The sequence below is a fragment of the Kitasatospora sp. NPDC059827 genome (genome assembly GCF_042731675.1).
GTDB lineage: Bacteria > Actinomycetota > Actinomycetes > Streptomycetales > Streptomycetaceae > Kitasatospora.
In genome coordinates, this window is the sequence record NZ_JBHWIV010000076.1 from 1 (window position 1) to 41,829 (window position 41,829).

38 protein-coding genes and 1 tRNA gene are annotated in these 41,829 nt (G+C 72.4%); 15 read left to right on the forward strand and 24 right to left on the reverse strand.

Features of this window, described 5'->3' with window-relative positions:
• Positions 1-56: 56 nt before the first annotated feature.
• The 3 genes from ACFV8H_RS32665 to ACFV8H_RS32675 form a co-directional block, all read right to left on the reverse strand.
• Positions 57-815: a transglycosylase SLT domain-containing protein gene (locus tag ACFV8H_RS32665; RefSeq protein ID WP_380407194.1), complete on the reverse strand. Its 759-nt coding sequence runs from the start codon at positions 813-815 to the stop codon at positions 57-59.
• A 432-nt stretch (positions 816-1,247) separates the two neighbouring features.
• Complete coding sequence (locus tag ACFV8H_RS32670; protein WP_380407196.1) at positions 1,248-2,582, reverse strand: PhoH family protein; 1,335 nt, start codon at positions 2,580-2,582, stop codon at positions 1,248-1,250.
• 228 nt (positions 2,583-2,810) lie between these two features.
• Positions 2,811-3,605, reverse strand: coding sequence for an isoprenyl transferase (locus tag ACFV8H_RS32675; protein ID WP_375884604.1), 795 nt, complete (start codon positions 3,603-3,605; stop codon positions 2,811-2,813).
• Between the two features lie 375 nt (positions 3,606-3,980).
• Between ACFV8H_RS32675 and ACFV8H_RS32680 the strand changes: the two genes are divergently transcribed.
• On the forward strand, positions 3,981-5,594 hold the full coding sequence (locus tag ACFV8H_RS32680) for a chitinase (protein WP_380407198.1): 1,614 nt from the start codon (positions 3,981-3,983) through the stop codon (positions 5,592-5,594).
• A 102-nt stretch (positions 5,595-5,696) separates the two neighbouring features.
• Here the strand turns inward: ACFV8H_RS32680 and ACFV8H_RS32685 are convergent, their stop codons facing one another.
• Complete coding sequence (locus tag ACFV8H_RS32685) at positions 5,697-6,413, reverse strand: prepilin peptidase (RefSeq protein ID WP_380407200.1); 717 nt, start codon at positions 6,411-6,413, stop codon at positions 5,697-5,699.
• A 321-nt stretch (positions 6,414-6,734) separates the two neighbouring features.
• Between ACFV8H_RS32685 and ACFV8H_RS32690 the strand changes: the two genes are divergently transcribed.
• Positions 6,735-7,949 (forward strand): pyridoxal phosphate-dependent aminotransferase, encoded by a 1,215-nt coding sequence (locus ACFV8H_RS32690; RefSeq protein ID WP_375884597.1) that lies wholly within the window; start codon positions 6,735-6,737, stop codon positions 7,947-7,949.
• Positions 7,950-8,154: 205 nt separating this feature from the next.
• Here ACFV8H_RS32690 and ACFV8H_RS32695 read toward each other — a convergent pair whose 3' ends face one another.
• Positions 8,155-9,981 carry a phosphoenolpyruvate carboxykinase (GTP) gene (locus ACFV8H_RS32695; RefSeq protein ID WP_380407202.1) on the reverse strand — a complete coding sequence of 609 codons (1,827 nt, stop codon included), beginning with the start codon at positions 9,979-9,981 and terminating at the stop codon, positions 8,155-8,157.
• Between the two features lie 285 nt (positions 9,982-10,266).
• Here ACFV8H_RS32695 and ACFV8H_RS32700 point away from each other — a divergent pair, with 285 nt between their 5' ends.
• Positions 10,267-10,959: a hemolysin III family protein gene (locus ACFV8H_RS32700; RefSeq protein WP_375884593.1), complete on the forward strand. Its 693-nt coding sequence runs from the start codon at positions 10,267-10,269 to the stop codon at positions 10,957-10,959.
• On the opposite strand, the gene ACFV8H_RS32705 is transcribed toward ACFV8H_RS32700, so the two are convergent.
• Positions 10,930-11,595 carry a hypothetical protein gene (locus ACFV8H_RS32705; protein ID WP_380407204.1) on the reverse strand — a complete coding sequence of 222 codons (666 nt, stop codon included), beginning with the start codon at positions 11,593-11,595 and terminating at the stop codon, positions 10,930-10,932. The two genes, ACFV8H_RS32700 and ACFV8H_RS32705, sit on opposite strands and share 30 nt — an antisense overlap.
• A gap of 313 nt (positions 11,596-11,908) precedes the next feature.
• On the opposite strand from ACFV8H_RS32705, the gene ACFV8H_RS32710 reads away from it, so the two are divergent.
• Together ACFV8H_RS32710 and ACFV8H_RS32715 are read left to right on the forward strand one after the other, a co-directional pair.
• A complete protein-coding gene (locus ACFV8H_RS32710) occupies positions 11,909-13,441 on the forward strand; it encodes an MFS transporter (protein ID WP_380407206.1) in 1,533 nt (510 codons plus the stop codon).
• Between the two features lie 8 nt (positions 13,442-13,449).
• Complete coding sequence (locus ACFV8H_RS32715) at positions 13,450-14,106, forward strand: TetR/AcrR family transcriptional regulator (protein WP_375884587.1); 657 nt, start codon at positions 13,450-13,452, stop codon at positions 14,104-14,106.
• Positions 14,107-14,166: 60 nt separating this feature from the next.
• Here the strand turns inward: ACFV8H_RS32715 and ACFV8H_RS32720 are convergent, their stop codons facing one another.
• Together ACFV8H_RS32720 and ACFV8H_RS32725 are read right to left on the reverse strand one after the other, a co-directional pair.
• Entirely contained in the window at positions 14,167-15,057 is an 891-nt protein-coding gene (locus ACFV8H_RS32720) for a hypothetical protein (RefSeq protein WP_380407208.1), read from the reverse strand.
• 8 nt (positions 15,058-15,065) lie between these two features.
• Positions 15,066-15,740 carry a papain-like cysteine protease family protein gene (locus ACFV8H_RS32725; RefSeq protein ID WP_380407210.1) on the reverse strand — a complete coding sequence of 225 codons (675 nt, stop codon included), beginning with the start codon at positions 15,738-15,740 and terminating at the stop codon, positions 15,066-15,068.
• A gap of 263 nt (positions 15,741-16,003) precedes the next feature.
• On the opposite strand from ACFV8H_RS32725, the gene ACFV8H_RS32730 reads away from it, so the two are divergent.
• On the forward strand, positions 16,004-16,930 hold the full coding sequence (locus ACFV8H_RS32730; RefSeq protein ID WP_380407250.1) for a hypothetical protein: 927 nt from the start codon (positions 16,004-16,006) through the stop codon (positions 16,928-16,930).
• Positions 16,931-16,933: 3 nt separating this feature from the next.
• Here the strand turns inward: ACFV8H_RS32730 and ACFV8H_RS32735 are convergent, their stop codons facing one another.
• Together ACFV8H_RS32735 and ACFV8H_RS32740 are read right to left on the reverse strand one after the other, a co-directional pair.
• Positions 16,934-17,545: a hypothetical protein gene (locus ACFV8H_RS32735; RefSeq protein WP_380407212.1), complete on the reverse strand. Its 612-nt coding sequence runs from the start codon at positions 17,543-17,545 to the stop codon at positions 16,934-16,936.
• Positions 17,542-19,296 carry an alpha/beta hydrolase gene (locus ACFV8H_RS32740; RefSeq protein ID WP_380407214.1) on the reverse strand — a complete coding sequence of 585 codons (1,755 nt, stop codon included), beginning with the start codon at positions 19,294-19,296 and terminating at the stop codon, positions 17,542-17,544. Before ACFV8H_RS32740 ends, ACFV8H_RS32735 begins: the two co-directional genes overlap by 4 nt.
• A 67-nt stretch (positions 19,297-19,363) precedes the next feature.
• On the opposite strand from ACFV8H_RS32740, the gene ACFV8H_RS32745 reads away from it, so the two are divergent.
• Complete coding sequence (locus tag ACFV8H_RS32745; RefSeq protein ID WP_380407216.1) at positions 19,364-19,747, forward strand: hypothetical protein; 384 nt, start codon at positions 19,364-19,366, stop codon at positions 19,745-19,747.
• Between the two features lie 5 nt (positions 19,748-19,752).
• Here the strand turns inward: ACFV8H_RS32745 and ACFV8H_RS32750 are convergent, their stop codons facing one another.
• The 4 genes from ACFV8H_RS32750 to mca form a co-directional block, all read right to left on the reverse strand.
• Complete coding sequence (locus ACFV8H_RS32750; protein ID WP_380407218.1) at positions 19,753-20,616, reverse strand: GNAT family N-acetyltransferase; 864 nt, start codon at positions 20,614-20,616, stop codon at positions 19,753-19,755.
• A 53-nt stretch (positions 20,617-20,669) separates the two neighbouring features.
• Positions 20,670-22,727, reverse strand: a complete 2,058-nt coding sequence (locus tag ACFV8H_RS32755; RefSeq protein WP_380407220.1) for a thioredoxin domain-containing protein — start codon at positions 22,725-22,727, stop codon at positions 20,670-20,672.
• A gap of 127 nt (positions 22,728-22,854) precedes the next feature.
• Positions 22,855-23,046 (reverse strand): hypothetical protein, encoded by a 192-nt coding sequence (locus ACFV8H_RS32760; protein WP_375884569.1) that lies wholly within the window; start codon positions 23,044-23,046, stop codon positions 22,855-22,857.
• Positions 23,047-23,094: 48 nt separating this feature from the next.
• Entirely contained in the window at positions 23,095-24,000 is a 906-nt protein-coding gene (gene mca, locus ACFV8H_RS32765) for a mycothiol conjugate amidase Mca (protein WP_380407222.1), read from the reverse strand.
• Between the two features lie 240 nt (positions 24,001-24,240).
• Between mca and ACFV8H_RS32770 the strand changes: the two genes are divergently transcribed.
• Both ACFV8H_RS32770 and greA read left to right on the forward strand, forming a co-directional pair.
• Entirely contained in the window at positions 24,241-24,654 is a 414-nt protein-coding gene (locus ACFV8H_RS32770; protein ID WP_375884564.1) for a DUF4307 domain-containing protein, read from the forward strand.
• Positions 24,655-24,996: 342 nt separating this feature from the next.
• A complete protein-coding gene (greA, locus tag ACFV8H_RS32775; RefSeq protein ID WP_375884562.1) occupies positions 24,997-25,497 on the forward strand; it encodes a transcription elongation factor GreA in 501 nt (166 codons plus the stop codon).
• A gap of 159 nt (positions 25,498-25,656) precedes the next feature.
• On the opposite strand, the gene ACFV8H_RS32780 is transcribed toward greA, so the two are convergent.
• From ACFV8H_RS32780 to ilvA, 3 genes are all read right to left on the reverse strand, one after another.
• Positions 25,657-26,514 carry an ABC transporter permease gene (locus tag ACFV8H_RS32780; protein ID WP_380407225.1) on the reverse strand — a complete coding sequence of 286 codons (858 nt, stop codon included), beginning with the start codon at positions 26,512-26,514 and terminating at the stop codon, positions 25,657-25,659.
• Between the two features lies 1 nt (position 26,515).
• Entirely contained in the window at positions 26,516-27,622 is a 1,107-nt protein-coding gene (locus ACFV8H_RS32785; protein WP_380407227.1) for an ATP-binding cassette domain-containing protein, read from the reverse strand.
• A 169-nt stretch (positions 27,623-27,791) separates the two neighbouring features.
• Positions 27,792-29,003, reverse strand: coding sequence for a threonine ammonia-lyase (gene ilvA, locus ACFV8H_RS32790; protein ID WP_380407229.1), 1,212 nt, complete (start codon positions 29,001-29,003; stop codon positions 27,792-27,794).
• A gap of 111 nt (positions 29,004-29,114) precedes the next feature.
• Here ilvA and ACFV8H_RS32795 point away from each other — a divergent pair, with 111 nt between their 5' ends.
• A complete protein-coding gene (locus ACFV8H_RS32795) occupies positions 29,115-29,597 on the forward strand; it encodes a MarR family winged helix-turn-helix transcriptional regulator (protein ID WP_380407231.1) in 483 nt (160 codons plus the stop codon).
• Between the two features lie 5 nt (positions 29,598-29,602).
• On the opposite strand, the gene ACFV8H_RS32800 is transcribed toward ACFV8H_RS32795, so the two are convergent.
• Positions 29,603-30,757 carry a cystathionine gamma-synthase gene (locus ACFV8H_RS32800; RefSeq protein WP_380407233.1) on the reverse strand — a complete coding sequence of 385 codons (1,155 nt, stop codon included), beginning with the start codon at positions 30,755-30,757 and terminating at the stop codon, positions 29,603-29,605.
• Between the two features lie 233 nt (positions 30,758-30,990).
• On the opposite strand from ACFV8H_RS32800, the gene msrA reads away from it, so the two are divergent.
• Positions 30,991-31,668, forward strand: a complete 678-nt coding sequence (gene msrA, locus ACFV8H_RS32805; RefSeq protein ID WP_380407235.1) for a peptide-methionine (S)-S-oxide reductase MsrA — start codon at positions 30,991-30,993, stop codon at positions 31,666-31,668.
• Between the two features lie 137 nt (positions 31,669-31,805).
• The gene (locus tag ACFV8H_RS32810) at positions 31,806-32,168 is read left to right on the forward strand and encodes a cupin domain-containing protein (protein ID WP_375884543.1); all 363 of its coding nucleotides are present in this window, start codon (positions 31,806-31,808) and stop codon (positions 32,166-32,168) included.
• An 82-nt stretch (positions 32,169-32,250) separates the two neighbouring features.
• Here ACFV8H_RS32810 and ACFV8H_RS32815 read toward each other — a convergent pair whose 3' ends face one another.
• The 3 genes from ACFV8H_RS32815 to ACFV8H_RS32825 form a co-directional block, all read right to left on the reverse strand.
• Positions 32,251-33,531, reverse strand: a complete 1,281-nt coding sequence (locus ACFV8H_RS32815) for an Ig-like domain-containing protein (protein ID WP_380407237.1) — start codon at positions 33,529-33,531, stop codon at positions 32,251-32,253.
• A gap of 188 nt (positions 33,532-33,719) precedes the next feature.
• A complete protein-coding gene (locus ACFV8H_RS32820; RefSeq protein WP_375884538.1) occupies positions 33,720-34,052 on the reverse strand; it encodes a hypothetical protein in 333 nt (110 codons plus the stop codon).
• Between the two features lie 475 nt (positions 34,053-34,527).
• Positions 34,528-35,928, reverse strand: a complete 1,401-nt coding sequence (locus tag ACFV8H_RS32825; RefSeq protein WP_380407239.1) for a cystathionine beta-synthase — start codon at positions 35,926-35,928, stop codon at positions 34,528-34,530.
• Positions 35,929-36,160: 232 nt separating this feature from the next.
• On the opposite strand from ACFV8H_RS32825, the gene ACFV8H_RS32830 reads away from it, so the two are divergent.
• From ACFV8H_RS32830 to ACFV8H_RS32840, 3 genes are all read left to right on the forward strand, one after another.
• The gene (locus ACFV8H_RS32830) at positions 36,161-37,240 is read left to right on the forward strand and encodes an SGNH/GDSL hydrolase family protein (RefSeq protein WP_380407241.1); all 1,080 of its coding nucleotides are present in this window, start codon (positions 36,161-36,163) and stop codon (positions 37,238-37,240) included.
• A gap of 64 nt (positions 37,241-37,304) precedes the next feature.
• Positions 37,305-38,525, forward strand: a complete 1,221-nt coding sequence (locus tag ACFV8H_RS32835; RefSeq protein WP_380407243.1) for an acetyl-CoA C-acetyltransferase — start codon at positions 37,305-37,307, stop codon at positions 38,523-38,525.
• Between the two features lie 288 nt (positions 38,526-38,813).
• Positions 38,814-39,770, forward strand: coding sequence for a hypothetical protein (locus tag ACFV8H_RS32840; protein WP_380407244.1), 957 nt, complete (start codon positions 38,814-38,816; stop codon positions 39,768-39,770).
• A 103-nt stretch (positions 39,771-39,873) separates the two neighbouring features.
• Here the strand turns inward: ACFV8H_RS32840 and ACFV8H_RS32845 are convergent, their stop codons facing one another.
• From ACFV8H_RS32845 to ACFV8H_RS32855, 3 genes are all read right to left on the reverse strand, one after another.
• Entirely contained in the window at positions 39,874-40,242 is a 369-nt protein-coding gene (locus tag ACFV8H_RS32845; RefSeq protein WP_380407246.1) for a hypothetical protein, read from the reverse strand.
• An 89-nt stretch (positions 40,243-40,331) separates the two neighbouring features.
• On the reverse strand, positions 40,332-41,201 hold the full coding sequence (locus ACFV8H_RS32850) for a Bax inhibitor-1/YccA family protein (protein WP_380407248.1): 870 nt from the start codon (positions 41,199-41,201) through the stop codon (positions 40,332-40,334).
• A gap of 142 nt (positions 41,202-41,343) precedes the next feature.
• A tRNA-Leu gene (locus ACFV8H_RS32855) sits at positions 41,344-41,425 on the reverse strand.
• Positions 41,426-41,829 lie beyond the last annotated feature (404 nt).

A 41,829-nucleotide genomic window follows, 5' to 3' on the forward strand; every position in this document is an offset into this window, starting at 1 on the left:
CACGACGAGCGGCCGGGGGCCGCGGGGAGTGGCGCCGCCCGGGGGGGGCGGTCCTCCTAGTACCAGTTGTGGGCCTGCCAGAACGACCAGGCACCACAGGGGCTGCCGTAGCGGCTGTTCATGTAGCTGACGCCCCACTTGATCTGGGTGGCCGGGTTGGTGCGCCAGTCGGCACCGGCCGAGGCCATCTTGGAGCCGGGCAGGGCCTGGACCAGACCGTAGGCGCCGGAGCTGCTGTTGGTCGCGGTGTAGTCCCAGCCGCTCTCGCGCTTCACGATCTGGCTGAAGCACTGGAACTGGGCGTCGTTGCCGACGATCTGCCGGGCCGTGTCCTGGACGGAACCGGGGCTGACCGAGACGGGGGGCGCGCTGTTGTCCACCGCGGACATCGCCGACCGCGCCTTGGAGCGGTTGGCGGCGGCGTCGGCGGCGGCACGCTGGTCGGCGGCGGCCTTGGCGGCCTTGTCCGCGTCGGCCTTGGCCTGGGCGTCGGCCTTCGCCTGGGCGTCCGCGGCGGCCTTCTGGCGCGCGGCCTCCTCGGCGGCCTTCTGCTCGGCGGCAGCCTTGGCGGCGGCGTCGGCGGAGGCCTGCTGGGCGGTCGCCTGCTGGCCGATGTTGTCACTTGCGGCCTGTGCCTGGGAGCCAGAGGGGACTTCGGCGAGCAGGGTCGCGCCGGCGACGTCGACCGTCTGCGCAGCCTTGACCTCGCTGCCCGAGGCCATACCCACGACGGCACCGACAGCGGTGACCGCGGTGGCAGAGGCCACAGCAACTCCCCGGACCGAGATCCGAGTCACATGGATTCCTTCCAGCATCGCCCACGCGTGACCGTGCGGACGCAACATGCCCCTTGGCACGGACCTCCGCAGGTGCTCTGGTCACGGGAGGTACTGGCCCGGCGTCCGGTCGGAATGAGGCGACCGGGCGTTGGAATCGGGCGGCGTACGGCTCAACGGTCTTCAATTGTGTGTCCACCGACCGGAGTTGGCGGACCTTCCCGGGCCGAGCCTCCAACGAGCGGAAGCCCTGCCGCGCCGTACGCGGGGCCTGACAGAACCCACACCATGCCGCACCGGGCACTGTCGACGCAATTCCCGCCTGCGTGGCGCATGTCACATTCACCGTACGGAAGTTCTTCGGACAGAAAGCACTCGATGTGATGAAAGGGACGGGGCCCGCTCCGTCAGGAACGGGCCCCGCGCCGCAAGTTGAACCTATTGTCCGACTATGTACCGTTCAGGGGCGGTTCACGGGTTGATGTCCTCCAGCATCTCCGTGACCAGCGCCGCGATCGGCGACCGCTCCGAGCGGGTGAGCGTGATGTGCGCGAAGAGCGGATGCCCCTTCAACTTCTCCACCACCGCGACCACGCCGTCGTACCGGCCGACCCGGAGGTTGTCCCGCTGCGCAACGTCGTGGGTGAGCACCACCCGCGAACCCTGGCCGATCCGGGACAGCACCGTCAGCAGGACGTTCCGCTCCAGCGACTGGGCCTCGTCCACGATCACGAAGGCGTCGTGCAGCGAACGCCCCCGGATGTGGGTCAGCGGCAGCACCTCCAGCATCCCGCGGCCGATGACCTCCTCGATCACGTCCGGGGTGGTGACCGCCGAGAGGGTGTCGAAGACCGCCTGGGCCCAGGGGCCCATCTTCTCCGCCTCGCTGCCGGGCAGGTAGCCGAGCTCCTGGCCGCCGACCGCGTACAGCGGCCGAAAGACCATCACCTTGCGGTGCTGCCTCCGCTCCAGCACCGCCTCCAGCCCGGCGCACAGCGCCAGCGCCGACTTGCCCGTCCCGGCCCGGCCGCCCATCGACACGATGCCGATGTCCGGATCGAGCAGCAGGTCCAGCGCCACCCGCTGCTCGGCGCTGCGCCCGCGCAGCCCGAACGCCTCGCGCTCGCCGCGCACCAATCGGACCCGCCCGTCCCCGGTGACCCGGCCGAGTGCCCGGCCGCGCTCCGAGGTGAGCACCAGCCCGGTGTGCACCGGGAGCTCCTCGACCCCGTCGATGTCCACCGCGGCGTCGTGGCCGGCCGCGAACAGCGCGTCGACCTGCTCGGCCCCGACGTGCAGTTCGGACATGCCCGTCCAGCCGGAGGTGATCGCCAGCTCCGCCCGGTACTCCTCCGCGAGCAGGCCCACCGAGCTGGCCTTGATCCGCAGCGGCAGGTCCTTGGAGACGACGGTGACGTCGTAGCCCTCGGCCTGGAGGTTGCGGGCGACCGCCAGGATCCTGGTGTCCGCCTCGCCGCCGCCCGCCCGGTAGCCGGCCGGCAGTATCGAGACGTCCGAGTGGTTGAGCTCGACCCGGATCGTCCCGCCCAGTTCGCCCACCGGGATCGGCTCGTCGAGCCGGCCGTGGTGGATGCGGTAGTCGTCGAGCAGGCGCAGCGCCTGGCGGGCGAAGTAGCCCAGCTCGGGGTGGTGGCGCTTGGCCTCCAGCTCGGTGACGACCACCACCGGGAGGACGACCTCGTGCTCCTCGAAGCGGGTCATGGCGAGCGGATCCGCCAGGAGCACGCTGGTGTCGAGAACGTACGTGCGCCGGTCTGGCGTCCGGCGGCTCTTGGAACTGACCACTAGGCCTCCAGAGCGGATGACCCTGCGTCATCCGCGGCAAGCCGGCCCCCGCTGCCCCGGTGGCCTCGGGACCGGACTGACTGGAGTATTCCCAGGCGGGGAGCGGTGCATTCGCGCCCCCGGCGAACTGACGGATCATTGCCGGTGAACGTTTGGCCTCGCGCGCGGCCCGGGTAGGCCAGGCCTACGGCGGTCATTTCGCCCGGAGGCGCGGCCGAGGGGCCCGGATCAGAGGCCGAGCCGCCGGTTCCGCTGCTCGAAGGCGCGCAGCGCGCGCAGGAAGTCGACCTTGCGGAAGGCCGGCCAGTACGCCTCGCAGAAGTAGAACTCGCTGTGGGCGCTCTGCCAGAGCAGGAATCCGGACAGCCGCTGCTCGCCCGAGGTGCGGATGATCAGGTCCGGGTCGGGCTGGTTGGCCGTGTAGAGGTGCTCGGAGATGTGCTCGACGGTCAGGATCTCGGCCAGTTCCTCGATCGGGGTGCCGCGCCCGGCGTGCTCCTGGAGCAGCGAGCGGACGGCGTCGGCGATCTCGTGCCGTCCGCCGTAGCCGACCGCGACGTTGACGGTGATGCCGTCGATCCCGGCGGTCTCCTCGGCGGCGCGCTTGAGCACGTCGGCGGTGTGCTGGGGGAGCAGGTCCAGCGCGCCGACCGGGTTGACCCGCCAGCGGCGGGCGGCGGCCAGGCCGGTGACGGCGTCCTCGATGATGCCGAGCAGCGGGACCAGCTCGTCGGCGGGGCGGTCCAGGTTGTCGGTGGAGAGCATCCACAGGGTGACGACCTTGACGTGGGTCTCGTCGCACCAGCCGAGGAACTCGCTGATCTTGTCGGCGCCGCGCTGGTGGCCGTACGCGGTGGAACCGCCGGCGGCCTTGGCCCAGCGGCGGTTGCCGTCCAGGATCACGCCGATGTGGTGCGGGGTGCGCGCGAGGTGGACCTCGACCCGTCGGCCGTAGAGCCCGTACATCCCGCCCAGCAGGGTGCGCAGCCCCGGCGTCCGTTCGGCGACATCGCGCAGACCCATGGTTTCCCGGCCCCTCCGTACTCGTTCGGACTGGTGCGTCACCGCCCCGGCGCAGCCTACTCCCGCGCGCAGGCACGCGGTAAAGCCGCAGGTAGCGGTCTGGTCACGGTCCTGTACGAAGTCTGTCGCGACGGGTGTGTCAGGGCCTGCGGGGCGGTGTGCCCGGGGTGGACACGGAACGGTCTCCGATTCCTTAAGGGAGCCGTAAACCGGTTGTCACGTCCTTGACGACCGGCAATGGTCTAGTCCAGCTTTTGACCCGAGGCGGAACGAAACAATCCCGCCCCCGGAGTCACCCGCGGACCTCCCCTCCCCCACACGCGGCCGCCGCGCCCCCCACCGCGGCGGCCGCTCCTCCCCCAGGAGCGTCACCCCATGGCCCGTACCCCGCAGCAGCCCGCGCACCGGCGCCGGCGCAGCCCCCTGCCGGCCCTCGCGGCCGGCGCCACCGCCCTCGCCCTGGCCGGCGGCGGCCTCGCCCTCTTCGCCGGCGGCGCCAGCGCGGCGGACGGCAACCTGGTCACCAACGGCGGCTTCGAGAGCGGACTGGCCGGCTGGTCCTGCACCGGCGGCGCGGCCGCGGTGTCCGCGCCGGTCCACTCCGGCACCGGTGCGCTGCAGGCCACCCCGGGCGCGGGCGACACCGCGGAGTGCACCCAGACCATCAGCGTGCTGCCCAACACCAGCTACACCCTGAGCGCCTGGGTGCAGGGCCCGTACGTCTACCTCGGTGCGCGCGGCACCGGCGGGACGGACCCGTCCACCTGGTCGAACCAGAACAGCTGGAACCAGCTGACCAGCACCTTCACCACCGGGGCGAACGCCACCAGCGTCACCGTCTACCTGCACGGCTGGTACGGGCAGAGCGCCTACCTCGCCGACGACGTCGCACTGGTCGGCCCGGGCGGCACCTCCACGCCGTCCCCGACAGCCACTCCCACCCCGACCCCGACGCCGACGGCCACCCCGACCGCCACGGCGACCCCGACCCCGACCGGGACGCCGACCCCGACCCCCACCGCGACGCCCACCCCCACGGCCACGCCGACCCCGACCCCGACCCCGACCGGCACCACCCCGCCGGCCACCGGCCTGCCGGCCCACGCGGTCACCGGCTACTGGCAGAACTTCGACAACGGCTCGACCCCGCAGCGCCTGGGCGACGTGCAGAGCGCGTACGACATCATCGCGGTCTCCTTCGCCGACGCCGTGCCGACCCGGACCGGCGCGATCAGCTTCACCCTGGACCCGGCCCTGTCCAAGGCGCTCGGCGGCTACACCGACGCCCAGTTCCGCGCCGACATCAAGGCCAAGCAGGCGGCCGGCAAGAAGGTCGTCCTCTCCATCGGCGGCCAGAACGGCGCGATCACCGTCGGCGACGCCACCGCCGGGGCGAACTTCGCCGACAGCGCCTACGCGATCATCAAGGACTACGGCTTCGACGGCGTCGACGTCGACCTGGAGAACGGCGTCCAGGCTGGCCCGCTCGGCGCCGCGCTGCACTCGCTGCAGGCCAAGGTCGGCCCCGGCTTCGTGCTGACCATGGCCCCCGAGACCATCGGGATGTACAGCACCGCCGGCGCCTACTTCCAGCTGGCGCTGGCCACCAAGGACATCCTGACCGTCGTCAACACCCAGTTCTACAACTCGGGCGGCATGAACGGCTGCGACGGCAAGGTCTACAACCAGGGCACGATCGACTTCATCACCTCGCAGGTCTGCACCCACATCCAGGGCGGCCTGCGGCCCGACCAGGTCGGCATCGGCGTCCCGGCCTCCGGCAAGGCGGCCGGCGGCGGCTACGTCGACCCGTCGGTGGTGAACAACGCGCTCAACTGCCTGGCCACCGGCAACAACTGCGGCAGCTTCGTGCCGCCGGCCAAGTGGCCCACCATCCGGGGCGCGATGACCTGGTCCACCAACTGGGACGCCAACAACGGCAACGCCTTCTCCAACACGGTCGGCCCGTTCGTCCACAAGATGCCCTGAGGCACTCGGCCCAACTCCCCACGGCGCGCCACTCCTTGAGGGTGGGGCCGGCGCGCCGACGGCGGGGCCCGTCGTACCGGTCCGGTACGGCGGGCCCTTCCGCTACCGCGTGAGCACCGCGGTGAGCGCGCCGAGCAGCAGGAAGGGGCCGACCGGGACCTCCAGTCCGCGCCACGGGCGACGGCGGACCAGCAGGGCGGCGACCCGCAGGGTGCCCCACAGGCCGGCGAGCACCACCGCAGCGGCCAGCCCGCCGATCGCGACCCACCAGCCGTACCAGCCCAGCAGCCCGCCCAGGGCGAGCCCGAGCGGCGAGTCACCGGGGCCCAACGCGCCGATCTGGACGGCCACTTCGAGCAGCGCGCCGACCGCCAGCGCGACCAGCAGGCAGCGCAGCAGCACCCCCGGGCGCCCCTCGGCCAGGGCCGCCACCGCCAGCAGCACGGCCACCCCGGCCAGCAACGGCCCGGTCAACCGGTACGGCAGCCGGCGCACCCGGGCGTCGGTGAAGCCGAGCGCCACCCCGAGCGCGCCCGCCCAGGCGAGCGCCGCCGCCTGCGGGCCGTCCGCCGCGCAGGCGACCGCGACCGCGACCGCCGCGGCGACCGCCTCCACCGCCCCCGGGCCGGCCCCCAGCCGCTCCCGGCAGCCCGGGCAGCGACCGGTCGGCGGCAGCAGCCGCCCCACCGGGCGACCGCACAACGGGCAGGCCTCGCACCACGGTTCGCCCTCGGGCACGGCGAACCGGGCGACCAGCGCGCGCAGCGCGGGAGCCACCAGGAGAGCGACCAGCACCGCTCCGGCCACGACCGTCACCACCGGCACTCCCCGCTTCCCCGTCGACTTCTCCCGGCCGGCCCCTCCCCGACGGCTTCTCCCCGCCGACCGGCCGACCGACCGGCCCCATCTTCCCGCCCAGGGCGGACGGCCGGTGTGCCGTCCGTCTCGTTCCGGCGAAGAATCCACCGCAGAGATCGACGGCGTTCCTCGCATACACGAGCATTACGGACATTCGGGCAGCGGTTTGGAAGGCCGTTCGACACCCCCGCCTGGCGATCCAAGGAGGCCCTTCCGACCCCGGCGAGCCGTCTCCCCGGACACCCGGCACCGGGCCCCGGCGTGCCCCTAAAGTAGGCAGGCATGCAGGTCATCCAGTCCAGCAAGCTCGCCAACGTCTGCTACGACATCCGCGGCCCGGTGCTCGACGAGGCGATGCGGCTGGAGGAACAGGGCCACCGCATCCTCAAGCTCAACACCGGCAACCCGGCCACCTTCGGTTTCGAGGCGCCCCCGGAGATCCTCCAGGACATCCTGCGCAACCTCGCGAACGCGCACGGGTACGGCGACTCCAAGGGCCTGCTCTCGGCCCGCCGCGCCGTGGTGATGCACTACGAGGACCGCGGCCTGCACGGCCTCTCGGTCGACGACGTCTTCCTCGGCAACGGCGTCTCCGAGCTGATCCAGCTCGCCATGACCGCGCTGCTGGACGACGGCGACGAGGTGCTCGTCCCCGCGCCGGACTACCCGCTGTGGACGGCCTCGGTCTCGCTGGCCGGCGGCACCGCGGTGCACTACCGCTGCGACGAGCAGTCCGAGTGGTACCCGGACCTCGCCGACATCGAGGCCAAGGTCACCGACCGGACCAGGGCCATCGTGGTGATCAACCCGAACAACCCGACCGGCGCGGTCTACCCGCGCGAGGTACTGGAGGGCATCGCCGAGATCGCCCGCCGGCACCAGCTGGTGGTCTACGCGGACGAGATCTACGACAAGATCCTCTACGACGACGCCGAGCACGTCCCGCTGGCCACCCTGGCCCCGGACCTCTTCTGCGTCACCTTCAACGGACTGTCCAAGGCCTACCGGGTCGCGGGCTTCCGCTCCGGCTGGATGGTGCTCTCCGGCGACCGGCAGCGCGCCCGCAGCTACATCGAGGGCCTGACCGTGCTCGCCTCGATGCGGCTGTGCGCCAACATGCCGGCCCAGCACGCGGTGGCCGCCGCGCTCGGCGGACGGCAGTCGATCAAGGACCTGCTGCTGCCCGGCGGCCGGCTGCTCGCCTCCCGCGACGCCGCGTACGAGCTGCTCAACCAGATCCCCGGCGTGAGCTGCGTCAAGCCGAAGGGCGCGCTGTACGCCTTCCCCCGGCTGGACCCGAAGGTCTACAAGATCAAGGACGACGCCCAGATGGTGCTCGACCTGCTGCGCTCCCAGCGGATCCTGCTGGTCCAGGGCACCGGCTTCAACTGGCCCGAGCCGGACCACTTCCGGCTGGTCACGCTGCCGCGGCCGGAGGAGATCACCGACGCGGTGACCAGGATCGGCGACTTCCTCAGCGGCTACACCCAGCCCTGACCCGCCCTGACCCGCCCTGCCGACGGGGGAACCCGCGGGGAGGCACGCGGGGAGGCACGCGGGAAAACACTACGGCCGGAGTCCCGGGCCCGGGTGGTCTCCTTGGTCGGGGAAAGACCACCCGGCGGAACTCCGGCCGTCCTGCCACTCGGTCGGCGCGCGGTTCGTGCCGCGCGCCGACCTCTCGCTCGGCTGAGGCTCAGGCTCAGCCGAGGCGCGCGACCAGGCTCCGGTACTCGTCCCACAGCTCCTTCGGGGTGTGGTCGCCGAACAGCTCCAGGTGGGCCGGCACCAGCGCGGCCTCCTGGCGCCAGATGTCGGCGTCCACGGTGAAGAGCAGGTCGAGGTCCTCCTCGGACAGCTTGAGGTCACCCAGGTCGAAGCCCTCGACCTTCGGCAGCACGCCGATCGGGGTCTCGACGCCGTCGGCGGTGCCCTCCAGGCGCTCGACGATCCACTTGAGCACGCGGCTGTTCTCGCCGTAGCCGGGCCAGACGAACTTGCCCTCGGTGTTCTTGCGGAACCAGTTGACGTAGTAGATCTTCGGCAGCTTGGCGGCGTCCGCCTGGGCGCCGACCTCCAGCCAGTGGGCGAAGTAGTCGCCCATGTTGTAGCCGCAGAACGGCAGCATCGCGAACGGGTCGCGGCGCAGCTCGCCGACGGTGCCCTCGGCGGCGGCGGTCTTCTCGGAGGCGATGTTGGCGCCCAGGAAGACGCCGTGCTGCCAGTCGAAGGACTCGGTGACCAGCGGGACGGCGGTGGCCCGGCGGCCGCCGAACAGGATCGCCGAGATCGGCACGCCCGCCTGGTCCTCCCACTCGGGGGCGATGGTCGGGCACTGCGCGGCCGGGACGGCGAAGCGGGCGTTCGGGTGGGCGGCGGGGGTGCCGGACTCGGGGGTCCAGTCGTTGCCGCGCCAGTCGGTGAGGTGCGCCGGGGGCTCCTCGGTCAGGCCCTCCCACCACACGTCGCCGTCGTCGGTGAGGGCGACGTTGGTGAAGACGGTGTTGCCCCAGAGGGTGTCGATGGCGTTGGCGTTGGTGTCCACGCCGGTGCCGGGGGCGACACCGAAGAAGCCGGCCTCGGGGTTGATCGCGTAGAGGCGGCCGTCCGCGCCGAAGCGCATCCAGGCGATGTCGTCGCCGATGGTCTCGACCTTCCAGCCCGGGATGGTCGGCTGGAGCATGGCCAGGTTGGTCTTGCCGCAGGCCGACGGGAAGGCGGCCGCGACGTACTTGACCTCACCGGACGGCGGGGTGAGCTTGAGGATGAGCATGTGCTCGGCCAGCCAGCCCTCGTCGCGGGCCATGGTCGAGGCGATGCGCAGCGCGTAGCACTTCTTGCCGAGCAGGGCGTTGCCGCCGTAGCCGGAGCCGAAGGACCAGATCTCCCTGGTCTCCGGGAAGTGCGAGATGTACTTGGTGCTGTTGCAGGGCCACGGCACGTCCGCCTCGCCCTCGGCGAGCGGGGCGCCGACGGTGTGCACGGCCTTGACGAAGTCCCCGTCCTCGCCGAGCTGCTCCAGCACGGCCTTGCCCATGCGGGTCATCACGCGCATCGACACCGCGACGTAGGCGGAGTCGGTGATCTCGACGCCGTACGCGGCCAGCGGGGAGCCGACCGGGCCCATCGAGAAGGGCACGACGTACATCGTGCGGCCCTTCATCGCGCCGCGGAACAGTCCCTGCTCGCCCTGGAAGACCTCGCGCATCTCGGCGGGGGCCTTCCAGTGGTTGGTCGGTCCGGCGTCCTTCTCCTGCTCGGAACAGATGAAGGTGCGGTCCTCCACGCGCGCGACGTCGGACGGGTCCGAGGCGGCGTAGTAGGAGTTGGGGCGCTTCTCCTCGTTCAGCTTCTTGAAGGTGCCCTGAGCCACCAGCAGGTCCGCGAGGCGGTGGTACTCCTCGTCGGAACCGTCGCACCACTCGATGCGGTCCGGCTGGGTGAGCTCAGCGATCTCGCTCACCCAAGCGAGCAGCTGCTTGTGGCGGGTGGGCGCGGATGCGCTGAGAGCAGAGATCTCGTACGACACGATCGCTCCGTTTCACGCCGTCCCGGCGGGGAGACGGCGTAGCGGGGGTCTGAGGGTGCTTGCAGCGTAGACCCGGCTCCTGGCCTCCAACGCGGCACTGAGGCGAAATTGACGCATCTTTTACTACAGTAAGTACGATTACCGGCCAGTAGCCCGCCACTCTCGTCCGGGCCGGAGTGCGCGGCGCCACACTCCGATTGCTCCAAAACGTCCAAGAGTGACGAGCACCACTTCCTTACGCGTCAGTAACCTACGGTGGCGTAGGTAGCAGGTAGCATGCTGCCCATGACTGCTGCTGCGCTCGCGGAGAGCACTGGGGAGGACCCGGCCGAGCGCCGGGAGGACAAGCCGAAGTGGCGCGGCTGGCTGCACGCCGGGATGTTCCCCGCCACCGTCGCCGCCGGGATCGTGCTGATCTGCCTGGCCGACTCCACACCGGCCAAGATCGCCTGCGCGGTCTACTCGGTCAGCGCCTGGCTGCTGTTCGGCGTCAGCGCGGTCTACCACCGCTTCGACTGGGGCCCGCGTGGGGACGCCGTGCTCCGACGGCTGGACCACGCGAACATCTTCCTGATCATCGCGGGCACCTACACGCCGTTCACGATCCTGCTGCTCAACGGCGCCGACCAGCAGATACTGCTCTGGGTCGCCTGGGGCGGGGCGCTCGCCGGGATCGCCTTCCGGGTGTTCTGGGTCGGCGCGCCGCGCTGGCTGTACACCCCCGTGTACATCGCGCTGGGCTGGGCCGCCGCCTTCTTCCTGCCGGACTTCCTGCGCACCGGCGGGGTCGCCGTCCTGGTGCTGATGATCGTCGGCGGGGTGCTCTACAGCATCGGCGGCGTGGTGTACGGGCTCAAGCGGCCCAACCCCTCACCGCGCTGGTTCGGCTTCCACGAGGTGTTCCACGCCTTCACCCTCGGAGCCTTCATCGTCCAGTACGTCGGCGTCTCACTGGTGGCGTACAGCGCGGCCGGCTGAACCCGGCGCACCCCGACGGGCGGTCGTCCGGTCCGTGGACCGGTTGGCCGCCCGTTCGGCCGTCCAGGGCCGCTCGTACCCGGTGCGGCCCTGCGGGCGGCGCGGGTACGGCGGGTGGTCGGCGGCGCCCTGCTCCGGATCCGGCTCCGACTCCGGGCCGACCGCGTGCTGCGACTGCGCCCGCTGCACCTGTTGCGTCTGCTGCGACTGTGCCCGCTGCGCCTGCCGCGTCTGCTGCGTCTGCTGCGTCTGCTGCGTCTGCTGCGTCTGCGACCGTGACCGCCCGGGGCGCACCGCCGCCACGGACTCCGGCAGCACCGACCCGGCCGCCGCCCCGACCCGACCGCGCGCCTGCCGCTCGTCCAGCGCCTCCCGGGCCCGGCGACAGCGCTCGCAGTGCGCGGCGTCCGGGATGCCGCGCCGCGGCCGGTGCCCGGCCCGGGACGGCCGCCGGTGCGTCGCCTGCCAGCGCCGGCCGACGTACACCATGACCAGCAGCGTCTCGATCCCGGCGACCACGAGCACCAGGGGCGCCCCGTTGATCAGGTAGGCCGCGACCACGGCCAGCGCGGAACCCACCACCACGGCCGCGCTCCACACTTGGGCACGCGCCTGCCTGTCGTCACTGTCGGCCACTTCGGCTCCCCTTTCCCGGCGCCGGGCTCGTGGTCGGCTCCTGCCGCCCCACCCCTTCTCCGCTCTCGGCACGCGTCCGGCCAGCACTGACCGATTGCCACATGGTATCTACCGACAGTCACCCGGAGCCGCCCCGGGGCGGCGAACGACAGATCAACGTTGCGTCAATTCCTTGTGCGGAAGCAGCACTTCCAGGACACACCACGGAGAGTGATCGGATCGTCACACCGCTTTCGAATTGACGGTCGGCCTCTTTTGAGAGTTACTGTCATTTGACAGAAGCTTTCTCGAACCGCAGTCCCTGGAGGTCGCCGTGCCCGCCGACCCGCGCCGCTGGCTCGCCCTGGTCGCCGTCGCCCTGAGCGTCCTGGTGATCAGCTTCGACATGACGATCCTCAACGTCGCCCTGCCCACCCTGGCCTCGCAGCTGCAGGCCACCACCGGGCAGCAGCAGTGGATCGTCGACGCCTACACCGTGGTCTTCGCCGCCGCGATGCTCCCGGCCGGCCTGCTCGGCGACCGCATCGGCCGCCGCCGCACGCTCACCGTCGGCCTCGCCCTGTTCGGACTCGCCTCCGCCGTCGGCATGCTCACCGACTCGCCCGGCACCCTGATCGCCGCCCGCGCCGCGATGGGCCTGGCCGCCGCCCTGGTCATGCCGATGTCGCTGGCGGTCATCCCCGGGATCTTCCCGGCCGGCGAACGCCGCCGGGCCACCGCGATCCTCTCCGCCGCGATCGCCGGCGGCGCCCCGCTCGGGCCGCTGATCGGCGGCCTGCTGCTCCAGCACTTCTGGTGGGGCTCGGTCTTCGCCGTCAACGTCCCGCTCACCGTGCTCGGCATGGCCGCCTGCCTCCTGCTGCTGCCCGAGACCCGCAACCCCGCCGCGCCCCGGATCGACCTGCCCGCGACCGCCCTCGCCGCCACTGGCCTCGGCGCGCTCACCTACGGCATCATCGAGGGCTCCGACCGCGGCTGGGCCGACCTCCTGGTACTCACCACCCTGACCGGCTCGGTGGTGCTGCTCACCGCCCTGGTGCTGCGCAGCCGCCGCCGGAGCGACCCGATGCTCGACCTCGCCCTGCTCGCCGACCCGACCTTCCGCTGGTCCTCGGTCGCCGCCACCCTGATCTCACTCGTCCTGTTCGGCGCCTTCTTCGTCCTGCCGCTCTACTTCCAGAGCGTGCTCGGCACCGACGCCCTCGGCTCCGGACTACGGCTGATGCCCATGATGCTCGGCCTGCTCGTCGCCGCCCGGCTCAGCGAACGGCTGGTGACGCGGCTCGGCGCCCGCGCCGTGATCACCCTCGGCCTGGCCCTGCTCGCCGCCGCCCTGCTGTTCGGCAGCCGCACCGGCAGCGCCGACGGGTACGGGCGGGCCGCGCTCTGGCTCACCGTCCTCGGCCTCGGCATGGGCCTGGCCCTGATCACCGCCCAGGGCTCCGCCCTGATCACCCTGCCGCCCGCCCGGGCCGGCGTCGGCTCCGGACTGCTCCAGACCCTGCGGCAGGTCGGCGGCGCGATCGGGATCGCCGTCTTCGGCAGCCTGCTGGCCGGGTCCTACCGGGGCGCGCTGGACACCGGCGGGCTCCCCGCCGAGGCGGCGCACCGGGCCGGGGCGTCGGTGGTCGCCGCCGACGCCGTCGCCCGGGAGAGCGGGCGGCCGGCGCTCGCCGCCGCGGCACACGTGGCGTACGTACACGGGATGGGGCTGGTCCTGCTGGTCGCCGGGCTGGTCGCGGCGTTCTCGGCGGTCCTGGTCGCGGCCCGGATGCCGGCCGGGGAACCCACCCGGGACACCCCCGCCGACCGGCCCGAACCCGCCACCGCCGGAGATCGCCGATAATCGGGGCCATGAAGACCGAGCAGCCGACCGCGGCCCTCCCGGACGCCCCGACCAACCCGGTCCAGGCACTGCTGGAGGCGCCGCTGTCGCTGCGCGAGCGGAAGAAGTTGAAGACCCGGCAGACCGTGCGCCGCGAGGCCTACCGCCTCTTCGCCGAGCAGGGCTACGAGAACACCACGGTCGAGCAGATCGCCGCCGCCGCCGAGATCTCCCCCTCCACCCTCTTCCGGTACTTCGCCACCAAGGAGGACCTCGTCCTGACCGACGAGTACGACCCGGCGATGATCGCCGCCCTGCTCGCCCGGCCGGCCGACGAACCCTTCCTGCGGTCCTGCCGGGAGGCCCTCATCGGCCTGATCCGCGCCCTGCTCCAGCACGAACGCCAGGAACTGCTGACCCGGATGCGGCTGGTCACCGAGGTCCCCGCGCTGCGCGCCGGACTGTTCCGGACCGGCAACAGCCCGCACGAGCTCTACCTCTCCGTCCTCACCCGGCGGGCGGGCGTCGAGCACCCCACGTACGAGATGCGGGTCACGGCCGCCGCCATCGGCGCCGCCACCGCCGAGGCCGTGCTCCAGTGGGCCGCGCAGGACGGCCGGGAGGACATCGCCGACCTGGTCGACCGCACCTTCGCGCTGCTGGAGAGCGGCTTCGCCGGGGTGTGAGCACACGGTGACGTGACGGGGCCCGGCTCGGTCGAGAGCCGGGCCCCGTCGCGGTCTCTCTCAGCGGTTGACCCGCCTGCGCCGCAGTACCGCGCCGCCGCCCACCAGCGCGGTGGCACCGAGCGCGGCGACCGCCGTCACGGCCGGCAGCGCCGAGCCGCCGACCGTCGCGGATGCCCCGGATGCCGCGACCGGGGCTGCTGCTCCTGCCCCCGCGGCGTTCACCTCGTAGCCGCCGCCCTGGCCCTCCCGGTCGTACGCCGAGCCGGGCAGCTTGTCCCCGTACCGCTGGTGCACCAGCTGCTGGTACCCGGCCAGCGACACCCCGCCCGCGCCCACCGAGCGCCGGGCCTCGTCGTCCAGCGGCAGCACCCGGCCGTCCCGCAGCACGTACCAGGCGTTGACCTGCGGCTCCCGGAAGGCCGTACCGCCGCCGCTGCCGGCCGCCTTCGCCGCGTAGTCGCTCTCGTCACCGCCGGAGGCGATGTTGACGACCCGCCAGGAGTCGCCCTGGCGGACCGTCCAGACCGAGGCGCTCTGCCCGTCCGCCGCGACCACCTTGCTCGCCGTGAACTCGGCCTTCGCCACCGGTGCGCCCGGGGTGCCGGACACGAAACCGGCGTCCAGGGTGTAGACCGGCACGGTGTCCCCGGCCAGGCGGGGCGCCGCGTCGCTCGCCGCTTTCGCCTCCTCGGCGGCGCCGATGGTCAGTTGCCGGGTCGGCGGGACGCCCTTGCGGGCGAAGAAGTGGCCCACCTTGTCGAGCACCGCCGGGTCCTGGACGGCGCTGCGGGCCCCGGCCAGGTCGGCGGCGGGCACCGGTGCGGGTGCGCCGGGCGCGTCGGGTGCGCCGGGTACGTCGGCCTGCGCGGCCGGGGCGAGCGCCAGCGCGAGGCCGGCGGCGAGCAGGAGGGTGACGGCGGCCCGGCGGGCCGTACTGAGCTCGGTCATGGTCGTCCTCACGCGCCGATCCGGTACAGGGAGTGGGTCCAGGAGAACGTGTTGTTGTTCACGTAGTACGAGTAGTCCGCCCAGTTGTAGCGGTAGTTGGACGGCCACGGGTCGCCCCAGTAGACCCAGTTGTTGCCGGTGTCGTACCCGTACAGGACGTGCATGTGCCCGCCGCCCGAGCTCCACTGGATGCGCGTCTCGATCGGACGGTTGGCGTCCACCTCGGACTGCACGGTGGTGTAGCGCAGGTACCCGGTGACGTACGAACCCGGGTTGATGCCGACCCAGTCCAACCCGTTCTGCACGTCGGCCAGCGAGGCCTGGCTGTTCGGGCAGCTGGAGTCGACCGAGCGGCCGAACGCGGCGTTGCAGAACTGGTTCTGGCTGTAGTTGTAGCCGAACCAGGTGGCGATGGTGTTCCCGCTCGCCGCCCAGCACCAGTTGGTCTGCTGTTGCTGCTGCATGGTGATGTTGAGCTTCTTGAACGTGCCGGCCAGATCGGCCGTGCTGCCGGGCGCCGCCGCCGGGCGGGCCTGGTGCGCGGCCCGGTGGAGGGCGGGGGCGGGGGCGGCCGTGGGGGTGGCCGCCGCCGGGGTGCTCACCGCGGCGGTCAGCGCCGGGCCCAGCACGCCCAGGGCCAGCAGCGAGACCGCGCGGCGCAGCCGTATCCGTGGAACTGGCATGGGGGAATGCCTCCTTGCACGAGTGGAGCGAGGTGCTGTGTGGGGGCGCGGTCCGGATCGCGCCCCGAGCATCGCGCCGCACTCCGGGCCCGGTCAACGGCCCCGGACCGGCCCCGACCGCGGTGTGAACGGGCCCGCGCGGATGTGAACCGCAGCCGGGAAACCCCGGCGCGAGCTGCCCGGACCGGTGACAAACCGCCGCCCGGATGTGAATATTCACGGTCAAAACCCGGAACCCGGTCCGCGCCCGCCAGGAGGCCGCCATCCACCGAAGCGACCCAGCCGACCTCGCCGCCGCCCTGCGCACCGGCCCGTTCCACCTCGCCCTGCGCACCGCCATCGCCACCCGCGGCCTCGCCCTGCACCGCATCCGCCGCCACCTCGCCCTGCGCGGCGTCAACGTCGGCCTCACCAGCCTCAGTTACTGGCAACAGGGGCGCCGCCGGCCCGAACGCCCCGAATCACTACGCGCCGTCGCCGCCCTCGAAGACGTCCTCGACCTCCCCGAACACTCCCTCACCCGGCTCCTCGGCCCCCGCCGCACCGCCGCGGCCGCCGGACCCCCCGTCCGCCCCTACCGCGACCTGATCTCCCCACCCACCGCCGTCGACGGCCTGCTCGCCGTCCTCGCCGGCCCCCGCGACACCGGCCTGCACACCATCACCCACATCGAACGCATCCGCGTCGGCCCCGACCGCCAACTCACCCGCCGCGACTCCCAACACGCCCTGCGCGCCCACCGCGACGGCATCGACCGCTACCTCGCCCTCCACCAGGGCGACCCCGGCAGCGACACCGCCCTCGTCGGCGTCCGCGCCGAGGAGAACTGCCGCCCCGGCCGCATCCGCCGCGACCAGACCCACCACCTCCTCGCCGCCGAACTCCTCCTCGACCGCCGCCTGCGCGCCGGCGACACCCACCTCCTCGGCTACGGCTTCGACGACGCCCCCTCCCCCACCCCCAGCTGCGAGTACGTCCGCGGCTTCAACTCCGGCGCCGGCCAGTACGTCCTCCAGATCACCTTCCACCCCACCGCCCTCCCCGTCCGCTGCCACCGCATCGCCCTCCACTCCCCCGGCGCACCCCCCTACGAGACGGAGGAACTCACCCTCGACGGCCACCACTGCGTCCACCTGGTCGCCACGGCGATCCGCCCGTGCATCCTGGGGATCCGCTGGGACTGGGAGTGAGGCTCAGTGCGACCAGTACGGGTCGTAGAGGAGAGCGATGTCCGCTGGGGTCCTGGCGAGCGGGGACAGGGGCTCGTACTCATGGGCGGGCTGGTACAGAACCCCGCCGATATCGGCGCGGAGCACCACCCGGTAGGAAGAAGGATCATCCTGGGTTTCATAGGCGTCGAGCGTCAGATAGACCTCGCCTCCGACGTCCGCCACGCCTCCTAGCGTGTGGAGCTCCTCGTTCCGCTCGACCACGCGGCTTCCGAGCCCGTGCCACACCTGCGTGACCTGGTCCATCAAGGCCGACAACTTGGCCCGCGAGACAACGGTCCGCGCCCGGATGATCTCGGTGACGTCCGACCCCATACTCGGTTCGCCGTCCCAGAGATGATGCTCCCTGTCCACCTCGAAGTCGGCGCCCGCATAAGTGAGGGAAGGTGAGATCCCCTCCATGGTGGCGCGAAGGGCCTGGTCGATCCGGCCCTTCGCAGTGCCCGTCCCCACCCTGCCCGATCGGTCGGCCAACGCCAGGGGGCCGTACCCGTTGACGAACAGCACCGCTTCGGCGGCCGCCAGGACGACGAGCGACAGGACGATCGCACCGGCCGCCTTCCAGCGCTTCGTCATCGGCCCGCCGTCAGGTGCACGTCCTCGGGCCTGCCCGCGACGATCGCGCCGACGTTGCCGAGGGAGGGTCCGCCGGTCTCCGGGGCCAGGTACTTGGTGTGCATCCCGAAGTCCAGAAAACTCCACGGCTTGCTCCAACCGTCGACGGTGAAGCGCTTCGCGCCGAAGGAGTCGCTCGCCGGGTCCCTCCCGTACCAGAGGTCGTGCGGATCTGCTCCGACCAGTCCACCGAAGGGCCACGGGACCGCTTGGTTCTTCGGGGAGGGGATCTGGGTGACCGGGTCGTTTCCGGCCGCGCCCGCCCACACCCGGCCGGCCGGCATCCCCAGATCCGAAGCGTGCTTCGCCCCGACACCAGGGCTACCGATGATCACCACGTCATCCGGCCGCGAGTAGTTGCCCTGATGGGAGGCCATCCATGTGGCCTGTCCGACGACGAGCGAGCCGTAGCTGTGTCCGATCGACGTGATGTGCGGGCTCTGGCCACTCGCGTTGGTCGCCCGGAGACCGGTGACGAACCTCGCGTAGTCGGGGGCACCCTTCACCGCCCGCTCGGCCGTGGTCGCGTTGATGTCGACATCCGGCGGGTCGTAACCGAGCCAGACAACGGAGGCCACCGATCCACCGGGCTTGACCTTCTTGTTGGCCTCCCGCCAGACGTTCAGCGCGTTCTCCGCCTCGTTGTTGCCGGGCGTGGTGCCAGGCTGCGCCTTTCCGAGCGAGTCGGGTGTGGTGGTGATCCCGGGAACGTAGGACGAGATGTCGGTCGCGGTGTCGGGGTTTCCGAAGGAGAGGATCGCCCGGCCCTGGCCTTCCGTGCCGATGCCGATCAAGTACGTGTGCGGCCGACCGTCCTGCGCTTGGGAGTCCTGCCGTAGACGCTCCCAAACTGGCTTGAGCTTCTCGTACTCCGCCCGCTCTTCCTTCGTCAGGTCCGTCTTGCCCCGGAGCTCGGTCATCCGCCGGTCCAGGAAGTCCCGGTTGACCCTGTCCCGCACCTCCGCCGGGATCCCGTCCAGGTTCCCGATGTTCTCCGGATGGTGGTCGATGAACCACTGGCGGCCGTCCGGCCCGAGGTTGTTCCACCAGCTGTTGACCTCCGTCGGAGGCGCCCCCACGGCCGGCATGTCCCTCAGGTACGGCGCCGCCGGGCCGCTCGCCGCCTTCTGGTCGGCCTCGGCGACGGCGAGGGTCAGCCCCGACTTGCCGGTGGCGTGCTGGGTGAAGCCGTTGAGCAGTCCGGCCAGTGTCCGGTCGGCCGTGCTCGCCTCGGTGATGGCCGCGCCGATCCGCTTGGAGATGTCGTCGGCCGCCGCCTTCTGCTTCGCCTCCTGGCCCGCGTCGGCCGGGCCGCTCGACGCGGGCCAGCTCACCGTCCCGTCGTCGCTGACCGTCAGGCCCTTGGCGCCGGCGTCCACGACGGCCTGCCGGAGCTTCGACTGGGCGAGCGTGAAGAGGTCCGCGTAGTCCCGCAGGGTCTGGCCGATCGCGGCCAGTTCGGTTTCCGCGGCGCGCAGTTGGGTGGTTGTGGCGTCCAGGGAGGGGATCGCGGCGTCGGCGGCCGGTCCGCTCCAGCCGGAGCCGTGGACCCGGTCGGTGGTGCCGCTCTTCCAGTCCGCGGCGTGCTGGGTGTACGCCTTGTGCAGTGCGTCGAACGCGTCCCCCGCCGCGTGCAGGTCGGCCGGCTTGGCGTTCTTCACGCTCGCGAAGTCGAGGCGGCCCGCTGCCGCCTTCTGCTCCGGATCAGTCATGAGTGTTCCCCCCGCTACTCGGCGCTACCATAGCCGACTACTGCCGCATCGAAACCGGGGGGACATGATGGCGGACAGCGCGGGATTCACCGTCAAACCAGGCGAGTTGACCGCCGCCGGGAACAATGCGCTGACGGTTGCCGGGAAGGTCCCCGAGGAGACGGCGAAGCTCGCGGAGCCGAGCGCCACGGCCGCCGGGAGCCTGGCCGGGTGGCAGAGCGGGGCGGCGCTGACGGGGTGCGGCAGTGCGTGGAAGGCCTTGCTGGACGGGCTCGCCACCGACATGAAGACCGCCGGGGGCCATCTGATCACCTGCGCGCACGACTACCAGAACACCGACCACCGGAACGCCGATCACCTGCCGCCACCGGCCGCGACGGCGGCGGCCCACGACCCCTTCGAGACGAAGGTGGTCGGGGTGGCCGGCGTCCATCTCACCAGGGACGCGTAACTCCGTTACGGCGTCCGGAAGTCCACCACCAGGCAGTCCTCCACCGGCCGGTAGCCGATCTGCTGGTAGATGGAGTTGCTGGTCGGGTTGGCGAGGTCGGTGTAGAGCAGCACCTCCTGCGCCCCCAGGTCGAGCGCGTGGGCGGAGGCGGCCGCGGTGACGGCGCTGGCGTAGCCGCGGCCGCGGCGGTCGGCGGGGGTGTAGACCGGGCCGATGCGGGACATTCCGGCGAGCACGGGGCTGGCGCCGGCCAGGGCGACCGGGGTGCCCGCGTCCTCCCAGAGGTGGAGGCTGCCGGAGGCCAGCTTGTCGTCCACCGCCCGGGCCACGTCGGAGGGGGCGATCTCGACTTCGCGCAGGAACTCCTCGTACCAGCGGATCGCCAGTTCCCGGTCGGCCGGTCCGGCGAGCCGGGGCCGGCCGGCGGGTGGGCGCGGCGGGTCGGTGAGCCGGCCGAGCCGGTAGAGCCGCTCCTCGACCCGGACGAAGTGGTCGATGCCGGTGGCGGCCGTCCAGGCCTCGGCGAAGGCGCGGACCGATTCGGCCCCGCCGCCGACTCCGGCGACCTCGGTGAATCCAGGGCCGGCCTCGGCCAGTCGGACCGCCAGCTCGGCGGCCAGGGCCGGTGGCATGGCGGAGAGCCTGGGGGCGAACGGCGGGGTCTGCAGGAAGGCGCCTTCGACCGGGCCGCCCGGCGCGGCCTGCCACCAGCCGAAGACCGGCGGGAGCTCCCCGAAGGCGTCGAGGCCTGATCCGGCGAGCCGGTGGGCGACGGTGAGCAGGACGGTGTTCTCGGCCGGGCGGGTGGCCAGGAAATCGCCCGCGTGGCGGCGGAAGTCGTCGAGCGAGGTGCTGAGCGTCCAGGTCATGGCCCATCCTCACCCCGCTCGACGCCCGCACGCCAACGGTTATTCGCCCACGACTATTCGCCCACGGCCACGACGGCGCCGAGCCGCTCGCCGAGCACCGCCGGATCGGTGGTGGGCACCTCGCAGGCGAAGTGCCGGCAGACGTACGCCGCGGGCGCGCCGCCGACCAGCGGGCGGTCGGCCAGCAGCGGCACCTCGGCGGCGGCCTCGCCCGGCTCGCCGACCGCGACGACGGCGCCGGGCGCCGTCCCGAGCAGGGCGGCCCGGCGCAGCGCCGCGGTGGCCGGGTGGTCGGCCGGGCCGACGACGGCGACCTCGCGCGGCCCGTCGAGCAGGGCTTCGGCGACGGCGAGGCCCCAGCCGATGAACCGGGGGGCCCGGCCGGCCAGGGCGCCGACGATGCCGAGGGCGCGTTCGGCGGCGGTGCGGTGCCGTTCGGAGCCGGTGTACGCGGCGTAGCCGAGGAGGGCGCCGGCGGCGGCGGTCCAGCCGGAGGGGGTGGCGTTGTCGGTCGGGTCCTGGGGGCGGCGGATGAGTTCCTCGGCGTCGTCGGCGGTGTCGTAGAGGGCGCCGGAGTCCTCGTCGGTGAAGTGCTTGAGCACGGTGTCGAGCAGGCCGCCCGCCAGTTGGAGCCATTCCGCCTCGCCGGTGACGGCGTAGAGGGCGAGGAAGCCCTCGGCGGTGTCGGCGTAGTCCTCCAGGACGCCGGCGTTGGTGCCGGGGCGGCCGTCCCGGGAGGTGCGCAGCAACCGGCCGTCGGGGGTGAGGTGGACGGCGAGCAGCAGGTCGGCGGCGCGTTCGGCGGCCTCGACGAGGTCGGGGCGCTCCAGCAGGGCGCCGGTCTCGGCGAGGGCGGCGATGGCGAGGCCGTTCCAGGCGGCGACCACCTTGTCGTCGCGGGCGGGTGCGGGCCGGGTCGCCCGGGCCTGGAGCAGCCGCTGCCGGATCTCCTCGTACTCGGCGAAGTCCACCGGATCGGTGAGGAGTTGGAGCACGGAGGTGCCGTGTTCGAAGGTGCCGTCGGCGGTGACGGTGAACAGCCGGGCGGCGGTGGCCGCGTCGGCCGGGCCGAGCAGGTCGACCAACTGGCCGGGCTCCCACACGTAGTAGGCGCCCTCGGCGGAGGCGCCGGTCTCCTCGTCGAGGCTGTCGGCGTCCAGCGCGGACGCGAACGCGCCTTCGGGCGTGCGGAGTTCGCGTAGCAGGAAGTCGGCCGTGGACAGCGCGACCCGGCGGGCGAGCGCGGAGCCGGTGGCCCGCCACAGGTGCAGGTAGGCGCGCAGCAGCAGGGCGTTGTCGTACAGCATCTTCTCGAAGTGCGGCACCACCCAGCCGGCGTCCACGGCGTAGCGGGCGAAGCCGCCGCCGAGCTGGTCGTGGATGCCGCCGCGGGCCATCGCCTCGGCGGTGCGGACGGCCATCTCCAGGGCGGCCTCGGAGCCGGTCCGGGCGTGGTGGCGGAGCAGGAACTCGATCACCATGGCCGGGGGGAACTTGGGGGCCCCGCCGAAGCCGCCACGGGCCTGGTCGAACTCCCGGCTGAGGGTGACCAGCGCCTGGTGCAGGTCGGCGTCGGCGGGCGGGTGGTGGGCGCCCGCCGAGTAGACGGCGGCGCGCTCGGCGAGGTCGGCCCGGATCCGCGCGGCGACCTCGCCGACCTCCTGCCGCCGGTCCCGCCAGGCCGCGTCCACGCCCTCCAGCACCTGCCGGAAGGACGGCATCCCGTGCCGCGGGGCGGGCGGGAAGTAGGTGCCGAAGTAGAACGGCTCCTTACCCGGCGTGAGGAAGACCGTCATCGGCCACCCACCCTGCCCGGTCGCCGCCTGCACGGCCTCCATGTACACCGCGTCGACGTCCGGCCGCTCCTCCCGGTCCACCTTGACCGCGACGAACCGCTCGTTCAGGTACCCGGCGAGCTCCGCGTCCTCGAAGCTCTCGTGCGCCATCACATGACACCAGTGACAGGCCGCATAGCCGACGCTCAGCAGCACCGGCACCCCCCGCCGCTCGGCCTCCGCGAAGGCCTCCGGCCCCCAGGGCCACCAGTCGACCGGATTGTCGGCGTGCTGCAGCAGGTACGGCGAGGTCGCGTCCGCGAGACGGTTCGGCATGGCCCCCATCCTCCCGCACGACGGGCCCCGCAGGCGTCAGGCCGCCCCGCCGGGCCGGCTTCCCCCGGGGCCGGGCCGGCGGGCGTCGCGCCCTCGCCCGGGGCCGTGGGGCCCCGGACGGGAGGGGCTACTCCTTGGGGGCTTCCGGCTCCTCCGTGAAGTTGACCTTCTTGAACTGGCGGTTCATCGACTTGGCCAGGAACCACGTCGCCACGCCGAGGGCGGCGAAGACGACGAAGCCGAGGAGACCGGGGGTGACCTTGGCGTCGTCGACGGCGAGGTCAGCGGCGAGGTGGACGAGGTTCACGGGGGCGCTCATATCTCTATGGTGGCCCGGCTCACGCCGAGCCGGGCCGTCGGGGGTGGGTCAGTCGCGCGCGTCGGCGGCCTCGGCCGCCAGGGTGGGGGTGCGCAGTCCGGCGAACAGGTCGTCCTCCGGGAGGTCCACGTCGATCAGGGTACGGGCGAGCTCGTAGTCCTCGGTGGGCCAGACCTCGCGCTGGACGTCGAGCGGGACGCGGAACCACGGGCCGTCCGGGTCGATCTGGGTGGCGTGGGCGATCAGCGCGCGGTCGCGGGTCTCGAACCAGTCGTCGCAGCGCACCCGGGTGGTGATCTCGCGCTCCTGGCGGCCGCTCTTCTCCCACCCCGCGATCCACTCGCCGTACGGGGAGTCGTGCCCGTGCTCGGTGAGGTACTGGTGCAGGGCGCGAATGCGGCCCATCGGGAAGCCGTGGTTGTAGTAGAGCTTGAGCGGCTGCCAGGGCTCGCCGGCCTCGGGGTAGGCGTCCGGGTCGCCGGCGGCGTCGAAGGCCAGCATGGTGATCTTGTGGGTCATGATGTGGTCCGGGTGCGGGTAGCCGCCGTTCTCGTCGTAGGTCGTGATGACCTGCGGCTTGAACTCCCGGATCAGCCGGACCAGCGGCTCGGCCGCCTCTTTGACGTCCTCCAGGGCGAAGCAGCCCTCGGGCAGCGGGGGCAGCGGGTCGCCCTCCGGCAAGCCGGAGTCCACGAAGCCCAGCCAGGCCTGCTTGACGCCGAGGATCGCCCGCGCCTCGTCCATCTCCTTGCGGCGCACCTCGTGGATGTTCTCCTCGACGTACGGGTCCCCCTGCAGCTTGGGGTTGAGGACCGACCCGCGCTCGCCCCCCGTGCAGGTGGCCACGAGCACGTCCACACCCTGCTCGACGTACATGGCCATGGTGGCCGCGCCCTTGCTGGACTCGTCGTCCGGGTGGGCGTGCACCGCCATCAGTCGCAACTGCTCAGTCAACGCCTTGCGTTCCTTCCACATCGTCGGGCGTTCCGCGAAGACCGGTCTGCCCACCGTACGAACCGCTCACTTCGGGACCACGTCGCCGCGAGGCCGGCCTGCGGCAGGTCTCCGGCACGGCCGGGCCCCGCCCCCGCCGGACCGGCCGCGGGCGTGCCCCTCCTATAGTGACGGAATGGAGGTCCGTCGCATTCCCCCGCACCACCCGCGCGGCTCCTCCCGAGGAGAGGACGGAGTCCGATGACTGCACAGAGCACCGCGACGCAGCTGCCCGAGGGGCGCTACGGCCGGAGGGGCGACGGCGAGTCGGACCGTCGGCTCAAGGTGGTCGGCGCGGTCTGCGGCGTGCTCGGCCTGGGGCTGATCGCCTGGCTTGGCGGCTCCTACCTGCTGCGCGAGTCGAAGATCAACGGCTCGGTGCCGACCTTCCAGGTGCTCTCCGACTCCGAGGTGCAGCTGCACCTCAGCGTGCGCAAGAGCGACGGGACGGCCGGCACCTGCACGGTCCGTTCGCAGGGCGACGACCACGGGGTGGTCGGGGTGGCCGACTTCCCGGTCCCCGCGGCCGGGTCCAGCTACGAGGCCACCGTCACCCTGCGCACCACCGCCCGCGGCACCACCGCCGAGCTGCTCGGCTGCACCCCGGCGAAGTAACGGCACGGCACGCGGAGTCCACCCGGCGGAGCAGCGGGGGCGTAGCGGGGCCGTAGCGGGAAAGCGGCCGGAACGCAGCGGGTACGCATACTCACCCGCCGGAACGGGCATCCGTAGGAAGTCCCGCAGCCGGTCGCCGTACACCGTGGCGCAACGCCACCGTCAATGCCGCGCCAACGCCTCTCCCGCTTGTCCGCAGGACTTGTTAGGCTCGTGGTTTCGCCCCTTCCGCACCGGATGGTACGGGAGCGGGCGTTGCTTTGTAGTTACGACCAATATCATCGTCGACCCTGCTGACGACTCACACCCTCAGCTCAGCCCCAGCACCTACGAGGAGCACCCGTGACCCAGACCAGCGAGAACGTGACCTGGCTCACTCAGGCCGGCTACGACCAGCTCAAGGCCGAGCTGGATCACCTGACCGGGCCCTGGCGCATCGAGATCGCCCAGAAGATCGAGGCGGCGCGCGAGGAGGGCGACCTCAAGGAGAACGCCGGTTACCACGCGGCGAAGGAGGAGCAGGGCAAGCAGGAGCTGCGCATCCGCCAGCTGACCCAGCTGCTGGAGCGGGCCAAGGTCGGCGAGGCCCCGGCCGACTCCGGCGTGGTGGCCCCGGGCATGGTCGTCACGGTCGCGTTCGACGGTGACGAGGACGACCTGATGGAGTTCCTGCTCGCCTCGCGCGAGGTCGCGGGCGCCGACGCCGTCGACGTCTACTCGCCGCAGTCGCCGCTGGGCCGCGCGATCGACGGCAAGAAGATCGGTGACGAGGCCACCTACGAGCTGCCGAACGGCAAGCCCGCCATGGTGAAGATCGTCAAGGTCGTGCCGCACGCCGGCTGACCCGGCCCCGAGCAGCACCGCCGGAGGGCGGTTGCGGAGTCCGTACAGAGGACTCCGCAACCGCCCTCACGCATCTCCGGCCGACGGAAGCGGAACCCGGAGCTGGAGCCAGAGCCGGACCGTAAGCCGAAAGCGCGGCCGCAGCCGCGGCCGCGCCGCTCAGCCCGCCGCCGAGCGGTACTTGCGCACCGACAGCCACGAGAACGCCGCCGTGATCACCACCGACCACAGCACCGACACCAGCGCCGCGTGCTGCATCGGCCAGGCGCTGTCCACCGGGCCGACCTGGTTGCCGAAGAGGTCCCGGCAGGCCTGCACGGTCGCGCTGAACGGGTTCCAGTAGGCGACGCCCTGCAGCCACCCCGGCATCGAGCTGACCGGCACGAAGGCGTTGGAGATGAAGGTCAGCGGGAACAGCCAGATCAGCCCGGCCGAGGTGGCCGCCTCGGGGCTGCGCACCGAGAGGCCGATCAGCGCGCCGATCCAGGAGAAGGCGTAGCCGAGGAGGAGCAGCAGCCCGAAGGCGCCGAGCGCCTTGAGCACCCCCTCGTGGATCCGCCAGCCGACCAGCAGCGCGACCAGCGCCAGCGCGACGAGCGTGAAGGCGGTCTGGCAAAGGTCCGCGAGGGTACGGCCGACCAGCACCGCGGAGCGGGCCATCGGCAGCGAGCGGAAGCGGTCCACCAGGCCCTTGGTCATGTCCTCCGCGATGCCGGCCGAGGCGCCGGCGACGGCGAAGGTGACGGTCTGGGCGAAGATGCCGGCCATCAGGAACTGGATGTACGTGTGGGAGCTGGAGTTCGTCCCGGGGATCTTGATCGCCCCGCCCATGACGTACGAGAACAGCAGCACGAACATGACCGGCTGCATGAGCCCGAACACCACGATCTCGGGGATCCGGGACATCCTGCGCAGGTTGCGCTTGGCGACCACCCAGGAGTCGTGCAGGGTCGCGGACAGGCCCCGGCGGGGCGTCGGCATGGCCGCGCCGATGGCGTGCTCGGTGGAGGTGCTCATCTCAGCGCTCCGTTCCGGCCGCGACGGCCCGCTGCCCGTCGGGCCCCTGGCCCCCGCCGTCGGCACCGTCCGCACCGTCCGTGCCGTCCGCGCCGCCGCCCGACGAGCCGCGGCCGCGACCGCCCCGGCCACGGCCCTTCGCACCGCCGCCGCTGTCCTCCTCGGCCGACTCGGCGATGTGCCCGGTGAGGGTGAGGAAGACGTCGTCCAGGGTGGGGCGGCGCAGGCCGATGTCGTCGATCTCGATGCCCCGGCCGTCCAGTTCGCGGATCACGTCGGCGAGCACCCGGGCGCCGCCGCTGACGGGCACGGTGATCCGCCGGGTGTTCTTCTCCACCGCGGGCTCGCCCAGCGCGTACCCGGACAGGGCCGCGACCGCGTCCGTGACCAGGCCCGGGTCGTGCACCACGACCTCGATCCGCTCGCCGCCGATCTGCGCCTTGAGCTGGTCGGCGGTGCCGCGGGCGATCACCCGGCCGTGGTCGACCACCGCGATGTCGTGGGCGAGCCGGTCGGCCTCCTCCAGGTACTGGGTGGTGAGCAGCAGCGTGGTGCCCTGCTCGACCAGGGTCTCGATGACCTCCCAGAGCGCGAGCCGGTTGCGCGGGTCGAGCCCGGTGGTCGGCTCGTCGAGGAACATCACCGGCGGCCGGACGACCAGCGCGGCGGCGAGGTCGAGGCGGCGGCGCATGCCCCCGGAGTAGGTCTTGGCGGTGCGGTCCTTGGCCTCGGTGAGGTTGAACCACTCCAGCAGCTCCAGCGCGCGGGCCTTCGCGCTGCGGGTGCTCATCTGGTAGAGCTCGCCGACCATGGTGAGGTTCTCGAAGCCGGTCAGGTACTCGTCGACCGCCGCGTACTGGCCGGACAGCCCGATCAGGCTGCGGACCTTGTTGGGGTGCTTGAGGACGTCGACCCCGGCGACCACCGCGTGGCCGGAGTCGGGACGGAGCAGGGTGGTGAGGACGCGCACGGTGGTGGTCTTCCCGGCACCGTTCGGGCCGAGCAGCCCGAGCACCGTGCCCTCGGGGACGTCGAGGCTGACGCCGTCCAGGGCTCGTACGTCGCCGAAGGTCTTCACCAGGTTCTCGGCTTGGATGGCTGGCGCCATGGCCTGCCTCATCTCCTCGGACGAATGGAGCGATCTGTCCCACTTTGCCCCCCGTTCGGGCGCGTGGGCGACTCGGTTCTCGGCCACCGACACAGAACGCGATGTATCGCGATCCTGGCAACTCGCGATACATCGCGTCAAGCGAATTCGAGGAACCGCCCGCGGGGGCTCAGCCGGAGACCACGTACCCCGCGTCCCGCAGCTCCCCCACCACCAGCGCGCAGTGCTCCGGCCCCTTGGTCTCCAGGTGCAGGTCCACCTCGACCTCGGTGAGCCCCAGCCGGGGGTCGATCCGGACGTGGGCGACGTCCAGCACATTGGCGTCCACCCTGGTCAGCACCCCCAGCAGGTCCGCCAGCGAGCCCGGCTTGTCCGCCAGCCGCACCCGCAGCGACAGGTAGCGCCCGGCCGCCGCCAGCCCGTGCCGCAGCACCCGCTGCATCAGCTGCGGGTCGATGTTGCCGCCGGAGAGCACCGCCACCACCGGGCCCTCGAACGAGTCCGGCTGCTCCAGCAGCGCCGCGATCGGGGCCGCCCCGGCCGGTTCGACCACCAGCTTGAGCCGCTCCAGGCCGAGCAGCAGGGCTCGCGACAGCGCGTCCTCGGAGACCGTGCGGATGCCGTCCGCCAAGGTGTTGACCACCTCGAACGGGATGTCCCCGGGGCGCCCGACCATGATCCCGTCGGCCATCGTGGCGAACTGCTCCAGCGAGACCGGCCGCCCGGCCGCCAGCGAGGGCGGGTACGCGGCCGCGGCCGCCGCCTGCACCCCGACCACCCGGACGTCCGGCCGCAGCGGCTTGACCGCCGCCGCGATCCCGGCCAGCAGCCCGCCGCCGCCCACCCCGACCAGGATGGTGCGCACCTCGGGGCACTGCTCCAGGATCTCCAGGCCGACGGTCGCCTGGCCGGTGACCACGTCCCAGTGGTCGAAGGGGTGGATGAACACCGCGCCGGTCGCCTCCGCGTACCGCTGCGCGGCCTGCAGCGCATCGTCGACGGTGGCGCCGTGCAGCCGGACCTCGGCACCGTACTCGCGGGTGGCGGCGACCTTCGGCAGCGGCGCCGCGACCGGCATGAACACGGTCGAGCGCACCCCCAGCAGCGAGGCCGCCAGGGCCACCCCCTGGGCGTGGTTCCCGGCGCTCGCCGCGACCACCCCGCCGGCCCGCTGCACCGGCGAGAGCCCCGCGATCCGCACGTACGCCCCGCGCAGCTTGAAGGAGCCGGTGCGCTGGAGGTTCTCGCACTTGAGGTGGACCGGCGCGCCGATCAGCCCGGACAGGTGCCGACTGCCCTCCATCGGGGTCACCCGGGCGACCCCGGCGAGCATCTTCTGGGCGCCGCGGACGTCGTCGAGGGTGATCGGCCAGTTGTGCATGATCCCAGCCTAGGGGCCAACCCGGGACGTCGGGCCTGTTCCCGGGCCCGCTCCGCCCGCGTACGCTGCTGCTTCTGAGCTTCTCTCACCGCATGACGATCGTGAGCCGCGATGACGACGACCTCGCCCCAGGCCACCGACCGAACCGAGCCCGTCCACACCCAACTCCAGTACCAGCTGGCGGTGTTCGCCCGCCGGATGGAACAGGTCCGGACCTCCGGCGGCGGCGTGGCCGTGCTGGACCGGGCCGCCTACCTGCTGCTCGACCGCCTGGAGCGGCACGGGCCGGCCAACGTCAAGGCGCTGGCCGACGCGCTCGGCGTGGACTCCTCCACGGTGACCCGCCAGGTCGCCCCGCTGGTCGCGGCCGGGCTGGTCGGCCGGGTGCAGGACCCGGCCGACCGCCGCGCGGTGCGGCTCGCGCTGACCGCCTGCGGCACCGGCCGACTCGCCGAAGTCCGGGACGGCCGGGCCGAGTTGACCCGCCGCCTGACGGCCGACTGGCCGCCCGAGGAGCAACAGGCGTTCTGCGCCCTGCTGGCCCGCTTCAACCTCGCGATGGAGTCGTACACGGCAGACCAGCAGGGCCACTGATCCCCTTAGCCCAGCGCCTGGGTGAGGTCGGCCAGCAGGTCGTCGATCGACTCGATGCCGACCGAGACGCGCACCAGGTCGGCCGGCACCTCCAGCGGCGAACCGGCCGCCGAGGCGTGGGTCATCCGGCCCGGGTGCTCGATCAGCGACTCCACGCCGCCCAGCGACTCGCCCAGGGTGAACAGCCGCGCGCGGTTGCAGACCTCGACGGCCGCGTCCTCGCCGCCGGCGACCCGGAACGAGACCATGCCGCCGAAGGCCTTCATCTGCTTGGCGGCGATGTCGTGGCCGGGGTGCTCGGGCAGGCCCGGGTAGAGCACCTGGCTGACCTTGGGGTGGCCCGCCAGCAGCTCCGCGACCTTCTCCGCGTTGGAGCTGTGCCGGTCCATCCGGACACCCAGGGTCTTGATGCCGCGCAGCACCAGCCAGGCGTCGAACGGCCCGGAGACGGCACCCATCGCGTTCTGGTGGTACGCGACCTCCTCGCCGAGGCCGGCCTCGGCGAGCACCAGCGCACCGCCGACCACGTCCGAGTGGCCGCCCATGTACTTGGTGGTGGAGTGCACGACCGCGTCCGCGCCGAGCGCGATCGGCTGCTGCAGGTACGGGCTGGCGAAGGTGTTGTCGACCACCAGCAGCGCCCCGGCACCGTGCGCGACCTCGGCCAGCCCGGCCAGGTCGGTGATGCCGAGCAGCGGGTTGGACGGGGTCTCGACCCACACCGCGCGGGTGTTGGGGCGCAGCGCGGCGCGGACGTCGTCCAGCTTCTGGGTGTTGGCGACGGAGAACTCGACGCCCCAGCGGGTCAGCACCTTGGCGAACAGCCGGAAGGTGCCGCCGTAGGCGTCGTTGGGGATCACGATGTGGTCGCCCGGCTTGAGGATGGTACGCAGCAGGGTGTCCTCGGCCGCCAGGCCGGAGGCGAAGGCGAGGCCGCGGGCGCCGCCTTCGAGGGCCGCGAGGCACTCCTCCAGCGCGGTGCGGGTGGGGTTGGCGCTGCGGCTGTACTCGTAGCCGCCCCGCAGGCCGCCCACCCCGTCCTGCTTGTAGGTGGACACCTGGTAGATCGGCGTGACGACGGCCCCGGTCTGGGGGTCTGCTTCCTGACCCGCGTGGATGGCGAGGGTCTCGAAGCCCTGGGGAAGCTGGTGCTCGGTCATGGCTCCGAGCCTAACGGCCGTACCGCCGTGCGCCCGCCGGAATGCCCGGACCTCCCGGACCGGATCCCCGAAGTCCGCCGGAGTCCGCCGGAGTCCGCCGGAGTCCGCCGGAGTCCGCCGGAGTCCGCCGGGCCGGATCCCCGGAATCCACCGGACCCGATCCCGGGAGTCGCCCGAGCCGGAATCCGCGGGCCGTCCGGTGCGTTGAATCCTGGGCAACCCTCCCTACCCCGATGGAGCAGGCCGTGCTGTTCGACCGCCACAAGACCTCGCTCGTCCCCGCCGACCAGGCGCTGCCCGGCCGCCCGGCCCCGGCCTTCGCCCTGACCGAGCCGCACACCGTCCTCGGCCACCCGCTGACCGGCCCGTACCCGGAGGGGCTGGAGGTGGCCGACTTCGGGCTGGGCTGCTTCTGGGGCGCCGAGCGCACGTTCTGGCGGCTGCCCGGCGTCTGGACGACGCTGGTCGGCTACCAGGGCGGCTACACCCCGAACCCGACGTACGAGGAGGTCTGCAGCGGCCTGACCGGGCACACCGAGGCGGTCCGGGTGGTGTTCGACCCCGCGGTGGTGTCCTACGAGCGGCTGTTGAAGGCCTTCTGGGAGGCCCACGACCCGACCCAGGGCAACCGCCAGGGCAACGACGTGGGCACCCAGTACCGCTCCGCGCTGTACACCCACTCCCCCGCCCAGGCCGCCGCCGCGGCCGCCACCCGGGACGCCTTCCAGCCCGCCCTGACCGCGCTCGGTCACGGCCCGATCACCACCGAGCTCGCCGAGGCCGGCCCGTTCTACCCGGCCGAGCCGTACCACCAGCAGTACCTGTCGGACGCCAAGAACCCCAACGGCTACTGCGGTCTCGGCGGCACCGGCGCCTCCTGCCCGATCGGAGTGGCCCGCACCCAGGGCTGACCGCCCGCCGTCGGGCCGTCCGGGCGCCCGCCACCCGAGGTGACCGTTCCCGGGGGCGGGCGCAGACTGGAAGGGCCAGCAAGGGCGGCCCGGCCACCTTTTGGCGGCCGGGCCGTTCCTCGTGAGAGGAGTGCGCCATGTCCGGTCTGGTCCGCATGAGTTTCGAGGCTCCCGAGGAGGTCCGCCCGTTCGAGGACGGCTCGGGGGAGCTGCGGCTGGTCAACCTGGACGGCGGCCCGGTCGGCCGGGCCGTGTTCCAGCCGGGGTGGCAGTGGTCCAAGCACGTGAAGCCGATCGCGGGGACGGACAGCTGCCGGGCGGCGCACCTGGGGTACGTGGTCTCCGGCCGGATGCGGATCGTCATGGACGACGGCGAGCAGGCCGACTACGGCCCGGGCGACTTCATGATCTGCCCGCCCGGCCACGACGCCTGGATCCTGGGCGACGAGCCCTGCGTGATCGTGGACTGGCAGGGCTTCGCGGACTACGCGAAGCGGTGAACGCGGCCGCCCGCCGCCTCGGGCGGGCCGAGGGGCGGGCGGAAGCAGTGGTGCTGAGCGGGAACGGCGGGGCGGGAGCGGGTCAGACCGCGCTGCCGGCCTTCCAGTCGGCCCAGCCGAGGTTCCAGCCGTTCAGGCCGTTGTCCGGGGCGACGGTCTTGTCCCCCGAGTTCCGGACCTCGACGACGTCGCCGACCATCGAGGACTTGTAGAACTTGAAGCCGTCCGTGCTGCTGTCCTGGGCGCCCTTGGCGTCCTGGAGGCCGACGCAGCCGTGGCTGGTGTTCTGCCCGCCGAAGATCGACGACGGCGACCAGTAGTTGCCGTGGATGAAGGTGCCCGAGGTGGTGAGGCGCTGGGCGTGCGGCACGTCGGCGATGTCGTACTCGCTGCCCAGGTTGACGGTCTGCGAGTTCATCCGGGTCTGGGTGAACTGCTCGGAGATCACCATCTTGCCGCCCCAGGTGGTGTGCTCGGAGGAGCCGCCGGAGATCTTGTAGACGGCGCTGACCTGGCCGTCCGTGGTGACGGTGAGCTTCTTGGTGGCGAGGTCGGCGACGCTGGTCTGGGCCCGGCCGATGGTGAAGGCGACGTCCTTGGACTGGGTGCCGTAGACGCCCTTCGCGCCCTCGACGTCCTTGAGCCGGAGCTTGAGGGTGACCTTGGTGCCCTTGGCCCAGTACTCCTGCGGCCGGAAGTCGAGGCGGGTGCTGGAGAACCAGTGCCCGACGATCTCGACGCCCGGCTCCGCTATCACGGTGATCGCCGACTGGACGGCCTTCTTGTCCGTGATCGGCTTGCTGAAGTTGATCGAGACCGGCATGCCGACGCCGACCGTCGAGCCGTCCTCGGGGGTGAAGTAGCCGACGAAGGTGTTGGCCGGGGTCGCCGTGGTGAAGCTGGCGTTGGCGTCCGCCTCCAGCTTGTCCTTGTCGACGCCGCTGGCGGTCACGGCGTACTTGGTACCGCTGGCCGGGGCCGCGGCCGAGGTCCAGCTGGTGTTGTCGCTGGAGAGCTGGCCGGCCAGCTCCTTGCCGGTGGAGTCGGTGACCTTGACGCTGGTCAGGGTGCCGCCCGCGACGGTGACCTTGACCGGCTCGCTGAAACTCGCGCCGGTGGTGCCGTCCGCGGGGGCGACGGTGATCACGGCCGTCGAGGTCTTCGGCGCGCTGCTGCCGCCGCCGGAGCCCGGGGTGCCGCCGCCGTTGCCGGAGCCGCCGTTGCCACCACCACCACCGCTGCCGCCGCTGTTGTCGTTGCAGGCCGCGAGCAGCAGGACCGGCGCACCGATCAGGCCCGCGAGCACTCCGCGTCGGCTCCAGTTGACTCCGGCCACCCGCCCCTGACCGTCCCGTGCCGTCACGTCGCGTCTCCCTGCTGATCATCCCGGGCAATTACGGATACAGAAACGCAATCCGGCCGCTCACGGTTCCACCATCGAAGGGTAAGCGATCGTATGAGATGACCCAACTTCCCGCTGAGCATGGACAAAACACCCGGTCCGCCGGGGGCGGACCGGGTGTTCAGGGGTGGTGACGGCGCGAACGGCCGTTACTCGGCGGACTCCTCCACGGAGTACTCGTCCCACTCCTCGTTCTCGGGGTCGAACTCGGTCTGCGCCGACTCCCAGGTCGCCGAGGCGAGCTCCACGCCCGGGACGTCGCCGAGCAGCGCGACCGGGTCGATGAAGTGGGCGAGCGAACCCGACGGGTCCACCTCGATGGCGTCGACGGACTGGGCGCGCTCCTCGTCGTCGAGGTACTCGTCCCCGGCGACCTGCTGCAGGGCCGCGGCCTTGAGCGCGCCCTCGTCGGTGATCTCCGCGATGAGCTCGATCTTGAGCTTGACGTAGCGCGGGGCGTCGGTCGTTTCAGTGCTGGTCATGCCAGCGAGCGTACGGGACCACGGACCCCCCGGCGTGCACGGAAGGGGCCGGTCCCTCGGAACAGGACCGGCCCCGCCGTGCTCCGGACCGGCTCCCCCACCCGGGAGCCGCGGAGCCGCGCCGTGACGGCGCGGTGATCGCCCGTGGGAGCCGCCGCACCCTGTCGACCGGCCGGAGCCGGGCAGGGTCGGGACGACGGCGCCCCCACGGAGGGGCCCCTCCCTCCGAATCAACGGTCGGGGAGGGCGGACACGGCGGCCGGGTCAGGACCGTCCGACGTGACCGGAGCCGGCCGCGGTCACCGGGGAGCCGCTCCCGGTGGACCACTGCCGTCTCGCGCGGCGTCTTGCCGTTGACCACCACGATGCCGGAGCCGTGTTAACCACGTGCTGCGGGCAGGTGACGCCGGTGTACCACTTCGCGCGTGGACGAATCCTCCGGATCCGGCCGCGGGCGGGGCGGGGTGAGCGGTCGTCAGTGCGCGCCGCGGGTGGTCAGGTAGCCCAGCAGGTCCTGGCGGGTGACGATGCCCTGCGGCTTGCCCTCCACCAACACGACCGCCGCGTCGGCCTTCTCCAGCACGGTCATCAGGTTGGTGACGGTCTCGCCCGAGCCGACCACCGGCAGCGGCTTGGACATCACCTTGTCCAGCGTGTCGGTCAGCTCGATCTCCTTGGCGAAGATGCCCTCCAGCAGCAGCTTCTCCACCACGGAGCCGATCACCTCGCCGGCCATGATGTCCGGGTGCCCGGCGCCCGGGGAGACCACCGGCATCTGGGAGACGCCGTACTCGCGCAGCACCCGGACCGCCTCGGCGACCGTCTCGTTCGGGTGCATGTGGACGAACTGCGGGACGCCGCCCTGCTCGATGCCCTCCTTGCGGACCAGCACCTCGCTGATGTGGGCCTCGTCGGTGGCCGAGGGCAGGAAGCCGTAGTCGGCCATCCAGTCGTCGTTGAAGATCTTCGACAGGTAGCCGCGGCCGCCGTCCGGCAGCAGCACCACGACGACGTCGTCCGGCCCGAGCTTCTTGGCGACCTCCAGCGCGGCCACCACGGCCATCCCGCAGGAGCCGCCGACCAGCAGGCCCTCCTCCTTGGCGAGGCGGCGGGTCATCTGGAACGAGTCCTTGTCGGAGACGGCGACGATCTCGTCCGCGACGCCGCGGTCGTAGGCGGTCGGCCAGAAGTCCTCACCGACGCCCTCGACCAGGTACGGACGGCCGGTGCCGCCCGAGTAGACCGAGCCCTCCGGGTCCGCGCCGACGACCTTGACCTTGCCGCCGGACGCCTCCTTGAGGTAGTTGCCGGTGCCGGAGATGGTGCCGCCGGTGCCGACGCCCGCCACGAAGTGGGTGATCTTCCCCTCGGTCTGCTCCCACAGCTCCGGGCCGGTGGAGTAGTAGTGCGAGGCCGGGTTGTCCGGGTTGGAGTACTGGTCCGGCTTCCAGGCGTTCGGGGTCTCGCGGACCAGGCGGTCGGAGACGTTGTAGTAGGAGTCCGGGTGCTCCGGGGCGACGGCGGTCGGGCAGACCACGACCTCGGCGCCGTACGCGCGCAGGGTGTTGATCTTGTCGGTGGACACCTTGTCCGGACAGACGAAGATGCACTTGTAGCCCTTCTGCTGGGCCACGATCGCCAGGCCGACGCCCGTGTTGCCGGAGGTCGGCTCCACGATCGTGCCGCCCGGCTTGAGGGCGCCCGAGGCCTCGGCGGCCTCGATCATGCGCATCGCGATGCGGTCCTTCACCGAGCCACCGGGGTTGAAGTACTCGACCTTGGCCAGCACTGTCGCGGTGATGCCCTCGGTGACCTTGTTCAGCTTGACCAGTGGCGTGTTGCCGACCAGGTCGATGATCGAGTTGTGGTACCGCACGGGGGTCCTCCCGGTCTATGGGCATGCGAGTGCATTCGGTACTGCAAAGCCTAGGGCGTGCCACGTGCCCCAGCCCTCCCTTCCCGCACTCCCCCCACCGCCGCCGCGTTCCCCCAATGGCCCACCCCCGCCCGCGCCCCCGGTACTCCCGCCCTCCGCGCGGGTAAGAGCGCTGTGCAGGCACGACCGTGTCCCCGGAGGGGGCGGCACGAGGACGCGAAGGGGGCACCGGATGCCAGGGGCACAGGACTCGCGGGCCCGGGTGGCCCGTCGGATCGCCACCGCGGCGGCGTACGGCGGGGGCGGGCTCGGACTGCTCGGCGTGGGCCTGGTGGGCCTGCTGCTGACCGAGAGCAAACTCGCCGTCCAGGCCATCGGAGTCCTGGAGACCGTCCCGCCCAAGGCCGACGGCGTCTACGGCGAGGCCTTCGCCGACGGCGCCGCGCCGCCGCGCCCGCCGCTCGTGCTGGCCGTCCTCGGCGACTCCACCGGCGCCGGCCTGGGCGTGGCCCGCGGCCGGGAGACCCCGGGCGCGCTGCTGGCCGCCGGTCTGGCCTCGGTCGCCGAGCGCCCGGTGCGGCTGGTCAACGTGGCCCGCTCCGGCGGCCGCTCGGCCGACCTCTCCGGCCAGCTGGAACGGGCCCTGCGACACCGCCCGGACGTCGCCGTGATCATCGTCGGGGCCAACGACGTGACCCGGCACAGCCCGGCCCAGCTCGCCGTCCGCCAGCTCGGCGAGGCCGTCGCCGCGCTGCGCGCCAACGGGTGCGAGGTGGTGGTGGGCACCTGCCCGGACCTCGGGACGATCAAGCCGGTGCGCCCGCCGCTGCGCTGGGTGGCCCGGCGGCTGAGCCGCCAGCTGGCCGCCGCGCAGACCATCGCGGTGGTGGAGGCGGGCGGGCGCACCGTCTCACTGGGCTCGCTGCTCGGCCCGGAGTTCGCCGCTCGCCCGGAGATGTTCGCCGCCGACCGCTACCACCCCTCGGCCCAGGGCTACGCCACCGCCGCGATGGCCGTGCTGCCCTCGGTCTGCGCCGCGCTGGACCTGTGGCCGGAGGAGGAGCGCCCGAGCGCCGCCCGCCCCGGCGGGGCGGCACTGCCGGGCGAGACGGTGCTGCCGGTCGCGGTGGCCGCCGCTGCCGCCGCCGGCCGGGCGGGCACCGAGGTCGCGGCCGTGGACCCGGGGGGCCCGGGCCGGCGCTGGGCCCTGCTGCGCCACCGGCTGCGGGTCGGCCCGGACGCGGCCCGGGAGCCCGGCCCGGTGCCCGGCAACACGTCGGCCAGCTCACACGCCGGTGCCGGTGACGACTGAGCTACCAAGCGGTAACTTTCCTCCCGGACCGCCAGGTCCGCCGTCACCCAGCGAGGAGCCCGCAATGCCCGAAGCCGTCATCGTCAGCGCCACCCGTTCGCCGATCGGCCGGGCGTTCAAGGGCTCCCTCAAGGACGTCCGCCCGGACGACCTGACCGCCCACGTCATCCAGGCCGCCCTGGCCAAGGTCCCGCAGCTCGACCCGCGCGAGATCGACGACCTGATGCTCGGCTGCGGCCTCCCGGGTGGCGAGCAGGGCCACAACCTGGCCCGCATCGTGGCCGTGCAGATGGGCATGGACTACCTGCCCGGCGCCACCATCACCCGCTACTGCTCCTCCTCCCTGCAGACCACGCGGATGGCACTGCACGCGATCAAGGCCGGCGAGGGCGACGTCTTCATCTCGGCCGGCGTCGAGACCGTGTCGCGCAGCGTCAACGGCACCTCGGACGGCATGCCGGGCACCATGAACCCGCTCTTCGACGACGCCCAGGCCCGCACCAAGAAGCGCGCCGAGGAGGGCGGCGGCGAGTGGCACGACCCGCGCGCGGACGGCCTGCTGCCGGACGCCTACATCGCGATGGGCCAGACCGCGGAGAACCTGGCCGCGCTCAAGGGCATCACCCGCGCCGACCAGGACGAGTTCGGCGTCCGCTCGCAGAACCTCGCCGAGGCCGCCATCAAGGCCGGCTTCTGGGAGCGCGAGATCACCCCGGTCACCCTGCCGGACGGCACCGTGGTCAGCACCGACGACGGCCCGCGCGCCGGCGTCACCCTGGAGGGCGTCTCCGGCCTCAAGCCGGTCTTCCGCCCCGACGGCACCGTCACCGCCGGCAACTGCTGCCCGCTGAACGACGGCGCGGCCGCGCTGGTCATCATGTCCGACACCAAGGCCCGCGAGCTCGGCATCACCCCGCTCGCCCGGGTGGTCTCCACCGGCGTCAGCGCCCTCTCCCCCGAGATCATGGGCTACGGCCCGGTCGAGGCCTCCAAGCAGGCGCTCCGACGGGCCGGCCTGACCATCGACGACATCGACCTGGTCGAGATCAACGAGGCCTTCGCGGCCCAGGTCATCCCGTCCTACCGCGACCTCGGCATCGACCTGGACAAGCTGAACGTCAACGGCGGCGCCATCGCCGTCGGCCACCCCTTCGGCATGACCGGTGCCCGGATCACCACCACGCTGATCAACTCCCTGCAGTGGCACGACAAGCAGTTCGGTCTGGAGACCATGTGCGTCGGCGGCGGCCAGGGCATGGCGATGGTCATCGAGCGCCTCAGCTGACGCCCCCCGTGCTCCGAAGGGTCTGGACCACCCGTTTGGAGTGACCGTGGGTAATTGAGGGCCGGATCACACCGAGAGGTCGATCCGGCCCTCTTTCCGGTCGTTTCCGGTCCGGGGATCGACACTGCGGAGCGGATCAACTCCACTGCGTAGAACGGTGTTACCTAACAATTTGGGGACAAGAGCGAAAGTCCCGGACGAATTAGACATTCGCCACTGCGGTAACAGCCCCGGATGGGGCAGTGTGGACACGTAACCCCGTTCCGCTCCTCGCTAGGAGTACGTTCCGTGAGCGTCGTCTACACCATCCTGCTGCTGATCCTGATCACCGTGTCGACCGCCGTGCTGCTGCGCCTCCGGGGCATCTCCCGGCGGCTGGACGCACAGGCGGCGGCCCAGACCGGGCCCGCACCGGTGGACGAGGCCGCGATACGCCGGGCCGTCGCCGAGGCCCTGGCCGCCGACCGCGAGCGGGAGATCACCGAGGCCCGGGCCTTCTGGGCCGAGCAGGAGGCCCGCGCGGCCGAGGACGCCCCGCTGTTCGACTCCCCCTTCGCCGGGGCGCCCTTCACCGAGGCACTGGCCGGCACCGACGAGTGGCCGCTGTTCTTCCCCCGCCCCACCGGCCCGCAGGACGCCGCCGACAACGCCGGGACGATGGACCCGGAGTTCGGCGAGGCGCTGCGCTCCGCGCTGGAGGACCTGATCACCGAGGGCGGCACCGGCCCGGCCGAGCCGGGCACCGAGGGCGGCACCCCGCTGCGCCCCGGCCACCCGGCCGGCGAGCCCACCAAGGACGCCCGCGCCCGCCGCGAGGCCGACCTGCTGGCCACCGGCCTGGAGGCCGGGCTGCTGGACGCCGAGCCGCTCGTGGAGGAGGCCCCGGTCGCCGCCCCCGACCCGCGCCGCCACCCCTCCCACCCCGACTTCGTACCGAGCCAGGCGCCCTCCCGGGAGTGGACCGACACCCGGCTCGCCGCCCTCGCCGAGGAGGCCGTCGCCCTGATCGACGTCCGCCCGGGCCCGCTCGGCACCCTGGACGTGTACGCCTTCGCCGACGGCACCACGCTGTGCGTGGCCCCGGGCGACCGGGAGGCCGCCTACCGGCTGATCGACGCGGTCCGTGCCGGTGAGCACGTCCGACTGCTCGGCGGCTCGCGGTTCTCCGGCTCCTACTCGCTGACCTTCTCCACCGACGAGGAGGCCGTCTACGTGCTCGCCGACCGGGTGGTCGCCAGCATCTGACCCCACCTCAGTCACGCAGCAGGACCGAAGGCCGCCCGGGTCGCGGGGTTACCGACCCGGGCGGCCTTCGGCGTGTCCGGCTCCGGGGACGCGCTCCGGCGGGTCAGCCGCAGAGCGAGGCCGTCTCCCGCACCGCGGCCACCGCCTCGGCCAGCAGCTCGCCCACCGCCACCGGCCCGTCCGGCAGCGCCACCTCGGCCCCCTCGGGCAGCGCCGCGAGCGCGGCCGCCAGGTCGTGCCCGGCGACGGCCAGCTGGTCCCCCGCCGCGAAGGCCCCGGCGTCCGGGAACTCCCGCTCCGGCCCGCCCTCCACGGCCAGCGCCAGCGCGGCCAGCCGCCGGGCCAGCGCCAGCACGGCCGCCGCCCGCGAGGCGTGCCCGGGCACGGCGCCCAGCAACTTGCTCTGCGGCAGCGAGCGGAAACGATCCGCCAGTCCGTCGACGGCTACGACCAGGGGCTGTACGTCATGCATGGGGAGGAGCCTAACCAAACGCCGCCGGGCCCCGGAGCAGAGAATGCTCCGGGGCCCGGCGGCAGTGGGTGGCGAGGACCAGGGGTGCGTCAGTCGTCGCCGCGCAGGATCGCGATCAGGCGCAGCATCTCCATGTAGATCCAGACCAGCGACAGGGTGAGCCCGAAGGCGGCCCGCCAGGACTCGCGCTGCGGGGCGCCCTGGGCGATGGCCTCCTCGATCGACGCGAAGTCCAGCGACAGGAAGAAGGCGCCCAGGCCGATGCCGATCAGGCCGACCACGATGCCCAGCGGGCCGGAGCGCAGGCCCATGTCGGCGCCGAAGGCCATCGCGATGACGTTGACCAGCATCAGCAGCACGAAGCCCAGGGCGATCGCCAGGCCGATCCGCTGGTAGCGCGCGGTGACCCGGATCCGGCCGCTCTTGTAGGCGAACAGCATCGCCGCGAAGACCGCCGCCGTGCCCAGCACCGCCTGGATCACGATGCCGTTCAGCATGGTGTTGAAGGCGTGCGAGACGGCGCCCATGGCGAAGCCCTGGAGGGCCGCGTAGGTCAGGATCAGCGGCGGGCTGACGCTGTTCTTGAACGAGATCACCAGGCCGACGACCATGGCCACCAGGCTGGCGCCGATCGCGAAGCCGAAGTTCTCGAACGGCAGCGTGAACCAGGCCACCGCACCGGCGGCGACCAGGGTGAGCAGCGTCATCGCCGTGCGGGCGACCACGTCGTCGAGCGTCATCCGCCCGGTGGCCGCCGGGCCGGCCGACGGCCCGTTGTACATCTGGTAGAGCTGCTCGTCCGTCATCGGGCCCTGGCCCTGCGGCTGCTGGGCGTACTGCGTCCCCGCGTACGGGTTGCCGTGCTGGCCCCCGGCCTGCGCGGTGCCACCGAACCCCGCGTAACCGGGCTCGCGGGTGAAAGACCCCTCCCGCGAGAAGACCGGGTTGCTGCTTCTCATGTGCACATTCCCTCCGTGGCGGCACTGCACCGCCCAGGTACCAGGGTAATGGCTTGGCAAAAATTCCGGGATACGCCGCGAGGAGGATCCGGTGAACCACTCCCGGCGGGGACGCCGGAGGCGCCCCCGCGGGTCGTTGCGGTGCCCGGAGCCGGACTCGAACCGGCACGGCCTCGCGGCCAAGCAGTTTTAAGCTGCCCGTGTCTGCGTTCCACCATCCGGGCGTCCTGCGAACCACCCCTGAGACTAGTCGCCCGGCTCACCCTTTCGCATGTTCCCAGCCCGGGAAGTTGTCATGTTTCCTTGCCATCTGACGAACAGTTCGAGATTCGGCCACGAAGCACGGTGATTCCGGCCACCGCACCGTCCTCAGGGTTCCCGTCATACCCCAGGAGGAGGGTCCGGCACCGCCCGTACGCCCAGCGGTGGTCGGGCCAACCGTTCGAGGGGTCGACGCCGAACCATGATCACGTCGCGGAGCATGGAGGTACGAATCCGCGAACCCCCGAGGAGCACCCCCGTGACCACGTCGACCGCAACCGCCGTCCGTACCGGCCTGGCGGCCGCCCGCGCCACCGGCCTGAACAAGGTCTACGGGGAGGGGGAGACCCGGGTCGTCGCCCTGGAC

What these genes read in the sequence shown, in the direction of transcription:
- ACFV8H_RS32700 (WP_375884593.1), top strand. Translation starts at nt 10,267, where the DNA reads ATGACTGCTGCTGCGCTCGCGGAGAGCACTGGGGAGGACCCGGCCGAG.
- ACFV8H_RS32845 (WP_380407246.1), bottom strand. Translation starts at nt 40,242, where the DNA reads ATGCATGACGTACAGCCCCTGGTCGTAGCCGTCGACGGACTGGCGGAT.
- ACFV8H_RS32720 (WP_380407208.1), bottom strand. Translation starts at nt 15,057, where the DNA reads ATGACCGAGCTCAGTACGGCCCGCCGGGCCGCCGTCACCCTCCTGCTC.
- ACFV8H_RS32755 (WP_380407220.1), bottom strand. Translation starts at nt 22,727, where the DNA reads ATGCCGAACCGTCTCGCGGACGCGACCTCGCCGTACCTGCTGCAGCAC.
- ACFV8H_RS32665 (WP_380407194.1), bottom strand. Translation starts at nt 815, where the DNA reads ATGCTGGAAGGAATCCATGTGACTCGGATCTCGGTCCGGGGAGTTGCT.
- ACFV8H_RS32690 (WP_375884597.1), top strand. Translation starts at nt 6,735, where the DNA reads ATGCAGGTCATCCAGTCCAGCAAGCTCGCCAACGTCTGCTACGACATC.
- ACFV8H_RS32725 (WP_380407210.1), bottom strand. Translation starts at nt 15,740, where the DNA reads ATGCCAGTTCCACGGATACGGCTGCGCCGCGCGGTCTCGCTGCTGGCC.
- msrA (WP_380407235.1), top strand. Translation starts at nt 30,991, where the DNA reads ATGGAGCAGGCCGTGCTGTTCGACCGCCACAAGACCTCGCTCGTCCCC.
- ACFV8H_RS32835 (WP_380407243.1), top strand. Translation starts at nt 37,305, where the DNA reads ATGCCCGAAGCCGTCATCGTCAGCGCCACCCGTTCGCCGATCGGCCGG.
- ACFV8H_RS32745 (WP_380407216.1), top strand. Translation starts at nt 19,364, where the DNA reads ATGGCGGACAGCGCGGGATTCACCGTCAAACCAGGCGAGTTGACCGCC.
- ACFV8H_RS32810 (WP_375884543.1), top strand. Translation starts at nt 31,806, where the DNA reads ATGTCCGGTCTGGTCCGCATGAGTTTCGAGGCTCCCGAGGAGGTCCGC.
- ACFV8H_RS32760 (WP_375884569.1), bottom strand. Translation starts at nt 23,046, where the DNA reads ATGAGCGCCCCCGTGAACCTCGTCCACCTCGCCGCTGACCTCGCCGTC.
- ACFV8H_RS32715 (WP_375884587.1), top strand. Translation starts at nt 13,450, where the DNA reads ATGAAGACCGAGCAGCCGACCGCGGCCCTCCCGGACGCCCCGACCAAC.
- ACFV8H_RS32830 (WP_380407241.1), top strand. Translation starts at nt 36,161, where the DNA reads ATGCCAGGGGCACAGGACTCGCGGGCCCGGGTGGCCCGTCGGATCGCC.
- ACFV8H_RS32850 (WP_380407248.1), bottom strand. Translation starts at nt 41,201, where the DNA reads ATGAGAAGCAGCAACCCGGTCTTCTCGCGGGAGGGGTCTTTCACCCGC.
- ACFV8H_RS32675 (WP_375884604.1), bottom strand. Translation starts at nt 3,605, where the DNA reads ATGGGTCTGCGCGATGTCGCCGAACGGACGCCGGGGCTGCGCACCCTG.
- ACFV8H_RS32800 (WP_380407233.1), bottom strand. Translation starts at nt 30,757, where the DNA reads ATGACCGAGCACCAGCTTCCCCAGGGCTTCGAGACCCTCGCCATCCAC.
- ACFV8H_RS32795 (WP_380407231.1), top strand. Translation starts at nt 29,115, where the DNA reads ATGACGACGACCTCGCCCCAGGCCACCGACCGAACCGAGCCCGTCCAC.
- ACFV8H_RS32750 (WP_380407218.1), bottom strand. Translation starts at nt 20,616, where the DNA reads ATGACCTGGACGCTCAGCACCTCGCTCGACGACTTCCGCCGCCACGCG.
- ACFV8H_RS32770 (WP_375884564.1), top strand. Translation starts at nt 24,241, where the DNA reads ATGACTGCACAGAGCACCGCGACGCAGCTGCCCGAGGGGCGCTACGGC.
- ACFV8H_RS32740 (WP_380407214.1), bottom strand. Translation starts at nt 19,296, where the DNA reads ATGACTGATCCGGAGCAGAAGGCGGCAGCGGGCCGCCTCGACTTCGCG.
- ACFV8H_RS32735 (WP_380407212.1), bottom strand. Translation starts at nt 17,545, where the DNA reads ATGACGAAGCGCTGGAAGGCGGCCGGTGCGATCGTCCTGTCGCTCGTC.
- ACFV8H_RS32780 (WP_380407225.1), bottom strand. Translation starts at nt 26,514, where the DNA reads ATGAGCACCTCCACCGAGCACGCCATCGGCGCGGCCATGCCGACGCCC.
- ACFV8H_RS32820 (WP_375884538.1), bottom strand. Translation starts at nt 34,052, where the DNA reads ATGACCAGCACTGAAACGACCGACGCCCCGCGCTACGTCAAGCTCAAG.
- ilvA (WP_380407229.1), bottom strand. Translation starts at nt 29,003, where the DNA reads ATGCACAACTGGCCGATCACCCTCGACGACGTCCGCGGCGCCCAGAAG.
- ACFV8H_RS32680 (WP_380407198.1), top strand. Translation starts at nt 3,981, where the DNA reads ATGGCCCGTACCCCGCAGCAGCCCGCGCACCGGCGCCGGCGCAGCCCC.
- ACFV8H_RS32785 (WP_380407227.1), bottom strand. Translation starts at nt 27,622, where the DNA reads ATGGCGCCAGCCATCCAAGCCGAGAACCTGGTGAAGACCTTCGGCGAC.